Source organism: Marinococcus sp. LNHM4E3-1 (assembly GCF_056034405.1).
The window spans coordinates 1-56,806 of sequence record NZ_JBQLID010000011.1 but is presented as its reverse complement, the minus strand read 5'-3'; the positions used below and the strand labels follow the sequence as shown (position 1 = coordinate 56,806).

Below are 56,806 nucleotides of genomic sequence, written 5' to 3'. Positions count from 1 at the left end.
TGCATTCTGGCCATTACTTTTGGGAGCACGTATTCCCCAATCGTAAAGCTGGCCCCGATATGAATGGTTCCGCTCACTTCCTCGTGCATCGTATATATAGCTTCCTTCATATGGACGTATGTGCCCATCAACTGACGGGCATGATCCAAAAACACCTCACCCTCCCTTGTGAGCATCAATGACTTTGTTGTCCGCTGAAAAAGCGGAGCAAGAAATTCCTGTTCAAGATTTTTTATATGCACGCTTACAGTCGGCTGGGAGAGGGAGAGCACCTCCGAGGCTTTTGTGAAATTTTTTTCCTCCACGACGGTCAAAAAAGTTTTTAATTCGTCAATATGCATAGGCCCTCCCATTTATTAATAATATTAATTAATTTCATTATATATATTTGTTTTTATAATAAAAAGAGCAGGAGTACAATAGCGTTAATGATTAGGAGTTGAAGACTGATGAAACGATTTGTTTCTTCCATTCCCACGCTAACGCCCGGAATTATCTTTACGTTTATTGCTGCTGTGCTCAGCAGCGCACTAGCAGAGTCCGCTCCATTCTCAGCGATGGGCGCGCTTGTTACTGCAATACTTTTAGGCGTATGCTGGCGCTTCACCGCAGGAGTGCCCGATCGTGCGCTCCCCGGAATCACTTTTTCAAGCAGGCACTTGCTTAGGCTCGGCATTATTTTCCTCGGGGCCCGCCTGCATTTAGGAGATATTTACGAATCCGGATTTAACGCCTTTTTTATCGCTGCTTCCGGGTTACTAATTGCGCTTTTTGTCATTTACTTTGCTGCCAGAGCTTTAAAGATAGATAAAACGCTCAGTCTGTTAACAGCCTGCGGTACAGCTATCTGCGGAGCTTCAGCTATCGCAGCCATTGCCCCGATTGTAAAAGCAGAACATAAAACTACTACTGCGAGCATCGCGATTATCGCAGTGGTTGGTACTCTTTTTTCCGTTTCCTATGCTTTTCTGTTTCCGTTTTTGGGGATGAATGCATATGAATATGGCGTTTTATCCGGAGGAACTCTCCATGAAGTGGCTCACGCTGTAGCGGCATCTGAAGCCGGCGGTACAGTTTCGGAAGACCACGCCCTGATCATTAAATTAACGAGAGTTGCACTTCTCATCCCGGTAGCACTTGTAGTTGCCATGCTTCAAAGCCGTAAAGAAAAGCGGGCCTCCCATACAATTCCGGTTCCATGGTTTATTTTCGGATTTTTAGCAGTGAGTCTGGCCAATACCTTTAATCTGCTCAGCGATTCGGCAGCTGCTTTTATGGTCTCAGCTTCATATATTTTTCTTGGCATGGCTATGGCTGGCTTTGGAATGCAGATGCCTGCTGCCTCTTTTAAAACCATTAGTTCAAAGATGTTTATCGTGGCAGTTTGCGGATCGCTTTTATTATCCTTTTTCGGCTACGTTCTTATTGAAGTTATGCTTTAAACTGACCGTTGATGCAAAATCTGTTTGAAGCAGCTTCTTTAAGGGTAAACAATTATATTCACACTACCGCGGAGGCTGACCATGAAATTTTCAGGCACGATTTTAGTCGTAATGGCTGCGGTACTATGGGGTATTTCAGGTGGATTGGCAGATATACTATTACATAAGGGCTGGGACCCGTTAGTTATTTCATTTTACCGGGGGGCTGTAGGTTTTGTCTGTATTTTTATATGGTTCCTTCTACGGCTTCGGCAGACCGGGTCACCCTCCGCCCGCTTATTTATATGGGCCGCTCTTGCCGGGGCAGGCGTCGCCGGCAATTTCACCTTTTACTTTCTTAGTATCGAGGCCTCGAGCGTAGCAATTGCTGCTACGCTAATGTATACCGCACCTATATTTGTATTTTTGATTTCTTTTTTTCTAAAGCAGGAGCCCTCTACTTTTTTCAAATGGGGATGTATTGCAGTAGTGCTTGTAGGAATTTTTCTCCTGACAGGTGCTTATGACACAAGCGGTTCTTCGGTTACACTTGCAGGCGCTGCTGCCGGCCTCAGTGCCGGCCTTTCGTACGCGTTGTTTATTTTTGGATTTAAATACGCCTCTGCAGTCGGCAGACCCGAAACCTCTTTAACGATCGCTTTTTTTGTTTTTTGTGTAATTCTTCTGATGGTTGTCGACCAACAGGAAGCAGTATCCGTTTTAACATCCAGTGATATTGGATGGTTTCTACTGCTCGGGCTCGTTGGTGCAGGCATTTCCTTTGTACTGTACGTTATCGGTATCAAGCTGACTACTCCGGTTACTGCTTCAATGGTTGCCATGGCAGAGCCGGTCACCGCTTCTTTGTTTGGCGTGGTTCTGCTTGGAGATAGTCTGACAATCATTCAGGCCCTGGGTATCGTTATCATCCTTGTTTCTATTACTGCATTTAGCGTGCGCCAGTCAGCCTAAAAAAGCAGCTCCCAAAAGGGGGCTGCTTTTCGTTTGAGTAAGAGGCTTTATACTATATGCTCTGATGCAGGCCCGGAACTACCTGTTTTTTCCGTGATACCACTCCTGGAAGCTCCACCACCCCGTTCTGCAGCTTTTTCCCGAATGCCTCTCCGGCTTTATCTTTCATTGTACCGGCCGCAAGAAGGGTGGAGCCCGCCTGCAGTATATCAGTGATCATTAATATATAAAGGTCCAATGCTTCTGCCTGCACAGCCTGCTCCATTTTTGCGAGCAGCCCTTCACTCCGGTTTAATATTGCTGCAGCGCCTACTGTATTCACTTGAGCAATACGTACCTTCAAGCCGTTCATATCAAAATCTTTCATGTCGGTCTGTATTAAATCAGTATCATTCGTCGTACTCCAGTCTGTACCTGCCTTTAAAAGGCTGAGTCCATATGTTTTTATCTCTACCCCGGCAGTCGCTGCCAGTTCTTTCGCAGCCTGCCTGTCTTTTAAAGAAGTAGTTGGGGATTGAAATAACAGGGTATCGGAAATAATAGCTGAAAGCATCAATCCCGCTTCTTTTTCCGGTATCTCAACTCTGTTTTCCCTGTACAACTGGTATACGATTGTCGCTGTACATCCTACCGGCTCCGTCCGAAAGTATATCGGTTCTTTCGTTTCGATATTCGCAATTTTATGATGGTCAATTATCTCTTTAATACGAAAGCTTTCCAGGTCATTAATGCTTTGCTGTCGTTCGTTGTGATCCATTAGTATTACCGGGGTGTCTTCTTTAAGCCCGCGAATTAATTGCGGTTTTTTCTGTTTAAAGTATTTGAGTGCATAAGTGGTTTCGTTATTTATTTCTCCCAGTCTTCCCGCCTGCACCTCTTCGCCCAGCCTCTTTTTTAAATACGCGTAGGCGATAGGTGAGGCAATTGCATCGGTATCTGGACTTTTATGACCAAAAATAAATGTCGGCACAGACCTTACTCCTTGTGTTTTTTGACATTTTATTTAAATGAGTGCTTCTTTCTTTTTAAAATGATAAAAAGCCTCCTGCAGATAAGCAGAGAGGCCTGTATGGCACGTATATTATAAAAAACTGATGGAGGTAATGGATTTCATAATCTGCTGCACACCTGTCAGCATGGTCGGCATTTGCTCAATACTCATAAACGGCACAATAACGTAAAACATAGAAAGACCCATTACCATCATTAATACAATTGGGTTTCGCAAACTGCAGACCTCTTTTCTCCGAAATAATTAATTAAACACTATCATATCAACCCAAATATGATTTTTGTGTTTTATTATTCACTTGTAACGTAAACGTAATTTCTTTAATCTTTTATTCATCAAATGGTTATTTTTGTTACTTATTTTACCCGGAATTCATTCTTTGCTGGCTCCATGGAATTTTGAAACCTACAAGTTCAATCTGCAGTTGATCGATACGCTTGGTCTGACCTTCTACATATCCGTGGTCATGAAGAACATTAATAATTTCCTGTATTTCCTCCCACTGCTCATTGCTTGCTGTATAAGGCACTTCCAGAATAACAATGTCATCATGCTCTTCAACTGTAGAACAAAACTGATGGTTTTTAACCCAGTTTATACCTTTCCCCATAGTTCTCCCCTCCAAGTGATATTGGACCTATGAATATATACCCTTTCACCTATGATATACACTTGAAATTATTAAAAAATCGATTTTTTCTTTGTCTTTTTCCCAGCATTTCCGCGTATCCGTTTACATTTTTTTATTTGTCTTAATGCACGCTGACGGTTTACTTTCAGTCAGATCCGCGTTACATTATAGAATGATTATTAACCTTACATAATGCTTTTCCTTATATAGTCATTTTCTCACAAGATGATCCAGTACAGCATGATACTTCAAGGACTCTCTTAAGAATTTGACTCGTTTCCTTTTTGGGAACGGGTTTTTTGTGTTGTGTGGCGATATTACTTACGTTCAGGAGGTGCCGGCATGAAAAAGTCGCGTATTCTTTTTATTGGCTTTATGCTTTTTTCGTTATTTTTCGGAGCTGGAAATTTAATTTTTCCGCCATTTCTTGGCTATTCTGCAGGAGACAATTTCACACCTGCAATCCTTGGATTCCTCTTTACGGGAGTGCTTCTTCCCATCCTTGCCATTATGGCTGTTGTGCAGGCACGATACGGACTTATCAGCATGGGCAGCAGAGTTCACCCCATGTTTGGCCTGCTCTTTGCCGCGCTGATTTATCTATCCATCGGAGCCTTATACGGGATCCCAAGAGCTGCTAACGTAGCCTATGAGATCGGCTTCGTTCCAGCTGCAGGTATCGGAACCTGGTGGACACTTTTACTTTTTTCCTTACTTTTTTTCGCGGTTACCCTTTGGCTGAGCTTAAACCCCGAAAAGATAGTCGATCGCCTGGGCCAGTGGCTGACACCTATTCTATTCGTTACTTTAGCTGTTTTATTTGTACGGGCATTTTTTATTTTCGATACGAATCCTTCTTCAGCTGAGGCCCCTTATAATAGTTCTCCTTTTATTGGAGGATTTCTTGAAGGATACCTGACGATGGATGCTCTCGGCGCTCTTGCCTTCGGAATGGTTATTGTTAACAGCTTGCGTACGCACGGAGCATCCTCTAAGCGTGAACTGATGTCAGGCGCCGCAATAGCTACTATAGTAGCTGGAATTGGTCTTTCTATAGTCTATGTTTCGCTCGGGTGGATTGGCGCCCGGATGTCACAGCAGGAAGGAATTACGGACGGGGCCGGCATTCTTGAACCAGCCGCAGCCATGCTTTTTGGCCCATCCGGCAGCTTCTTTTTTGGACTGATCGTTCTGCTTGCCTGCCTGACCACGAGCGTCGGCCTGATAACGGCCTGCTCTGAATTTTTTCACAGCGTTATGCCTCGTGTCGCCTATAAATCGTTTGTCGTCTTTTTTACAGTCATCGGGATGCTGGTCACTAATTTAGGCTTGTCTTTAATTTTAAGCATCGCAGTGCCTTTACTTGTATTTATTTACCCACTCGCTATTGTGCTCATTGTACTTTCGCTTCTCAGACCTATTATTGGTGAAGGCTCCCTAATGTATCAGCTCTCGATTACCTTTACAGGAATCTTCGCGCTTTACGAAGGGCTTTCAAGTGTAGGGGTCTCCGCCCCTGCTGTGACAAGTATTCTTCAGACCTCGCCATTTTTTGAGCAGGGGCTTGGCTGGGTGGTGCCTGCGATTATCGGTGCAGCCGCCGGATACCTTCTCGACAGACTGATGCCTTCACATTCCCCGCAAAAGACTTCCTTTAACGAAAAGTAATATTCCATAAAAAAACTGCCCCTTTTCAGGAGCAGTTTTTTTCTATTCAATGCCGTCACCATCGCGAAGCTCTTCCCGGTAGGCAAATAAGAACAGCAGAGAAACCAGGAGTGCACCGCCGATTAGGTTACCAATACTTGCAGGAATTAAGTTAAAAAGCAGGTATTCGTACCAGGCATGCTCAGTATCTGAAAATACGCCCATACTGAAGTAGCCCATGTTCGCGGCGCTGTGCTGAAAATTACCGGCCACAAATAAAATGACTGGAAGCGCAGTTGCCACTACTTTTCCTGTAACGTCTCTCGCGGCTGTAGTAAGAAACGATGCCATGCCGATTAGCCAGTTGGCCAGAATACCGGATAAAACAACCTGGAACCAGCCGATGCCGCCGGACTCTTTGAATTTCATTTTATCCGATAAATATACTTCTAGCTCTCCGTAAAATTCCGGCGTCAAGGATCCGGAAAGCTGAATAACTGCGGCAACGAATAGCGCCCCGACCATGTTTCCGATGTATGTCGCGAACCAGAACCTTGCAATCGGCATAAAATAGACGCTGGGCTTTCGAAATAAGTAACTCGGGAGCAGAATATTGATTTCTGTAAATAATACAGCACCGGATAAAAACACCATAACATAAGCCGCTGTAAAACCAAGCCCCGAAAGCAAATAGTACAGTCCCTTCGCTTCTACACCTGTTGCAAGGAGAATCGAAAAAACCGCCCCGAAGGTCATAAATGACCCTGCCAGAATTGCCAGCAGAAACTGTGCCTTGAATTCCTTGCTTAAGTGGTTACGTCCATTTTCACCAAACGCCTGCACCACCTCGGGCGGTTCTTTATACTGCCGGTCGGTTGCCCCGAGCTTTTGTTCTTTCGGCATAATACATCTCTCCTTCTCCTGATCTCTGCTACAGGAGCAGTACAAAGGAAAAACCCCGAAGCAATCGGGGTTTCCGGTTTATCTTTTTCCTTTTATACTCAGCCTTTTACCAGAGCTTCTTTTCCGTAATATGAAGCCTTGAACAAATCCTTCATCTGCTCGAAGGATGTTTCCCTCGGATTGGTGCCGGTGCATGGATCGCTTAGTGCATTTTGAGCCATTGTATCCAGGTGCTCCTCGAAATCCTTTTCAGGGACACCGAATTCTTCAAGCGTAACAGCCAATCCTAAATCTTTATTGAGTTCAAAAATATACTCTATAAGCGAATCTGTCAATTCTTTATCTGTCTGTCCTTCCAGGTGCAGACGGCGTGCAATTTCTGCATAGCGGTCTTCTACCACTGCACGGTTGAACTCAATAACATACGGGAGATAAATCGCGTTGGCATAACCGTGCGGAATATCGAATGTAGGCCCGCTTTTATGAGCAAGGCTGTGCACATTGCCAAGCACCGCGTTCGCAAACGCCATCCCGGCCATCGCCTGGATGCTGTGCATCTGTTTTCCGGCTTCGTGGTCGCCATTATACGATGCTTTCAAATTATCTTTAATCACTTCAGCACCGCCGAGAGCAAGAATGTTAGTATATAAAGTCCGCGGCTTGGCTACGTAAGATTCGATCGTATGGGTAAAAGCATCCATTCCCGTGTAAGCGGCAATATGCTTCGGCAGATCTTCCACCATAACTGGATCAATAATAGCTATATCCGGCGTCAGACCAAAGTCTGCAAGTGGATACTTAACGTTTGTTTTTTCATCTGCCACTACTGAAAGATTGGAAACTTCAGAACCACTGCCGCTTGTCGTAGGAATACCGGCAAATTTCGCCTTTTGGCGGAGACGCGGCAATTCAAAAGGTTTTGTCGCATCTTCAAAGGAAAGCTCAGGGTGTTCATAAAACAGCCACATCGCTTTAGCAGCGTCCATCGCGGAACCGCCGCCGATGCCTATAATCCAGTCAGGTGCAAAGGAACGCATTTCTTCTGCTCCTTCTTTGACCATTTTTGCGGTTGGCTCCGTATTATATCCTTCAAGAACTTCAGTTTCAATATCTGCTGCAGCAAGGTGCTCCTGAATGCGGTCTAAATTGCCGTTTTTTTTCACAGAGCCGCCGCCAATAACGAGCGTAGCTTTTTTTCCTTCAAATGTGCGCAGTACTTCAAGCGCGTTATCTTCAAAATAGATGTCTCTTGGAATCGTAAATCTGCTCATTAGTGAAGCCTCCTTGGTATTTTAAGCTAAACGAAGATGTCTGGTAAGATTGATGAACATCTATTTTAACCACAGAATAGGCATTTCCTTTTAGTCCGGAAGATTAAACATGGCAGCCTTCTCTTCCATGTTTATAAGCATAAAAAAAGCCCGGAGACGGGCCTTTTTTATGCAGATTCATCTTTTGCGAGTGCACTGTTCAAGTCTTTTTTGACACTTTCCATGACCTCAGACTTAATTTCATTCAACAGGTCACTTTTTGAATCACCGATCAATTCATCATGCAGCTGCTGCACTAATTCCTGCTTTACATCTTCATATAAATCATCTTTTAATTCGTCAATCAGCGAATGCTTTACATCTTCGACAAGCTGGCTGGTTGCTTCTTCGGAAATGAACGACGAACCTTCTTCTGCGTTGTCTTCTTCGGCTGCCGGTTCTTCCTGTTCCACTTCACCGCTGTTTTCTTCTGCTTTTTCTTCGTTGTCTTCTGATGAATTCTCCTGCTCCTGCGAAGAGTCTGCTTCTTCGTTTTCTTCCGCATCGTCGTCTTCTGCAGCCGGCTCTTCCTGTTCTTCTTCACCTGACGCTTCTTCTTCACTGCTACCCGCTTCTGAAGAATCTTCATCCGCATCTTCCTCACTGTCCGCTGGTTCCTGCTCTTGTTCCCCAGAAGCCCCGTCTGTATTTTCTTCGGGCTGGTCCTCGCTTTCACCGCTGTTAACCTCGGCCATGATTTCATCAATCATTCCTTTTTTATCTGTAGAGGAGAGCTCCAAGCCGCTCTCTTCTGCAAGAGCCTGAATGTCTTCTATACTCTGCATATATAAATCAATTTCCTCATCTTCGCCATCTTCATTCGTAATAACGACGTTTGCCTGGTCCTGATCTTTTTCTTCAGATGAGGAATTCTCCTCCTCATTTTCGCTGCTCGGCTCTTCCTGTTCTTCTTCCTCAGGAAGCTCTTCGTCGCTTTCTTCTTCCTGGTACTGATTTTCTTCGTTTTCTTCGTCCTCCGACCCCTGGTCTTCTCCGCTGTCTCCACTTTCTACTTCTTCCATGATTTCGTTAATCATATCCTCTTTTTTGGTGGAAGATAATTCGAGGCCGCTTTCTTCAGCAAGAGCCTTGATATCTTTCACACTCATCATGTAAAGATCTACTTCTTCATCTTCACCATTTTCATTCGTAATAACAACATTTGCCTGTTCTTCTGATGATTGGTCGTTTTTAGCCAATGCAATCCCTCTTTTCATTTCTCTCATCCGAGAATATATTATTGGATTTTGTTCACACAAAATGGATGATAATCTGCCGGATTTCTTTTTGAAATTCTTCAGGAATGCGTTTTTCATATCTTGTCGAAATTACGCAGTGATCCTCCCGCTGAATTTCTGTAATCGGATATTGAAATATCAGTTGGTCATCTTCATCTTTTACATAGAAAATCATGCGTGCCCGTTTTTTTACGCCGTTAGCATACCGTCCTTTACCCTGCCATTGTGGAAATCGAAACCCAAAGGTGTATTTGCCGTCTTTCTTCTCCCCCGAAGCCTGTTTATCCAATGGAATGCGGATATTTACTATTCGCCCAGGAAGAACTAACACGAGTAACATCTCCTTATTGATGAGTGTTTTTCACCGTGACGGATTTTCCCTTTTAATTTTTGGCCTTATTAATATCATTACCTTTCCTGAAGGCTTTTAATCTTCTACTAAGGAACTAATTTTACGCTTCAGCCTGTCACAGGCACCCATCTGGTGCTGTTCACACAATAAAGCCCCCTGCAGGTGTCAGGAGGCTTCGGGCTGTCAGACAGTATATTTATTATCTTCGATCATCTTCTGAATTCTGCGGGCATACTGTCTTTCATTATAAGTGAACAGCACATAATTTTTTCCTGTCGTTTCAATAAAAAGCTGACGCATAGTACCTCCCGGGACACCAATTCTTACAGCATCAGCTTCTGTCCCACTGTACGTGTTGTCAAAATAAAGGTTTGTAATAGTATTTTTGGGTATTTTTATTTTAGAAAACATCCACTTGATTACAATATTTTCTTTATCTTCTTTAATTTTAATTCCCAACATTACATTGCCTCCTTTTACAAAACTTTATCATTAACAATATTAGAAATAAATGTATTTAATAATCGGACTCATTAATATAAACGCTCCGGTTTCTTTATTTCAAAGAAACCGGAGCGTTTATAAAAATTCCTGCCGTCTATTACTTCATTACTGCTTTATAAATTTCTTTTTAAAGCATCTACATACCCTCTCACGGCCCGCTGGCTGACTTCTGCCTGCGGCGCAATGCCTTCAAAGCCGTGAAAGCAACCTGGATACAGGTGAAATTCTGCCTGTACTCCGGACTGGCTTAACCGCGAGATATATTCTATCGTTTCATCCCGAAACGGGTCCGCACTTCCCACCATAGTATAGGTAGGTGGAAGGCCGGAAAAATCCTCTGCTTGGGCTGGAGAAGCATATGCAGGCACGTCCTCAGTAAGATCGCCGAGATAGGCTTGCCATGCCGCCTGGTTGGAATAATAATTCCATACCCTCGTATCCGTAATTTCCTGGCTGGAAACAGTAATATTTCTATAATCAAGCATCGGGCAAAGTGGCATCTGAAAAGCTACTTCCGGGCCGCCCCTGTCTCTTGCCATCAAGGATACAGCTGCTGTCAGTCCCCCGCCGGCACTGTGCCCTGCTACTCCAATGCGCTCTGCGTCTATCCCCAGCTCACCAGCGTGCTCTGCCACCCACTTAAGCCCTGTATAGCAGTCTTCCACTCCGGCGGGAAAAGGGTGCTCCGGGGCAAGCCGGTACGCGACAGAAATAACTACACATCCTGCTTCAAGCACAAACCTTTCGCACAACTCATCATTCATCTCCGGAGTGCCGCTCAAATACCCCCCTCCATGAATCCAGTATAAGCCTGGAGAAATTGTTTTAACCGGCATGACCGGCTCATATATGCGAACCCGTATATTCTGTCCTTCCTCATGGCCGGGGATATGTTTGTCTGTGACTCTTACTTTACTGCGGCTGATGGGAGCTTCCCCTTCAAAGGCTTGTTTTGTCAATACACGGCTGTTTCTGATTTCTTCACGCGTTGAAAACTTCATTTCCGGCAGCCCATCCAGTACTGTGTGCAATTCATTCTGAATTTTTTCTTTCATTCCGGCTCTCCTGCTTTCTGCTGATGGCATAAACTGTATTACAATGAACATTAATTGTATACGCTTTCAAAAATTGCCAGAGGTACTGGCTATGCTGATATTTTAATTATAATGGCTGCTGTATTCATCTACAATCAATAAATGAAAAACAGAAAAAATCTTTCAAAGCATAATTTCACTCAGGTCTTTGTTAATCAGAAGGCAGGTTCAGCTGCCAGGAGACATTAAATTTATCCTGGATCCAGGCGAAGCGTTTACTGAACCCGTAATCCTTTAAAGCCATCAGCTTTTTACCGCCCTCGGAAAGATGATTGTACAAGTACTCAATCTCCTGGTCGGATTCACAGTTAACAAAAAGCGAAAAGGAGGGTGTGAATGTAAAATCGTGCTTCACGTTACTGTCCATGCATATGAATTCCTGCCCCTGAAGAGAAAGTACGGCCTGCATAACATTTCCTTCTTCCCCGGATTCGTGCGGCCCATACCGGCTCAAGCTCACAATTTTTGCTTCATCAAGCAGGCTCGCATAATAATTAAGTGCTTCTTCTGCGTTCCCCTGAAACATAAGAAAAGGTTTTATTGCTGCCATCGGTACCCGCTCCTTTTATTTTAATTCTTTCTGTTTATGTTCCCTTGATGAGAATCTTTGAAGCAGGACTCCAGACTTAGTTTTTCTTTATTAACCAACAGGTATTGTTATCTTTGTAAAAAATTATATATATGGTCCTATCCTCCTTCAGTGCATGCTGCCTTACAATAAAAGAAAATTCAGTAGAATGGAGGGTGGCGGTGAATACGAAGATGACGATGCCATGGATCATAATGGCAGCAGCAGTGGAATTTCCAGTCCTTCTGCTGTCTGTCGGCTGCTTCTTTGCTCTTACGGGATTTCTGCATATCCCAGCCTACATCTCCCTGGTGAGTGTTTTTGTGATCCATTACTTTTACTATGAACAAATATTTCATAAAAAATGGCGGCAGGCCCTGTTCGTTGTCGTAAACACCTGCTGTATTACCGCTCTTCTCTTTTTTCTCGGATCGATTTAATAATAGTTTTTTCAAGCAGCGCTCGTCCCGCGCTGCTATTTTTTTGACATTAAATGCGCAAATAATATTCATGTTTTAGTTTATTCGGCTGTTTTTTGAGGAAGGAGAGGATTATTGATATTTTTCATATGGATATATTGTGATTTATTGCTTGTAGTTTCCTGCGTTTCTTAATTTTCACAGCCATCATGAAAAGACAAAATAAAAAGGGGGATATCAATGAGTGAACAGAAGGACAATCAGCAGTCAAAATTAAAGCTGATTGATTACAGTATTTTTGTACCGGCTCTTTTAATCATTATTGCCATCTGTATACCGCTTGCGTTATACGAAACACGCAGCATGGAAATTTTAAATGGAATTTTTGATTCCATTGTAGAAGTATTTACTTGGGGGTATCTCTGGTACGGTATAATTCTTCTTGCTGCCGGACTTTATTTTTCTTTTTCCAAATATGGAAAAGTCGTGCTTGGAGATCCATTATCAAAACCTCGTTTTTCTCTATTTGAGTACGCCTCGATTCTCATTGCTATGGGGCTCGGCTCCACTATTATGCGTACCGGAATGGTGCAGTGGACCTCCGTAGCAAGCGACCCGCCAAACGGCGTGGAAGTTGGTTCCACCGAGGCGCTCATGTGGGGGAACTCCTACAGCATGTTCCTTTGGAGCTTTCAGACATTTGCTATTTTCGTTATGGCGGCGCCGGCAATGGCGTACATTCTTCATGTGCGCAAACGTCCGTTGATGCGAATTTCCGAAGCGTGCCGCGTACTTTTTGGTGATCGATTCACCGACGGCATTGGCGGTAAATTTTTGGATGTAATTTTCCTGATCAGTATTCTGGCAGGTGCTGCAGTAACGCTTGGACTCGGGTCTCCGATCATTACCAACAACCTCGCAGAGCTGCTTGGAATCGAAATAAGCTTTGGCCTTACGCTGATTGTGACACTCGTTTGGGTGTTCATGTTTTCTGTAAGCGCCTATCTCGGCATTGAAAAGGGGATCAAACGCCTGAGTACGTTTAATATGTACTTAGCGGGGATATTCGCTCTGTTTATTATGATAGCCGGACCGGGAATATTTATCTTAAATTATTTCACAGGCAGCCTCGGCTTTCTTATGACTAACTACATTAACATTTCCTTTTATACTGAAGCCCTTTCTTCCGGTGAGGCCAGTTATATAAAGGGTAACACTGTATTCTGGTTCGCCTATAATGCTACATGGGCTATGCTGCACAGCGTATTTGCCGCGAAAATTTCCCAGGGCCGTACGGTCAAAGAAATGATTTTGACGTATCTGGCGGCTCCAACGATTATCTCCTGGGCAGCTACGGGAGTTCTCGGCGGACTTGGTGTAGACAGATTTTTAAATGGAAACCTCGACGTGCTGAGTATTGTGGAGAATCAGGGCAATATGGCAGCTATTCCGCAAATTTTGACTACACTTCCACTCGCTGGATTTGCATTGGTCATCTTTATGGTTGTCGCATTGATCTTCTTAACAACGACACTTGACTCTACCACTTATACTATCTCAGCGTATGCAAGCACCGAAGATATGAGTAAAAATGAGCCTTCTAAATTTCTTCGTATTTTGGTCGCTGTCATCATCACTACGCTGGCTTTAATCTTAATGAGAATTGGAGGCCTTCCTCCACTCGAAGTTCTTTCAGGCCTAATGGGACTGCCGATCATCGTCATACAGTTTTTGACGATTGCAGCAGCGAAGAAAATGATGGATCAGGACAAAGCATGGATTCACAACGTAAGAGAATAAGAAAGCTTTTGCCGGGCCTCCTTATGGAGCCCGGTTTTTTATTAAGAAGAAGACCGTCAGCTGGGCTAATCCCCTCTTCCGTGTTAAAGTTAGAATATTCTAACATAGGGAGTGAATAGATATGGAGGCAAAGCAAACCGTATATGTTAATACCTTTACAGATGGCATGCTGGACCCGGCTCTTGAGATGGAATATAAGGTTAAGGATGGTGGCCGGATTGTAGCCAATACCACCCCCGGATGCTGGGGGCCGATGATCACCCCTGCCCTGCGCGGCGGACATGAAGTAACAAAGCCGGTGTATGTCGAGGGCGCAGAAGTCGGCGACGCTGTTGCTATCCGGATCAAATCTATTGAAATCACCTCTCAGGCTACAGCCTCCGGCAATGACAAAGCGGTAGACGGCCGGTTTGTCGGTGATCCATTCGTTGCTGTGCAGTGCCCGGGCTGCGGGCAAATGCACCCAAAAACAGTGATTAAGGGCATTGGCCAGGAGGCGGTCCGGTGCGCCAACTGTAACCAGGATATCACTCCGTTTGTATTTACAAACGCCTATACTATGGCTTTCAACGATAATAAGTCGATTGGGCTCACCCTTTCACAGGAAGCGGCTGAAAAAATTGCCGTAGACGGAAAGAATTACATGAACACTCCCGAAAATTCGATTCAAAACCCAGTAGTAACCTTTGCGCCTCATGACATTATTGGTGCAGCAGCCAGAACCAGACCTTTTTTAGGCCAGCTCGGCACTACTCCATCACGAGCTCTGCCTGATTCCCATAATGCTGGGGACTTCGGACAGGCATTGATCGATGCTCCCCATGAGTACGCTATTACTAAAGAACAACTGGAAGAACGAACAGACGGGCACCTTGATATCAGCCGCGTCCGGGCCGGAGCTGTATTAATCTGCCCGGTTAAAGTCCCTGGAGGCGGCATCTATCTTGGTGACATGCATGCCATGCAGGGAGATGGGGAAATTGCCGGCCACACTACTGATGTTTCCGGCATTGTACATCTTCAGGCCGATGTTTTAAAAGAAGTAAAATTAGACGGCCCGGTACTGCTCCCCCTGATTGAAGATCTTCCCTATACGGCCAAGCCTTTTAGCGGGCAGGAAAAGAAAGAAGCCCTCGAGCTTGCCCAGCAATGGGGGGTTACTGAACTCGAAGAGGCTCACCCAATATCTTTTATTGGCAGCGGAGCGAGCCTGAACGAAGCGACGGAAAACGGAATGGCCCGGGCAGCCAAAGCGCTGGGTGTCACCGTGCCTGAAATTATGAATAGAGCAACCATTACAGGCTCTATCGAGATTGGAAGACATCCCGGTGTAGTTACTGTTACTTTTTTAGCGCCGGAACCACTTCTTGAAAAGGCCGGGCTTCTTCCTACGGTAAAACACACCTACGAGTAATGGCATACGTTTCTGCTTATTAGCAGCTTCCATTAAAAACCCCGGCTGGACGGCAGCCGGGCTTTCCTGTGTTATAAGCCAGCTTCACTGGCAAATTCAATTCGGGAAACATTTTAAATGTGTTCATTTCTGACAACGAGTACGTCGCACTCCGCTCTGCGGACAATGCTTTCCCCAACGCTTCCAAGCAGTAGACGCTCTGCACTGCTGACCCCGGAGGCGCCGGAGACGATTAAGTCTGCCTCGTATTTTTCTGCAGCATCCTTTGGAATCACCATTTTGGGTGAACCGTACTCCAAAGCAAATGAAACGTTGGGAACGTTGCTTTTTAACGCAAGCTCCCGGTATATCTCAAGCAGATTTCTGCCGTTTTTCTTAAATATTTCAATGACGTTGCTCCTGGACTGCTCTACTGACGATACGAGTGGTGTGTGAATAACGTGGGTAACCACAGCCTTTGCTTCTTCCTCCTCTGCCATCGCCAGACCGGCACGAAAGGCATTGGCTGACATTTCTGAGTCATCTACTGCGATCAGAATGCTATTATATTTTTCAATATCGCGTTTATTTCTAACTACCCAGGCGTCACATTCTGCATTCCGCACAATACCTGCGGAAACGCTTCCAACAATAAATCTTTCAAATGTTCCTATTCCTGAAGCCCCGCAGAGAATCAGATCCGCTTTAAATTTTTTCGCTATATCTTTTGGAATAGTAGTTTTAGGAGAGCCGTTTTCTAAAAATACGGTTATATCCGTCAGTCCTGCATTTTCGGCTTCCTCTCTGGAGGAAGCGATAATTTCTTCCCCTTTTTCCTTTGAGGCCTGTAATAAATCCGTAGTATGAAGCCGGGCCTGGCTGTAATGGTTATAGTCAATAATGTAGCAGATCCCCAACGAACAATCATAAGCTTTGGCGAGCGCAATACCTTTTTTTAATGCAAATTCAGCTTCCACGGAGCCATCTGTTGCCACTAAAATACGATTGTACCTTTTTTCCATTTTGCCTGCCCCCTATCCATCATCGTCAAAACCAGGTGCTTCCGGAAATAATTTTTGCTTCCGTAAGCCCACCTATCTTCGTTCTCTCTCCATTATAGCATTATCTTCAGTTTTTCTATTGTACTTTTTTTGCCAAATTATACAGTGGAGTTCTTCGCCTATATGTTTCATAATAGACATAGATAGAGAGATATTACGCTTTTGTTTTAGGTCATTTCGTGCTCGACAAATCTATTTCTGTAAAGAAAGCGGGGCGTTATCATGATCAAACATTACCAGAATATTCTCACAGCTGTAGACAGCTCGGATGAATCCATGCAGGCATTCCGCCGCAGTCTCTCACTCGCCAGGAAACATCAAAGCCGGCTGACGGTCGCCCATGTCGTGGAGTACAGAACCTTGAACCGCCTGATTCAATATATACCAACCATTATGGAAACTGCGGGAGAACAGGGAAAAGTACTTTTAGACTTGTACAAAGCAGAAGCTGAAGGGGCTGGCATTGATATTCAGACCATCATGGAGACCGGCGTACCAAAAACCATCATCACTAAAGATCTCGCCCCGGATTATGACACAGACTTGATCATTACCGGCGCCTCCGGGGCTGGAACAGTTGGACGATTCATTATGGGAAGTGTTTCTACAGGAATCGTGCGCAATGCTAAATGCGATGTGCTCGTCGTCCGGAAAAAGGATTCAGACAGTGACTACAAAAGGATTATCATTGCCATTGACGGCTCTAAAGAAGCAGAGCACGCCTTTAACAAAGGAATAGCCCTGGCAATTGAAGAAAATGCAGCCGTTCTGATCACACATGTAATTGATTCAGTTGTACTCACATCCATGGAGCAGCATGACACCGGGCTGTTTATCGAAATGGAAAGCTATTCGGAAAAAATGCTCGAAGAATACCGGGAAAAAGCGGTGAAGGCAGGGATCGAACATGTAGAAGCTGAGCTTCATCATGGCGCTCCCAAGGTCGTTATAGCGGAAGATTTGGCTAAAAAGTATAAAGCAGACCTTATCATCGTTGGCGCTTCCGGTTTAAATACTACAGAGCGATTTTTCCTTGGAAGCGTCTCGGAAGGAGTCGTGCACCGGGCCGATTGTGACGTTTTACTTGCCCGCCTCCCGGAAGAAGAACAATAAAATATAACCAGCAGGCCTTTCCCGGAAGAATCCCCGGAGAAGCGGCCTGCTGGTTATTTGTTCTTTATACTCTTCCCATGGGTACGCTGGCAGTTATGCCTGAGCCTGTTTGTTATTTTTCCGGATGAAAAACAACCTTTACATAATTTCCTTTTCCGTTGATTAAATCATCAAAGGTTCCCGGTCCATCCGACAGCCCTGGCGTATGTGAGATCATCGGCTTTACATTGATCTGGCCGGTATTCATATAATGAAGCGCGGAGGTCCATTCCTTTCCGGGAAACGGTGACGATATCGCGTTCCAGGAGCCGAGTATCCGCAATTCATTGCGCACAATACGCTCGAAATAAAAACGTTCAATCGTAATATCTGCGTACGGGATGCCCATAAATACGACCTCACCGCCCTTCTTTGGAAGAGCAAGCACCTGCGCAGACGTCGCAGGTGCTCCTGCAGATTCCACTGCAAGATCCACCCCGTATCCTCCTGTGTGCTCCTTCACCTGCTCATGAGCCGGGCGCTGACTCGAATTGATCAATACATCCGCGCCTACTTCCCCGGCAGTTTGCAGCTTTACGTCATCGATATCAATCGCATACACCTTTTTCGCCCCAAATATTTTCGCCCACTGAACTGCCAAAAGGCCAATGCTTCCGCATCCCATTACGGCTACTTCCGCTCCGGGCTGGATACTCGTACGGTAAAAGCCATGAGCCACTACAGCTGCCGGCTCCACGAGGGCAGCTGTATCATAATCCACCTGACTCGGCAGCGGCAGAACATTTTCGGCGGGAAGTTTGACGTATTCAGCATAGGAGCCCGGGTGACGAGCACCGATCACAGTCAGATTTTCACAGCGTGAAAGCTCTCCTTTCTGACAGCTCAGACACTTCCCGCACCGAAACGTTGGACATCCTGCCACGCGGTCCCCCTGCTGTATCCCTGATACACCGGGACCGGTCTCCACGACCTCTCCTGCGAACTCGTGGCCAAAGATCATTCCTTCTACGTAAGGGCCCAGCTTTTTGTAGCGGGAAATGTCGGAGCCGCAAAGACCTGCAGCTTTGACTTTAATAACAACGTCATCAGCGTTTTCAGCCGCCGGCTTTGACGCCTCTTCGAACCGAAGGTCCTGCTGCCCGTAAAGTTTTAGACTTTTCATGTTCTTCTCCCTTCGAAAGTAACGAGATTACGATTCTGAATTCGCTGGTTCATTTTTTGCTTTTTTCTTCCCAAACAGTATTTTAATTAGTGCCGCCCCGACAATAATGGGATTAAAAATCATTTGGTGATTAAAATAAAATTCACCGATCGCACGCATTGGTCCCAACATAAAATCAAGCATTAATTCTGTCATAGTTTTCCTCCCTGATGCTTTTTCGCTGAGTATATTTCGCCTTTGACGGCGGGCAGGGAGCTCTTCCTTTTCCAGGCTCCCTGCCTTTCCATACATTAGTACCTGCATATTCCCACCAGGTACTAATCCACAGGCGTAAGCAGTACTTTAATAGCTTCTCCGTCTTTAATTTTTTGGTAGGCCTGGTCCCATTGTGTGATGTCAAATTCATGAGTGACCATTGCCCGGGCATTCACAAGCCCACTGTTCATCAGTTCAAGGGAAGGCTCCCAGTCCGCGGGCTTCTGGCTTCGGCTGCCGACCACACGAATTTCCTTTTGAATTACTTTATCAAAATCAAATTGAATATCCGGTGTTGTGAAAATACCCACCTGAGCGTATTGACCTTTTTTCCGCAGCAGGCCAATCGCCTGCTTGGCCGCTGGAACAGCTCCTGAGCATTCGAAAACGATGTCTGCCCCGTAGCCATCAGTTACGCTGTTGACGAATTCATGAAGATCTTCTTCCTGCGAATTCACAACATAATCAATTCCAAGCTCTCTCGCTTTTTCCAGACGCACTTTATCATTGGTAAGCCCAGTAATAATAACTTTGGCTCCCCTGCTCTGCGCCACCTGGGCAGTAAACAGGCCAATCGGCCCCGGGCCGATAACGACCGCAATGTCTCCGTCCGAGATCTCTGTTTTAGCTACCGCATGGTGTGTGCAGGCTAGCGGTTCTGTCATCGACGCCGACTGATAATCGACGTTTTCAGGGAGGTGGTGGAGACTCGCTTTCCGGGCGATTAAATACTTGGCAAAGGCTCCGTCGTACTGATTGCCAAGCCCTTTGCGCCAGCTGCATAAGTTGTAGTCGCCAGCCCGGCAATACCGGCACTCGCCGCAGATATAAAATGTCGTTTCGGAGGTGACCCGGTCCCCGGGCTTAAAATCACTGACTCCTTCACCGACTTCTACGACTTCACCGGCAAATTCATGGCCAAGCGTGACCGGCGCATTAACTTTATAATGACCTTCATAGGCATGAATATCAGTGCCGCAGACCCCGGCATATTTTACTTCGATTTTCACCTGGTCCTTCCCAGGTGTCGGCTCCTGTTTATCCTGTACTTCGATACTTCCGTGCTCTAAATCGGTTTTCACCAATGCTTTCATATTCTTTGCCTCCCGATGTGTTAATTTTCATGCATGTTTTGCCTGAGAGGGGAATTAGTTAAACAGCTCGAAGAATCTCCAGATGAGCCAGTTGATCAGGTTTCCGCCCTGGTCAATACTTGAAATTCGTGCGGAATCCTCCGGCATGTCGAAATCAGCGTTTTGAGCCATTGTTGTAAATACGTTGGCGATATCTGTAGCCATGTATAGTGAAAGGGCGATCATCACGGTACCTACCAGCACAGAGTGTATAATGTTACCTCTCGCTGCTCCGACGATAAATGCAACAACAAATGGAATAGTTGCAAGGTCACCAAACGGAAGCAGAGCGTTGCCAGGCAGAAATACTGCTAGAACGACCGTAATCGGCACGAGAATCAATGCAGTAGCGATAACTGATGGATGTCCCAAAAGAACGGCCGCATCCAGACCGATGTAAATTTCTTTGTTGCTGAAGTGTTTGTTCAACCAGTTTCTGGCTGACTCTGATACAGGCATTAAGCCTTCCATCAAAATCTTAACCATCCGCGGCATCAGAACCATAACAGCGGCCATAGCCATACCGATTTCAATTACTTCGCCTACACTGTAGCCAGCCAGGGCCCCAATTGCAACACCGAGGAACAACCCGATAAAGATGGATTCACCGAACACACCGAATCTTCTCTGAATGCTGTCCGGGTCGGCGCTCAGCCGGTTGATGCCGGGGATCTTCTGCAGGCCTTTTACAAGAAAGATACCTGGTGCATATGAAACGGTACTTCCTGTAGCAATCGATACGCCGGGGAGTTCATAGAAATCACTCACCATTGGCGCAGTCCAGTCAGCAATTTTCAAGGTGACAATTTGAAAGATAACTGCAGCGATAAGTCCTTGAATGATACTGCCGGATACGGTGTATACTACAGCAGCCATAAATGTATAATGCCAAAAGTTCCAGATATCCACGTTCATTGTTTTCGTTGTCTTTGTCAGAAGCATAACAACGTTCACAAGCAAGCCTAACGGAATAATAAAGGCTGCTACTGCCGTAGAAGCCCAGGCAATAGATGATGTCGCCGGCCAGCCGACGTCAATTACGTCCAGGTTGACTCCTAATCGATCAACCATTCCCTGCGCTGCCGGGCCTAAGTTATTAACCAGCAGGTCAACTACAAGAAATATACCTACAAATGCTACCCCAATCGTTAAGCCGGACCGGAAGGCTTTTCCCGGCTTCTGCCCGAATAATAAACCGAGCAAAAAGATAACCACTGGTAAAATTACTGTTGCCCCGAGATCTAAAAATCCCTGCACAAGATCTACAAATCCTTGCATGCCACTTCCCCCTCATACCTGTAATAATGAGCCCGGCTTCCCTTTTAAAACAGGAAACCGGAGCACTGTTATTTTTTCAATTCATCCAGAATTTCCTGTTTCGTATCTTCCATACCGATACCTGTCAGGAAGGAACGTGCATTGATTACCGGAAACGGATATTCCTTTTTGATCGTAGCTGTCGTTACCAGTAAATCAGCAGTATCAACATAGCTTTCTACTTCAGCTATTTTAATTTGTTTAAGGTCCACGGATAGTTTGTGTTCTTTAGCCATATCTTCAATAGCGCCGTTAACAACTGTGGAAGTTGCCACGCCTGCTCCGCATGCTACTAGTACTTGTTTTTTTGCCATTATTTTTCACCTCCTTTAAGGGATAACGCATCCAATTTTTCTTCCATGATATGCTTGATCTGTTTTTCATCCGACGTGCTGACAAGCTCATTTAAAACACTCTGATCCTGGAATACCTGCATAAGCTGCTGCAGCAGCTTCAGCTGGGAATGAGCCTCATCCATGGCAAGCATAAATACAATCTTGACCGGAACCGTTTCCGTGTCGTCTCCCATGACGATAAAGTCCACAGGCTCCTTCAGTATTCCTACACTGATTGCTTTTTGCTGTACATGCTCTACATCTGTATGAGGAATGGCAACTGCAATGTCGCCTGTCGGCAGGCCGGTAGCATATTCATTCTCTCTCTGGATCACTGCTTCAACAAAGCTTTGTTTTACCAGTTTGTTGTTCACTAAATTTTGTGCCATTGTCCGCAATACTTCTTCTTTGGATCCCCCGTCCATATCTAAAAGAATCACAGGAGTATCAAAATACAAATCGCTCATCAGGCCCCTCCTTGGTGAATTTGAAATCTTACCTGGTTAGTCTTTGGAATACGACTGAATAATTTTATATATATCTTTGATGGAATCAGCGGCTGTTATTTGATCTCTTGCGGTTTGTGAGCCTGCAAGCTTCATTAACTGCATCAGTGCGTGAATATGCTTCTGCTTATCCACAGCAGCAATGACGATCACCAGATTAATTCGGTATTCTTCGGAAAAAAGAACCCCTTCCTTCAGTCTTAACAAACTCATTCCTACTTCATTCACCCCATCTTCCGGAGAAGCGTGGGGAATCGCAATATTCGGCCCTATGACAATATAGGGATCTTCCTCGGTATAGTGCAGCATACTGTTTACATAGTCGCCCGTGATACTTCCATTTTCAAGCAGCGGAGCGGCAGCCGTTTTGACGGCCTCTTCCCAATTCTCCACGTTGCTCTCCAGGGTAATGGAGGCTGGAGTGATTAATTCATCCAGATTGTATTCAGCCTTGCCCATGCTGTAATTCACTGAGTTTTCATTATCCTTATTAATATAATTCTGAATATCTTCTATAAGTGCACTTTCATTATGAATATGAGCATGGCGGCCAATAATCTGTATGATTTCATCGATATCCAGGTGGTTTGGCAGATAGCCGTAAAGCTCGAGCATTACCTGCTTACGGAGCCGCTGCCGTTCTTCCCTGCCTAAAAATGTTTTTACTACGAACAGCTTCTTGTTGGTTTCAAGAAATGTTGGCGCAAAGACGATGTCATACTCCAGATGGTAATGAAGAAATTCCCGTACCGATAAAGAGTCCAGAAAAACAAATTCCGGAAAAAGCTCACTCAGCTCATTAAGCATCAGTCTTGAAACGGACACCCCTTGAGGGCATACCACGATGGCTTTTACTTTCTTTTCAATACTCTCGCCCTGTCTTTTCATCCAGCCCCCGATCAGCATTGTAATAAAGCTGCTCTCACTGTCCGGGATTCGGCTGCCGATCAACTGTTCAAGCGGTGCCGTGGATTGCTTTACGAGATGGTGCAGCGCTTTGAATTCTTTACTCAGCGGCACCTGTGTGGATGATGTCTCCGACAGCTGGTATTTGATACGGTAATAAGCAGGCTTAATGTGCTGAAGCAGCTTATTAAGCAGCTGGTCGCGCTCGTGTAAATACACACAGGCGCTTTTCTCAAACTGGCGCAGCATATCATCTGTGGCGGCGCCTAAATTTGGAACCACATCGTCCTCCATCGGAAAAGAGATGCTGTAGACACTTGCTGTCAGCAGGTGCAGTGTGACAAACAACCGCTCTTCCATCGGAATGTGTTCATTTTTTTTAAATATCTCCTCTGTTGCCTGATACTCTTTCGTATCCGAAAGCTCTTCATACTGGATGGAAAATGTATTAACAGCAAAGCCTTTTTTAATTCTTTTTAAAATTAAAGCTAATATATAAGGCATTGTTTCCAGCTTTTCATCAGTAAACTTCAGGCTGAGCTTGTTTTCGACATTTTCGATCCGTTGGCGGTAATCGTCGAGCTCTTCCTCGTCAATTCCAGCTATCCTTTTGATCCTCGCCGAACCGTCCTGCATGAACAGCAGCTGGTACGTAACGTTCATCAACAGCTTCCGGATCTGAAATTCCTTTCCGTCAACCAGATAACCCTCTTTGCGGGAATACTTGATTAAAAGATGAAAGTCATCAAGATACTGCTGGGCTTCTTTCAGCTCATTCAAAACGGTATTTTTACTCAGCTGCAGCTCACTTGTGAAATGATTTAATGAAAGCGGCTCTTCGCTGCTGACAAGCATCATAATGAGATAATAAGTACGCTGCTTCCCAGTGAGTATTGGCTTTTCAGCTGCAATAATTTCTTCATCCATACCGAAGTTTGTGTAAACGGACTGGTCAATAATGAAATGCCCCTGGCGCGTTCTTTCAATAACCGGAAGGTCCTTGCTTAAAAGCCAGTCGTTTACTTTATTAATGCTGTATCCCAGCTGTCTTCTTGTCAGTTGATGCTTTTCTTCAAGCGCCATGCTAGTGACCGACGGATTTCGAATTAGTTCATTTAATATTTCATTATCCCGTTCACTTAGCGGCATTTCCTTCCCCCCTTTGGTTAATTTTTATTCTATCAGCCGTCGCAATCAAAATGTATACGTTTTCATCACAGTCTTTTGAACATTTGCTGTACAATATTGTGATTTACATTCCACAAACCAACTTCGTACATTGATACATTAGGCTTACTGGTATATGTATGTACTTGAATGGTTTAACAAATTCGGCGGCCTTCAATGTTTCTTTCAAGCAATAATTGTATATTTTTATCGACAAAAAGAACAGCCACCGGCGGCAGCTGTTCTTCCCACTACTATATTTATGCTTTTTCTTTAGAATCATCAGCTTCTTTTTTCTGCTTCTCCTGAGTGCTTTCATTTTTTTCCCTGTTAACTTTAGCCCGTTTTTTTATAAAATCCATTTCCACAGGAATATAGCCGCCTTCGTTCACCATGCGGTCTATTTCACGTTCATACTCTTCATCAATCAATCGGCGGTTCATTGGTACTCCCCCTTTTTACAGCTGAGTTTTATCACACGACTGAACCAGGGTTTTCTGCACCATTTACTTTATGATCTTCCATTCACAAAAGCGGCTATTCATCCGCATTCCCCCTCATGTCTTATATGTGGGTTTGAAGGCTATCATCTTTATACTTTTCTATTCCCGTTTTTCGGGATTTTGAACAAAAAAACTCCGCTGATAGGTTTTTTTCGGCGGAGAGAAGTCTGTGATTTTTCAATCGAGATGAAATACTTCTTCAAGCGGAGTGGTAATTGGGCTGTTATCTTCGTTTGTTTCCATTAACGGCGCCATTGCTTCCCACCACTTTTGATTGATGGAGGTCGATGCCATCTGCTGCCATCGTTCTTCACTCTCTATTTCAAGATAAGCAAACAGCCTGCTCGTTTCTTTTTCAAGGAAAATCGAATAGTTGGATGCCCCGTGCCCCTTTAACGCCTCTTTCATTTCCGGCCAGAGCTGATCGTGCTTTTTAATATATTCCTCTACTTTTTCCGGATACACGTACATAATGAACGCCAAACGCTTCATATTCATGGTCCTTTCTTCAGCCGTTTTATTTCGGGAGATTCCTGCCGCTAACAATAGAAGGAAGGAAAAAATAAATTCCCCTTCCTTCAGTAACACTTGCTTATTTAACCAGGTCTTCTTTTATTTCTGCTTCTTCGGTTGTCCCGTATCGTTCGAGCTGTATTTCCTCAAGCGATTTGTTGCGTGTTTCCGGTGCAAGGGTTAATCCCACCACCATGTGCACTACCAAAAATCCGATCATAATCGCCCCGGCTGTCTGAAAACCAAACACCGTAATCAACGTTGGGATCGCGAGCGAAATCAAACCGACAAATACCCGGGCAGTACAGAAGAGAAGTCCCTGGGCCGCTGCACGGTATTTTGTATGAAACAGCTCGGCTGACCACAGACCGTAAAATGCCTGTGCACCAAAGCCTGCTGCAAGTCCCCAGAGAATAACGAAAACGAGCAATTCTAAAGTACCCATGCCACCGAATGAAAGTACTGTCCAGGCTACAATACCCATCACGGCACTTACTCCAAAGATAAGCTTACGGTTTACTCTGTCGCCTAGTTTAATGAATACAAAATAGGTGGATAATACGGTCAGTCCCCAGAGAAAAGCCTGCAGGAGATTAGCCTGGGCTCCCGAAAGCCCTCCTACCGTTTCGTAAATATACGGCATAAAATAACCCATTACGCCGGCAACCATATTCCAAAATGTATACACACCGACAAGCAGCGTGATCGCATGCAGGTTGGCACGATTCGTAAACAGCTCTTTCATGTTTTCTTTGCTGAAGATCCCGCCTTTATTTTTTGCACGATCTTCTTTCTTTTGTTTTTCCCAAATCGCGGACTCTTCAATTTTCCGCTGAAAGAGCCAGGTGATAAAAGCGATTACAAAAAGCTGAAAGAAAATAATCCGGCTTCCAAGCAGTCCTAATGGGGCCAGGATTACGGACAATATAAAGACGACCGCAGGGCCCATTGACCAGGCAAACTGTCCCCAGCCGACACGTGCTGCCCGTTCTTTTTCCGGCGCTTCCTCAGCAATGTACGTCCAGGAAGGCGGAATTCCCGCACCAACGGAAATACCGGTAATCACGTAACCGATAAGAAGCATCGGAAAGGAAAAAGAGAAAACAATTAGTAGAATACCGAGCATGTAAACCAGCAGATTATACTTATAAATAAACTTTCTCCCATATCTATCGACTAAAAAGCCGCTGACAAGCGCCCCAAGCGCAGCACCGAACCCGTTGGCACTGAGCGCTCCGAGCAGTCCCACAGTGGCATCTGTAAGGCCCAGATACTGAACCCAGAGAGTGAGCCCGGCAGCCCCGGCTACAATTGATCCTGCTTCGAGGTAATTCGACATGGACACCGAAAGGGTAGCAGCCAGACTGCCTCTTTCCACTTTTTTCATTCCGTTTCCTCCTTAAAAATTACAGACTTTTCAGCTGACCTCCTTACAACAAACAAAAAATCATTCATTTAATCATCGCCTTTTTGTTTGTTTATGTTGTTTTTATTTGTATTTTTAATTGTAAAGGCTTACACAAATGAAAGTCAACATTTTTTTATTGTCCTTCTTCTATTCTTTTTTATTTTTATTAAAAGCAAAATTGAGCAGAAAATCTTTTTGCATATTTAAATCTTACCGGACGCTTTTATGTTATTTTTAATGTTGGATAGTTGTTTGAAACGTTTAATTTACTGCAGCCAGGAAATAAAATATGAAGAAGACGCCAGTGGAGGGTACTTATGATAGCGGTTATTATATTATTTTTATTCGTTTCCTTCTTTTTATCCGGAAGTGAAACAGCTTTAACAGCAGCAAACCGGGCGCGAATGCAGTCCCGCGCCGACGAAAACGATAAACGGGCGAAAAATTTATTAAGGCTGACGAGAAAACCGGATGAGTTAATCACAGCCATCCTGATCGGAAACAACATTTCCAATATTATGCTTCCTACCCTCGTTACCGTGCTTGCCCTGAATTACAATTTTTCTGTCGGTATCGCTACTGCTATTTTGACATTTGTGCTTATCATTTTCGCAGAAGTTCTGCCTAAATCTATTGCTGCTACCTTTGCCGATAAGGTGGCCTACATAGTAGCCCCGGTGATTGCGGTGCTCGTATTCATTTTTAAGCCGCTCACATTTTTACTGAATTCTTTCACACGCGGGGTAATCAAACTGATTACCCGGGGCGAAGGGCCTTCACAGACATATTCTCGTGAAGAGATCAAAACCATGGTCGACGTAGCCTCTTCGGAAGGGACATTTGAAAAGCAGGAACAGAACCGGATTAAGCGTGTAATTGATTTTTACCGTAAGGATATACGTGACGTATTGAAGGTTCCGCGTATGGAGATTACCGGCATCCCAATCGAAAGCGATTTTCAGGAAGTGCGGGACATTACCATCAATCACAATCACACTCGGTACCCGGTGTATAACGATAATATGGATCATATCGTCGGTGTTTTTCATGCTAAGCTGCTGCTTATCTGGGCCGAACAAAGCGACAAAACCCTTAATGATTTTATTGATAACAACCCTTTGTATGTAGTAGAGACCAATTCTGTCGACAACGTGTTCAAACGAATGCTGAATGAGCAGAAGCACCTTGCCGTCGTGCTCGATGAATACGGCGGTACGATGGGTATGGTCACCCAGGAGGATATTATCGAAGCGATGATCGGCCAGGAGATTGAAGACGAGCACGATACCCGCTCTGAGCAGCTTATTGAGGAGCTGACCGACGAGGTTATTATCTGTGATGGGAAGCTCGCCATCAGCCGCTTCAACGAAATTTTTAATACCAGAGTGGAAGAAGAAGAGGATATCATTGCCGGACTGCTTTACCGGGAATTTGATCATATTCCTGAAGAGGGAGAAACTCTCCAGTATGAAAATCTTCATTTTGAAGTGCTGACAATGGATAACAATCAGATCAAACGCGTACGCGTCGTAAAGGAAGAGGAAGAAGAGGAAGACTAATACACTTGAACCCGGAGAATTACTCTCCGGGTTTTTGCTTGTATAATACTGATGCATCAGTACTTTAAGCACGTAAACTTTTAGTAGCTTTTCCCAAAAAACGTGATAATCTGAAAGTAGCTGTAAAAATCGAAAACTTTTTCTGCAGGAACAGAAAAAGAAGCAAAGAAAGTGGAAGGTAAATCAGAATATGAGTATGTGGGAACTGTTTGTGGCGCTGCTGTTAGGTATCGTTGAAGGGCTTACCGAGTTTGCCCCTGTGTCTTCGACTGGTCATATGATCATTGTCGACGACATTTGGCTCCGGTCCCACGAGTTTTTAGGTACCGAGGTGGCCAATACCTTTAAAGTGGTTATCCAGCTGGGATCGATTCTGGCAGTTATCGTTATGTTTCGCCAGCGTTTCCGGGACCTGCTTGGATTTTCCAAAAAAACAGAGGCCTCACACAGAAAACTTCGTTTAAGTCATATCATTGTCGGTCTGCTGCCTGCAGGCATTCTCGGTCTTTTGTTTGAAGACTTTATTGATGAGCACCTTTTTTCCGCGCGCACTGTTCTGATAGGTCTGGTAATCGGCGCCTTTCTCATGATTGCTGCTGATTTGTTCCAGCCAAAACAGGTTATTCAAAGCGTAGACCTTATTACATATAAAAAGGCCCTTCTGATCGGCTTCATTCAGTGTTTGTCGCTTTGGCCCGGCTTTTCCCGTTCGGGGTCTACGATTTCCGGCGGTGTTCTCCTCGGGCTAAGCCACCGGGCAGCAGCTGACTTTACATTTATTATGGCTGTGCCAATTATGCTCGGAGCAAGCGCCGTTTCTCTTGCGAGTAAATGGGAATATTTCACCGCCGGCATGATGCCATTTTTTGCTGTCGGCTTTGTCAGTGCCTTTTTATTCGCTTTGGTGTCGATCACATTTTTCCTGAAGCTTATCAACAGGATCCGCCTGATTCCATTTGCTTTGTACCGCATTATATTAGCTGCAGTCGTATATATCGTTTATTTTTAAACACAAAAAAAGAGTCTTTCCGCTTAAGGAAGAGACTCTTTTTAAAATGCATCCATAAACTGCAAAATAGCCGGACCGAGAAGCACGATAAATAACGTGGGAAATATAAACAGGACAAGAGGGAACATCATCTTGATCGGCGCCTTCATCGCTGCTTCCTCCGCGCGCTGACGCCGGCCTTCCCGCACATCCTCCGACTGAACCTTTAATACATTTACCATTCCAATACCAAGCTTTTCCGCCTGAATGATATTATATATAAAAGCGTTCAGTTCATCGACTGTGAGCCTTTCCTTCATACCGTTCAGCGCGTCTTTTCTCGTCCGGCCGAGCCGGAGCTCTTCCAGGCAGACTTTAAATTCATCAATCAGAACCCCGCTTTTCCTGGCGGTTACATTATTTAGGGCGGCGTCAAACCCGAGCCCTGATTCCAAACAAATGGTGAGGAGGTCCAGTACATCGGGGAGTTCTTTCAAAGCTTGTTTGTTTCGATTGGAGGCTTTCATTTTTAAATAATATCCCGGCACGAACCAGGCGAAGGCCAAAGCGAACACAGTCATAAGGACTGCTGGAAGCATTGGTGCCGCGGCCAGCCACAAAAAAACAGCGGCCGCGAGAGGCAGAGTAACCATCAGAATTCCACGGAAGATATTAAAATCTACAGGGTTCCATCCAAAGGGACGTCCTGCCTGCAGCAGCCGGTGTTCAAGCTCTGTGACTTTACCACGGTTCATCCTGCGCTGATAAAGCTTTTTTAACTTTTTCCACCCAGGCTGCACGACGCGCTCGTAAAACGTTGAATTTTCTTCTGGCTCTTCTTGCCGGTCAGGATAAAAGTACGTCTGAATCCGGCGCTCGATCACGTATGCTTTGTCAAAGCGGTAGCTGAGCAGGGTGTAGACAGAGAGAGTTACAAAGGAAAAAAAAGCAGCATATAGGATGACCATTTCTACACCTCAATCGTTGTAATTTTCCGGACCAGGATAAAGCCTATGACTCCGCCAACTGCAGCTATGCCAAGCATAATTCTGCCGATTGGTTCGATAAATAAAGTCATTATATACTCGGGATTTATCACATAAATGACGGCTCCAATCCCCACCGGCAGAAGGCTGATAATAATCCCGGAAAGCCGCCCCTGAGCCGTGAGCGTCTTTACCTGGTTGGCTATTTTTTCCCTTTCCCGCGTCGTCTCTACAATTTTATCCAGCAGGTAGGCAAGGTTGCCCCCCACCTGACGCTGGATCAGCAGCGCTTCGACAAGAAGCTCCAGATCCCCGCTCGGCATACGCTGTTTCCAGTTGTTCAACGCCTCTTCCATAGTGTTGCCGTATTGGATTTCCTTCAGAACTAAATGAACTTCTTCTTTAATCGGCGGGTCCGATTCCTCCGACACCATCTTGAGAGACTGCTGGAAGCTATGACCTGCACGAAGAGAGCCAATGATTGTCGTCAGCATGTCGGGAAGCATCTGATTAAATTTTTGCAGACGCTTCGATTGTTTTTTCTTCAGCCATACCGACGGAATAGCATAGCCGGTCACCCCTCCGATAGCCAAAGCCCCAATAAGATTTGTGAGCAGATAAAATATCCCTCCACTGATGACTACCGCAAACCAGCGAAACACCCGGAATTCTTCAGCTTTTACCGGGATCCCTCCCGCACTCAGCTGCTGCTCCAGAAGCTCTTTTTTTCTTGTCGGCTTTTTTTTACGGATCAAAAGCAGCTTGAGCTTTTCATTTGCTTCACGAAGGTAGCCCTTAAAAGATAGCGGCTTTTTCGGCACTGCGGCCTCTCCACCCACTTCTTCCGAAGTACTGGAAGTAACGGCAATACTTCCTGCAGCGACCAGAAGAAAGCAGGTGAGAAACATAAAAATGAATAAAAGGGGTAAAAGCACTTTAATCCACCACCCGTTCTGTAAAAAGCGAAGGCGGCAAATAAATACCGTCATGCTCCATTCGCTCGTAAAAATGCGGGCGGACGCCGGTCGGAACAAGTTTTCCGATGATTTTTCCGTTGTCATCAACGCTTTCCTGCTGAAACGTAAATATTTCCTGCAGGACGATAATATCACCTTCCATTGCCTGAACTTCTGTAATGCTGGTGATCCGGCGCGTGCCGTCCCGCAGACGGGACTGCTGAATGATAACATCAAGAGCCCCTGCGATCTGTTCACGTATCGCCCTTATCGGCAGATCCATTCCAGCCATCAGCACCATTGTTTCAAGCCGGGAAAGCATATCCCGCGGGCTGTTCGCGTGACCTGTGGCAAGAGAGCCGTCGTGCCCCGTATTCATCGCCTGAAGCATATCGAGCGCCTCCCCGCTCCGGACTTCCCCAATCACAATTCGGTCCGGACGCATCCTCAACGAATTTCTCACCAGGTCCCTGATGGATATGGCTCCTTTGCCTTCAATATTTGGCGGCCGCGTTTCCAGTGAAACGACGTGTTCCTGACCTAGCTGCAACTCAGCGGCATCCTCAATCGTTACAATGCGATCTTCATTGGAGATAAAGGAGGACAGCACGTTCAGCGTTGTTGTTTTCCCGGATCCTGTACCCCCACTGACAAATATATTCAGCTTGGCCTGCACACAGGCTTCAATAAAATCTGCCATTTCGCTGGTAAGCGTACCAAAGTTCACAAGGTCATGGATCGTAAAAGGGTCCTTGGAAAATTTTCTTATCGTTATAGTAGGCCCCCCAAGTGCAAGAGGGGGAATGATAGCATTCACCCGGGAGCCGTCCTGCAGGCGTGCATCCACCATCGGGCTGCTTTCATCCACCCGCCGTCCCAGAGGCGCCACAATCTTTTCAAGCACCTGCATCACATGTTCGTTGTCCCGAAATACAACATCTGTGAGCGTCAGCTTTCCGTTCCGTTCCACATATACTTTATCCGGGCCGTTCACCATAACCTCTGACACGTCTTCGTCCAACAGCAGCGGGTTAATCGGCCCGTAGCCTGTTAAATCATTTTTAATATCTTCGATCAGGGCTCCCCGTTCGCGGATTGGCGGAAGCTGTTCGTTTTCTTCAATCACTTCCGAAATAATGTCTTCAAGCTCCGGGACGATGTCTTCCACATCGTCATTTTTCCGTTCCTTTAAGATGTATTTAAACACCAGGCTTTTCACTTCTGCATGGCCCGGGGGGCTGACTGGTTTTGCCGGCTTTTTCTTAACCGTTTCTTTCTGCTCCGGTTTTTCCTGCGGCACTTCCGCAGAGGTTTTCCGCTTTTCTCCCTGGGGTGGCACGACCGTTGATTCGGGCTTATTTTTTGCTTCCAGGCGATTCATCAGCCCCATTATTGATCATCTCCCGGTGTCGATTTAGTTTTACGCAGCAGCCGATGGATGAGGCTGCTGGAAGAGGAAGCTTTTGCCTCTGGAACGGGCAGAAGCGTGTGCCCTATATGCTTTATCCTTTTCACAATTTCCGCTTTCGGATAGTCAATTACAAATGGCACCCCGGTGTCCATTGCTGTTACCACCCGGCTGCTGTCCTCCGGGAGATAAAAGATTTCCTTTACTGCAAAAAGACCTGAAAAGTCCTGCCCGGCCATTTTTCCTTTGACGGTGGCCCGGTTGACCACCACGCTGCATTTATCCTTCATTCCCAGAGCTTTAAGGGTTTCGATCATCAGGCTTGTATTTTTTAATGAAGCCATACCGTTGGTGGTGACGATGAAAATATCATCCGCCTGTTCAATAAAAGAAAGGCTGCGGTCATTCAGCCCGGCTGCCGCATCCACTATTACCAGATCATTGTCGTTTTTCAATGAAGCCCCTACTGCAGAAAGCTGCGCCTCGTCTATAAGATCGGCGTACTCCGGTCGGGCCGGCGCTGCCATTACGTGGAATCCTTTTTCATGCTTGATACAAAAATTCTGCAGACGGTCCTTTTGTACAGGCTTCGCTGCATCCAAAATGGTGGAATAAGGATCGATATCCAGTGCCAGCGCAAGATCCCCAAACTGCAGATCCCCGTCCACAGCCGTCACTTTCTGGTGCTGGGAAGCGAGATAAACAGCGAGGTTCGCCGTCAGCATAGTCCGTCCTGTGCCGCCGGAAGCACTGCATACAACAGCCATTCTCCCCTGCATTGGTCTGGTATCAGTTGTTTGTGCCACGCTCTACTCCCCGCTTTCCTCAAACTGGGTAATCCGGTTGCTGATCCACCCGGAGCCGTCTTCCCCGTATTCTACAAAAACCCACGTTCTGTTTTCCTCGTCCTGTTCAAACTGATTGGTGTATTCCAGACGGGTTCCGCTATCTACGATTTCCAGTACAGGAGCTTCGAGGCTAGGGAATTCCCGGATATTGGCGCGATACGTGTACGGTGAAAGTTCTATTGCCTGTTGAATATCTGCAGAAGAGTTGTTTTCTTCCGTTTCTGTCGGTGTTTCATCCTGTGGTATTGTTTCCCCGCCTGTTTCATTATTTTCTTCTCCGGAAGAACCGTCATCATTTTCTTCAGGTACCGGTGTTTCCCCGGCTTCCTGATTACTGTCAGTGGCGTCGTTTTCATCTGAATTTTCTACTGAAGGGGCGGTGACCTCCACGGCGTTATCAGCCGATTCTCCCGGTCCATCCCCCTCCGTAGCCTGACTGTATATAGATAGATGGAGATCCCCCTCATCCTGGTTGGCGTTGATGATTTGTGCTGAGCCCTCCTGCGTCAGCTCAAGCGTCACCGCCTGGTATTCTGTCGTTTCTTCTTCCGTTCCTTCTCCTTCTTCATCAGGCGCAGCGGTTGACGTTTCCTGGAAGCGCTCGCCTACTGCAAGAACCCGGACCCTTTCAACCAGCACCTCTGTCTGCATTTCTGCATCTTCATTCATTCTGGTGGAAAGAACATCGACATAGTCGTCCGGCTCCAGCAGATAAGACACGGATTCTTCATAATCCACGTTGACCGAGACTCCCCGTCTTCCCTCTTCCACCTGCTGGGCCAGCGGGGCATCACTGTCGTCAGCGCTCTGAAAATGGTTTTCGAGAATAACTTCCTCATCCGCAAGATCCGATTTCGCGTAGGTGCCGGTTACATCTCCGGGCTCACGGACTGCATTCGGATGCATCTGCTCTTCCGCTATTTCCACTGCTTCCACCATGTCCCCTGTTATTCTCGTTCCTTCGTCAATCGCTTCTGTGACAGCTACTACTTCGACCATCTTTACGTCTGTTTCTTCTGCTTCTTCCGGTGCGTCTCTTGTAATAAATATGTAGAAAATCACCGTCGTTATCACGCCGGCTATTAAAGCGAAAAGCAGCAATCTTTTTGGCCTCATGTTATCCCGTCCCTACTGAGTCAGTCTGGTTGTATATGCCCCCCGGCTGGCACTACCTTCTACTATAGTACCCTTGCCCACCCGTTGAATAAATCTTCCCCGGACCGAATCGTCATTCTTACTCATTCGCTCCTCCAGGTAAAAATAGGCAAATCCTCGTATTTCCACTTCTCTGAAATTATCATCATTTCCAATCGGGGTATATACCGGGATAAGCATGACTCTGTCACAGTCACGGTCATAAATGTCGCCACTTGGGCAATTATCGATGCGGTGATTGACTCCACGCTCTGTAGGACCGGAAATATTTCCTGTCTGAGTGTTAACCACTTCTCCGACACGCAGAGGTTCATCATAGCCATTCTTTAATGTTTCCTCATACGTTTTAGCACCCGGACCTTCCAGCGCCAGAATTCCGAAATTCCCACCTGTGGAATCGCCGGAATCGACCTTTAGATCATACGTTTCATTAAAAACCAGTTCCGTTTCTTCGTTGATGCCAAATGGGGCAGCCCCTGCCGCCTCCCCAATCGCAGCTACCTCTACATTGGCCGTTGCGTTAATATCTACTGTTTCCACTCCAAATAAAGAAGAAAAAAACACCTCGGTCGGACGCTCCAGCTCAACCCGCACCGACTGTTCTTCCGTAATGTCTGTATTAAATAAGCTTTCCGACTCCCCGTGTGCTCCCAGCACATCATCCACTACATTGGACACTTCTTCTTCAGAATTCATCAGTTCCTGGGCACCGGACAAAGCGGCTGCGTTTACTGTTTTCTGCAGGCTGCTCTGCGTTTTGTATAAGTGTCCGCCATCAATGACTACCCCGCACATCGCTGTTGCTATACCGAGGCCAATCGCCATAAGAATTAACGCATTACCCTTTTCATTTTTTATCCATGTCTTCATAAAGGTCACTCCACCCTTATTGTTGAATTCGTTTCGATCGTATAGGGAATGGAATAATCACCGAGCAAATTAAAAATGGACGCCGGATACGCCGTCTCTACCGTCATATATTCCCCGGAGCTTCGATCTCCCGGCGTTACTGTAACGGTAAGATCTGCCGGATTTCCGCTGTCAAAATTCTCCGTTACATAACTGTTAATTGCTTCATCGCTTTCTCCGAAGCTGCCGATCCGCACTGCTTCCTGGGTAATGAGTTCGAGCTCCTGGTGCGTATAGAGCACCCGCCCGAAATCAATCATTCCAATAAGCAGCGCGATAATAAGCGGAAGAACGAGCGCAAATTCAACGAGCGACTGTCCGTCTTCCTGCCTCCACATTTAAAACAGCATCCCTTCTGTAAATAAATTCACAGCGGCTCCCAAAGCTATAGCTACCCCGTACGGATACGTTTTTGAAAGTGATTGTTTCGACAATCCGCCGCCCGGGATCTTCGTTCCGTTTTTTATATGAGCCAGCCTGTAAAAAAATGATTTCAAAATATTTTTGTGGCGAAGCAGGACGATTAGTCCCATCAAGGCCCCGAGAAGCGCAATAAATATAAAGGACTGCAGCACGAATGTGCCGCCCTTCAGTGCTCCCACTAGTGCCAGCAGCTTCACGTCACCCGCTCCCATGCCGCCCATGGCGTATGGAATAAACAAAAGGGCAAACCCAATCAAAAATCCAAGGAAGGAATGAAACAGCCCTTCCCATCCAGACACTGCGCCGTGGAAAACGAATGCGAGCAGCATGGATGGAAACAGCACTTTATTATAGATTTTTCGTTCCTTTATATCTGTAATCGCACATATAAGTAATACGGTAATCAAAATCCAATCGATAAGTCCCAAGCTTCATCCCTTCCTTTCAGTTTTGACTTAGTTAAGAAAAAGACCCTCTTTTAGAGGGCCTGATGTTATTCTCCTCCACCTGGAATCTTTTCTGTAAGATCCGTAAAGAACCCACCAATTTGTTCTCCTAAAGTAACCAATGCTGCAATAACACCTACAGCAATCAACCCGAGAATTAAACCGTACTCTGTCATGCCCTGTCCTTCTTCTTCCACTACTAAATTTCTAAAAATTTCGACCATTCTGAACACTCTCCTTTTATTGTAAGTAATTGCTTGTCTGGGAGGACCGAGTCAACTGATCTGCCGGCTGGAAGCTTCTTCAAGAGCAAGAACGTCGCCGGGTGCAAGATCTGCTGCCTGAATGCTTCCCGCAGGAAGCTCGATGACCGAGGCAGTACCTTTTACCTTTTTTCCGATTTTCCCTGGGCGCAGCTCTTCGTCCACCTCAAGCACTTCCATCTCCCGGCTGAGATAGAGCACATCTACAGGGAACTTCATCCAAAAGGTGTGAATCGATGGACAAGGAGAAATATGAAGGCCGGAACTAGCCGGGAAATGCTTTTTGAACATTAATCCCCTGAATCGCTGATAAAAATTGTATGCCCCTGTCACATTTTCCGCTATCACCTGTCTGGATTGAAGAACTACCAACTTCAAATGCCTGGCACCTCCTGTTAAACACGCTCACTTCTTTAGAATCAAGCCTTTTGGCTTATGAATTGATTATACCTCGTAAATTTATTGTAAAATATCCCCTTACGTTCCTGTTATAAGGTATATTTAATAGGTTATAACTCCTACTTATGCTCCTATTTTTACTCATTTTAAAATCCCTCGTACTTTACCTGATACGCTTTCGAAATAGCCCGGGCCCGGTCCGGCACGTCCAGCTTTTTGAAAATTTTCGTAACGTGATTTTTTACCGTGTGATCACTAATAAACAGCTTTTCAGCGATCTCACGGTTATTATCTCCTTTTATAATCAGCTCCAGCACTTCCTGCTCCCGGGAGGAGAGGGACGGTTTGTTTGGTACTGCCGGAATCGCCGGTTCTTCTTTCACCTCTGCCGAATTCTGAAAAAACAGCTCCTGGTCATTGATAAACGTTTGCTCCAAGAAATTCAGAAAGCTGTCCTTCCATTCTTCCGAGATGTTTGTCATTGCTTTTATTTCCCTTTGGTCCCCGCCTTCTGCATATACCATGGCCATGGCAAATACTTCAGCCTGTGCGCCTGTGCTTAAACGCGATCTGTTAACACCTTCCTTGAGAGTACGTCCTTCTTCCAACACTTCTCCGACCTGGCTGTCCGGCATTAATTCCTGGATGATCGCCGGGGAATAAGCAGCCAGCCTGCATGCCCCTGTGATGGACGATACAAAGGAAGCAGAAAAATTTCCATGAGCAGTATACTGCTCAGCAATTTCCGCTGCGCGGCTTGACAGTGCAAAGGCTTCCGGATCAAATTGTTTTACCGCCAGATGCATGGCATTGAGCTGCTTGTGCATGCTAAGGCCCGACTCCTCTCCGGCGAGCTTCATGGACACACCGCCGATTACAGAGAGAGCTTCCAGAAATTCCTCCACCTGCCGGGTTCTCACTTCCAATGTACCTACGCATAGTACTCCAAGTATTTCCCCCTGAAAAACTAAAGGGCATTCGAGTACCGGCTCCTTCCACGGCGTTTTTGCCTGCTTCACTTTTTCACGCTCTGTATCCAGTCCAGAAAAGTATTCTGCCGCTGTGCTTTCTGCATAAAGCTCCAGCTCCTGCCTTGAATATCCTCTTGAAATCATCCGGTATTTTCCGCGCTCTTTCTTTTTCAACAGCAGCATAGCGAAGGTTCCCTGACTCATGCTCAGGCTGGCATCTATAAGTATATAGCTGACTTTTTTTATATCCGGGCCGGCCGCCATCAGTCTGCCTATTTCGACCAGGGACCCCAGCTGTTGAATTTGACGATTATTTTCCTCTGCAAGCCAGTCTGTTTTCACTTTAGCTTCTATTACCGAAATCATGGTGAGCAAAAATTCTTTTCCCTTTCCGGATAAAAACCTGCGGGAAAAGCTCCCTCCAAAGATGACGGCGGAGGCTCCGTTAGTTTTCTGGATCGGCAGCGCAAAAAACAAGAGAGGCGAAAGTCCGTAGCGCTGCCAAAAATAACTTTGGGGGCGGTCTTTTAAATTTTCCAGAAACAAAGGCTCCTCTGACAGCAGCACTTTGCCAAGCGGCCCTTCCCCGGGGTGGAATGAGAGACTCTCTAACGCCTCCCTATGCTTTCCCGTCACGCGCGTCGTTTCGTATACACCCTCCTCCCCCTCTTCAGCTATCCCCAGTACCTCTGCTTCTTCAAGACCATCGATGAGCAGTTCCAGTAATTCTTCCGTAGAATGCCGCTGAAGGGCCCGGTGCATTAACCGGGTATGATTTTCGGATGAAGACTGCCCGTCAAAGCAAAGCGCCAGAACATTTGCCGCCTTCTGGAAACGGTTAAGCCATTTTTCTCTTTCCTCGATATAAAAAGACGGTGTGTGCTTGATAATTTCTTTCCAGCCGCCTTTTTTTCCATACGCCGATTCAAGACTTGTTTCCACTGTTTTTTGTGCCCCTTCTTCAACCAGCAGTCCTGCCAGTAAAAAATGATTTGGACTTTCATTTTTTTGCAGCGGAACTACTGCTATATGAATCCCCGGAAAAAGATCGTAGAAAAAAGGCTCTCGTGCGTTTAACTTTCCTTTAAACATATGATTTATTTTATCTCTGAGCCCTGCCCCCGGGGCAGCATCGAGTGCTGCGAACAGTTCATTTTCCCCGTCGGTAAAAGCAGATTCGTTCCCCAGGCTGTCAACGACTAGCAATGTAACATTATATAAGGAAGTATACATCGCCTGTATTTCTTCCATTATCTCTGTACGCTGATCCCCCATAATACTGGCCCCCTATGCTTCGTTCTTGGCCCTGTGGCTGTCTATCAGCTGTGAAAAATAAGCTTTCAATAGGAACCAGGGACCTTTTGCCATGTACTGTAGTCCTAATTTCAATGTATACGAATTCTATACCTTTATCGGGGGGGAATTAAAAGCTTTTTTCGGGATTCCCGGGCAATTCAAGAAGAATTTACCCTTCTCCGTGAATGCATATGCGACCAAACTCACTGGTCCTTTTACTTTGATTGCTCCTATGGATTTCGGTATGATGGATGCATTCATACCGTAGGAGGCAGGGCGATGCGCAAGACCATTTACATTCATGTAGGTTATCACAAAACAGCTACTACTTTTCTGCAGAAAAGCATTTATCCTAAATTGACGCACCAAATTACATATCTTTCCCGGGGGCATATACAGCCGGATTTGTACAAAATACGCCATAAAAAATTATCGGATAAAGCTACCAGTGATTTACGTAACGAATTTGAGTCAATGATGGAGACGGGAAAACCGCTCCTCATTTCGTACGAGGGTCTCTCCGGCAACCCATTGTCCACGAAAAAAAAGGTCAAAGACAACTACGCCATTTTAGAGGATCTCCGCCGGATTTTTCCTGAAAAAAGCTATGACGTGCATATTATTGTTGGAGTACGGCGGCAGCTTGATCTCCTCACTTCCCTTTACGTGCAGTATATTCACCAGGGCGGCTACAAGCAGGCCGCCGTCGTGTTTGAGGAGTGGGAGCAGCTGGGAGTACTCGACGGCTACTATTATTTCAGCTACATGGAGCGTGTCACGCAATTGTTTGGCAAAAACAACTATTATCTCATGCAGTACGAGCGGTTCCGGCAAAATGAAATGCAGGAAATTAAAGGACTTTTGCAGTATATGGGGATTGAAAAAATACCCTCCTACAGCAATACAAAAGTAAACCGGAGCTACGGCACCATGCAGGTGAAGGCTGCCAGAAAGATGAACTATTTTTTAAAAACTCCGTTTAATCCCGAAGCCCCTGTTCCAACAAAAAGAGGAAAGCCTCTATCCCGAAGGCTGTTGCAGAGCCGGGCAAGCTTTATGCTTCACCACCAAAAATATTTTCTCCCCGAGTCTCTTCAGAAGGTACTTCAGGCAAAGTACCAAAACGACAATCAACTGTTTTTTCATCATTACAGTATTGATTACACGAAGAAAGACATTTAAAAGACACAGTTTTCAACAACTGTTTTCCAACTTTCTTCTGTTTGTGATTAAACCGAACCTTTCCGGGGTAAGACTATTTAAACATCCTAAAGGAGGCTGAGATATGTATAAACGGGAATCCAGGGACTCAGCTGACAAGCCCAACCGTTTATTTTTAAAAATCACTAAAAAACCTCTTCTTTCTTCTTCAATTGTTTATGGTGTCATGCTGGCCACCATAGCGATTATTGGCATAGCTGGAAAAGACAAAAATTCAAATTAACAGTAACTCAAAAATAGTTAAAGGAGACCCGTTTGTTCCGGGTCTCCTTCTTTAATGTCCTGCCTGCCAAGGGCGCGGTGTCCGCTGTATGGTCCTTTGTTTTGCGGACAAATCCTTTTGCTGTACTGTTTTCGGCTGCATTCCGTTTTCAATCCTCGATTTTACTTTCGTATCCATCTTTGACAGGTTCACCGGCTGAAAGACTCTTCCGGCCACTGCCCCGCACATAGGGCACGGGGCTTCACTGACCCGGGCTCCTTTGGAGACAATCCAGCTTTCAAACGTACCGCACGTCCGGCATTCAAAGGTGAATTGGGCCATACTAATCAAGCTCCGGCAAAATATTTTTATAAAATATATCCTTAGGCAGGGCGAGCGTGCAGCAGGCATTCGGTATATCTACGACGCCTGCTACAGTGCCCTGTACCGGCGCAGTACCCAGGAGCATATAGGCCTGCTCGCCTGTGTAGCCGAGTGTTTTCAGAAAATCAATCGCATTCAGGCACGCATTCCTGTAAGCGACGTTAGCATCCAGGTAGGTCTGCGCTCCCGAGAACTCGTTCACCGACACGCCTTCAAAAACCAGAAATTCATTATAATGCGGCATGACTGGTCCTGGCTTAAAGACAGGATTGCGCTTAATACGGTGTTTTTCCATGCCGTTCTTTATCACGTGTACTTTCAGGTCAATCCAGCCGGGCATTTCAATGCCACCGCAGAACGTAATTTCTCCATCTCCCTGCGAGAAATGAAGATCTCCCACCGACAGCTTCGCTCCATCTACAAACACCGGAAAGTATACCCTTGATCCTTTCGAAAGGTTCTTGATGTCACAGTTTCCCCCATTTTCCCGGGGCGGGACGGTTCTTGCTCCTTCGGCGGCAACCCGTTCGAACTCTTCACCTTTGAGTTCACCAAGCACAACTGAATCCTTCGTTGGAAGATTCGCAAGCGGCGGCACCCGGTCAGGATTTGTATCCACCAGTTCCTTTTCCCTGCGGTTCCATTCATTCAGCATATCCTGTGAAGGAGCCACGCCGATCAGCCCCGGATGAATGATGCCTGCAAACTTTACATTCGGAACATGTCTCGAAGTCGCATAAATACCTTCAAAATCCCAAATGGATTTGGCTGCTTCCGGATAATGGTCCACTAAAAAGCTTCCGCCGTTTTCTTTGGCGAAAATACCGTTAAATCCCCATTCATGCGAGTGAAAAGTTCCGATATCCAAAATATCAACAACGAGCAGGTCCCCCTCCTCCACTCCATTCACGTGCACCGGCCCGCTTAGTACGTGCACACGATCGAGGTTCACATGTTTTATATCCGAAGGGTCATCATTGTTGCTGATCTGCCCGTCGGTCCAGTCCAGGCATTCCATACGGAATGTCTCTCCCGGTTCTACAGAAAAAGCGGCAGGAATATCCGGGTGCCAGCGGTTATGCCCCGGCGTCGTCTGCTGGTCCATTGTTTTATTGAGGTCTACTTCAAACAGTTTTTTCGGCATATAAAATCCTCCTGTTTATAAAGGTAGCCAGAGACACAGCATACGATGTTTAAATTTTCTGAATATATTAGATAAAAAAAAGGGGAAGGCTCTCCCCTTTTTTCTACTTCTTATGCTAAAGTAATCGACTCATCCGCATAGACGCTTTGCACAGAGCGGATAATCTCTATACCGTCCTTCATCGGACGCTGGAACGCTTTGCGTCCCATAATCAGTCCCATGCCGCCGGCACGCTTGTTAATTACCGCTGTTTTTACGGCATCCTCCAAATCCGATTCTGCAGAACCGCCGCCGGAATTGATTAAGCCAGCCCGTCCCATAAACGAGTTCATTACCTGATAACGGGTCAGGTCAATTGGATGGTCACTTGTCAGCTCTGAATAAACCTTGTCATGTGTTTTGCCGTAGCTGACAGCGGTGTAGCCGCCGTTGTTGGTCGGCATCTTTTGTTTCACAATATCAGCCTGCAGACTTGCTGATAAATGGATCGCCTGACTCGTCAGATCGGAGGCGGTGTGATAATCGGTGCCGTCTTTTTTAAAGCCAGGGTTACGAAGATAGGCCCAGAGAATGGTGCCAAGACCGAGCTGGTGAGCGCGTTCGAAGGCCTTCGATACTTCCTGGATCTGCCGGTCACTCTGCTCAGAACCAAAATAAATCGTCGCTCCAACCGCTACGGCCCCCATGTTATAGGCCTGTTCCACAGATCCAAACATGATTTGGTCATGTGTTTCCGGATACGTTAACAATTCATTGTGGTTAATTTTGGCAATGAAAGGGATTTTGTGCGCATAATCTCTTGCAATCGAGCCAAGTGCCCCGATCGTTGAAGCTACCGCATTACAGTTACTTTCCATCGCAAGCTTCACAATGTTTTCCGGGTCGAAATACATCGGGTTCGGAGCAAATGAAGCCCCTGCCGAATGCTCAATGCCCTGGTCTACCGGCAGAATGGACAGATAACCCGTTCCGCCAAGCTGTCCGTGATCAAACAGGCTCTGCAGGTTGCGCAGAACTACCGGAGAACGATCTGTCGATTTGTATACCCGGTCGACAAAATCAGGCCCCGGCACATAAAGGTTTTCTTTCGGCACCGTCTTGCTTTCATGATTTAATAAGTAATCCGCGTCTTGTCCTAATATTTCCTTCGTTGAAGCCATCATGATACCTCCTCACCATTTTAGGAAATTCTTCTTACCTAATTCCCTTTTTAGGGAAGAAAATAAACAAATTTTCGAAAGATTTTATGAAAGGATAAGCCTCCGAAAAATGTTTGTATGAATGATTTCCGCTTTAAGTATAAGACTTTTTAGGATTGTGACGATATATATAGCAAGTACTGCTTCTTAATTTAAACTTCTATAATGCAATCAACTTTTCCGCTGGAAAGGGCGTTTCTTATGAAAATAAATTATCTGTTTGTGATGTTTTTTTTGTATATGTTTCTCGGTATTTTCATAGGAGTCGGTTTTGCTGTTCTTATTCCGATGGTCATTCCCATACCCGGTTCTTTTTTACACATGTTTTATATCGCTTCGATTACAGCCGGTGTGGCACTCGGGCTTTTGAATTATTTTCTTTTCTTCAGCTTTGTACGCAGATGCATTTTTCACTTTCAGGCTGTATTGACCTCTGTGCGAAACGGAGACCTGAGCGCCCGAGCCTCCTTTCAAAGTACCGGAATGATCGGTCGTTTAAATGCTGATTTGAACCGTACTATCGCCCACCTCGAAACGACCAAAGAAATGGTTGGCCGCGACGATTTAACCAAGCTGCCCAACCGTGTTGCCCTGCAGCAGTTTTTTCAGAAAACCTCCGATGCAGAACTTCCTTATCTTCTTTATTTTATCGACATTGATCAATTTAAAACCGTTAATGATACTTACGGCCATGTGACCGGTGATCGTGTGCTTCAATTTACTGCCAGCAGAATTGCCAGCGCCTGCTTTCCGGAACAGCATCTTTATCGTTTAGGCGGAGATGAGTTTGTCATTATGGAAAGAATCCGAACAAAAAGCGGGAAAAGCACACAGCTGACCCAAAGCCGGATAGACCAGCAGCTCCGGGTTCCCTATACAGATGGGGAAAACACTTTTACGATCACCGTCAGCGTTGGAACTTACGAATCCCTGAATCAGCAGGAGGATTTCGCCGCCGTCCTACATAAAGCCGATCAGGCAATGTATAAAAACAAACGTCAAAATCAAGAAAATATACTTCCCTTAAGCGAGTAAATACGGGAAGCCTTATTCCGCCGAAAAATCCCTTCACAATTTCTTCATTTTTACAGTAACAATGACCTATACTTTTCAGCCTAATTTATATCGATAAATGTCTGTAGAGTTAATTCTTTTTATCTGCTTAATATTTCCATTCCATCATTCTCATAAAAAGCAGAAACAAAAGAACAGCAGCTGTATTTTTCGCAAGGGGGAAGTATTACTACATTAATTTAGAGGGGTGTATGGAATGAAGGAATGGTTTAACTTCAAAAGTCTTCGCGCAAAAATCTTAACCGGTTTTTTGTCACTTGTGGTGCTGGTAACAGCACTCGGGGTCTATAATTTTTACGCTAACAGTAAAGCGAATGCTGAAACAGAAGGTATCGTTGAGGAGCAGCTTCCGCTGTTAATCGCTGACGAAAAGCTTGCTTTTAATATGGCCCAGCGTGTTGCTTTATCACGTGGGTACGTTTTATTCGGCGACGAGGAATTCAAAAGCAGCTTCATGGAATATACCGAGGAGAGCGCTGCGCTGGAAGAGGAAACGCTTGCCAATTTCGAATCCGCTGAATTAGAAGCACTAACGGAACAAAGCATTGAATGGGAGCAGATTATTACCTCAGAAGTTTTTCCAGCCTATGAGGCAGGAAATGAAGAAGAAGCTAAACAAATTTTAAACACAGAAGCCAAACCGCTAGCCCGCGAGGTTATGACCGGCTTTGAAGAGTTAGCCACAGAGAGAGAAGGATTAATCACCACCGCAGGTGAGGAAATGCTTGAAAGCGGCAGGAATATGATGACCACCGGCACGATTGTTTCCCTGCTGGTTATCATTGCCGGAGTGGCAATTGCCTTTTTTATGGCGCGCACGATTTCTGCCCCGATTAAAGCGGTTATGCAGCGGATGCAGTCCATTGCAGATGGAGATTTGAGCCAGGATCCGATGCAGACTACCGCACGCGACGAAACCGGCAAGCTCGTACTCGCTGCCAACCAGATGAATGACAACATGGCCCAGCTGCTTGCACAAATTAAAACGATGTCCGCGAACGTATCGGGTCAGAGTCAGAATTTAACCCATTCTGCAAACGAGGTGAAAGCAGGATCCCAGCAGGTGGCAGTTACAATGGAGGAGCTTGCTTCCGGGGCAGAATCCCAGGCCACAAGTGCCAGCAGCATTGCCTCCTTAATGAGTGATTTTACAGAAAATGTTTCTGATGCCCATACGAAGGGCGAAGACGTCCGCAATGCCTCGACTCATATTTTGTCTATTACAAATGAAGGTCGCGAGCTGATGGATAATTCGGTTCATCAAATGGAAAAAATCGATGCTATCGTGAAAAATGCCGCTGTGAAAGTGGAAGGACTTGATAAACAGTCCCAGGAGATTTCAAAATTAGTGTCTGTCATTAATGATATTGCTAACCAGACCAACCTGCTTGCTTTAAATGCAGCCATTGAGGCTGCCCGGGCTGGCGAACAGGGGCGCGGCTTCGCCGTAGTCGCTGATGAAGTGCGGAAGCTGGCCGAGCAGGTCTCTGCTTCTATCACAGACATTACCGGCATCGTGGAGGGAATCCAGAACGAATCGTCTTCCGTCACTGCCTCTCTGCAGTCAGGCTATAAAGAAGTGGAAATCGGCACCACCCAGATCCAGACTACTGGCGAAACCTTTAATACAATTAATACTGCTATTCAGGAAATGGCAGAAAATCTTCAATCTGTTACTCAAAATCTGGCAGCCATCTCTTCAAGCAGTCAGGAAATCAACGCTTCTATTGAAGAAATAGCTTCAGTATCCGAGGAATCTGCTGCCGGCGTTGAACAGACAGCGGCTTCCGTCCAGCAGACGAGCAGCTCCATGGAGGAAGTTTCCGCTAATTCGGAAAACCTTAACGATCTTGCCCGCCAGTTGAACGCTGAAGTAGATAAATTTAAGCTGTAATACGAGTAAGAAGGCCCGGAGATTTTTTCTCCGGGCCTTCTTTGTTATTCAAGATCTGTTTTACGCTTCAGCGGCGTTACTGCCGGCCCTTCAATAACTTCTCCGTCGTAGGAAAATCTCGAACCATGGCACGGACAGTCCCAGCTCCGTTCTGCATTGTTCCAGGAGAGATCGCAGCCCATATGCGTACAGGTGGTGTCGACAACATACAGTCGGCCCGTTTCGTCCCTGTAAGCGCCCGCCTTTCCGTCTTCTGTATTAATTAAAGCTCCTTCATCATTTTCCAGGTTCTTTTCTTTATCCCCTCTGTTGGCCTTTCCTTTAATCATTTCTTTTCCTACGTCCATGTTTTCGGAAGCAAAGGATTGAATGTTTTTCTTTTTCAACTCGGAACGTGTTGGATCAAAAGCCTCCTTATACACATTTTCATTACCGAGTACATAATCGGCGAGCATCTTCCCTGCTGCTTCACTGTTACTCATGCCCCACTTCATAAATCCGGTGGCAGTAAAAATCTGTTCTTCCCCGGATGTCATTGGGCCCACATAGGGCATTTTATCCAGAGTGATCATATCCTGAGCCGACCAGCGGTAAGGGACCGTCTGCAGACCGAAGTACTCTTCACCAAAGCTGCGCAGTGCTTCATACCGTTCGAACGTATTCGTTTCATTTTTTCCGGACGTGTGTCCTTCCCCGCCAATTAAAAGCAGTTTCTCCCCGTTTTCATCCTTTGCTGTACGAAGCGACCGCGAAGGGGAATCTACACTGATATACATATGCTTTGGCATTGTCTGAACTTTTGCCCCTATGATGTAGGAACGCTCCACATGCAGACGACTGTAGTATTTTCCCATACCGTCGTTAAAAGGGAAATGACTTGTTACCAAAAGGTAGTCACTGGTAACCGTGCTGTCGTTGTTTGTATTGACCACTACTTTCCCATTGGCTTTATTCACATCAGCTGCACGTGTATTCTCGTACACACGCCCGCCAAGGCGGACTACCTCTTCAAGAAGGACCCGGTAATAATGCACTGGCTGAAACTGAGCCTGATCGCGGATAACGAGAGCCCGCTCGACAGCGTACGGAAGATCATGTTCGTCAGAAGCATCACCGCCGTTTACATTTAATAACCGGTACGCCTCCGCTTCCTTCTCCATCACTTTTTTCTGCTGCTCGCTTTTCGTATAAATAAAAGCGTCCCGCTCTTCCCATTCACAGTCAATATTAAGCTCAGTAACCCGCTTGCGCATATCGCTGATCGCCTGTTCGTTAGCTTCAAAGTACTGGCTGGTTTTTTCCCGGCCGTGATTCTGAATCAGCTCATCGTACACCATTCCGTGCTGGGAGGATATTTTTGCCGTTGTATTCCCGGTTGTACCTTCGAGCACCCTGCCCGCTTCCAGCAGCACCACCTTCGTTCCGGCCTTTGCTAAATAGTAGGCTGCTGTGATACCGGCTGCCCCGGCTCCTGTGATAGTCACTTCAGCCGTGTCTTCTCCACTATGTGCAGGCATGTGTGTAGTTTCGCTTTCCTTAAGCCATAAAGAATTCGGATATAAAGGGACATGTTTATTGTTAGTCATTGCAGTTCCTCCTTATAGTTATTCAGGCTGCCCGTGCTTCTTGCTGCTTGGGACGGGCCGCTTTATACCAGTGCCAGCAGAGAATCACCATAATGGCAATATCCACCGCATCGCCCCCGTAATACATCAGCATCGAACCTGCCCGAGCAGCTTCCTGACCAATTCCGGGCGGCGGAGATGTATATAAATACTTGGACAAAATACCGTGGCCTGCAAGGGCTGTTACAAGCACCCCGGACCGAAACAGAAAAGAATACCGGTGCGGGGCCGGATCGATATAAATAATAGAAGCTGTAAACACATATCCCGCTAAGAAAATATGAATATGAACAGTGGTATAAACGAGCACGGACTCATGCATCAAAGCGTACAATCCAGTCGTATACAAAAGCCATAGGCCGCCAATATTTAACACCGAAGCCGTCACCGGATGAGATACTATCGCCACAAAGCGGCTCCGCAATAATTTAGACAGCTTTTTCGCTGAAGGCACTGGGAGAGTTCGGAGAGCAAGCGTCACCGGCGCCGAGAGCACCATACAAAGCGGGGCCAGCATACCAAGCAGCAAATGGCCGGTCATATGAATGACAAAGGAATCATGAGCCATCCGGGGAATCGGCCCAAGCACCGAAATGACTGCCGACGCTGTACCGGCAGCAAACAGCCCAATGCGGTATACCGGCCATCCAGTGTCACGAAAGGCCGCAGCAAGATACAAGAGACAGACAACGACAAAAGGGGCTGCAAGCACGCCTTCTGCAAAATAATGTGAAGTAATCATCAGTTTATACAGCTGCTCTTTGCTTTTTTATCCGCGAAGTTTGTCTCCATACGATTATCCCGGCAACAAGCAGTACGAACGCGCTGATGTTCCACACCAGATCATATGGCAGAATATCTACCCCGTATCTTATTTGATGGATGCCCATCCACTTATGATGAACGATCCCGTCATACAGCTGAAAGAAGCCGACTCCGGTTAACATCCCCCCGATCCACCGGCGCAGCCAGAAGCTCTGCCGGCGCCGGAGATCAGCAAACATAAACAGGGCAGCTACTGTAGCAAACCAGCTGAATGCGTGAAAAAAACCATCTGAAACGATCCCGACAGCCGTGGTCGATAAATCATAAAAATGATGCCAGTTCAGAAGCTGATGAAAAACGGCTTCATCTATAAAAGCGATGAGCCCGAGACCGAAAAGAAAACCGGATAACAAGTTTCTTCCGGCGTAATTCGCCTGGTTTCTCCGAAGCATAGCTTCGTTTTTTTCTGACATGACTAAGCCTCCTACGTTACATATCTGTTTTCACACGATTGCTCGAAAAAAGCACGTGCGTGCCCAGATAAAAATGAAACATATATTCTGCTGTTCCCATCAGCACAGCGGCTGTTATTGCTGCAAGCAGCACCGGGCCTGAAAAGGAAATTACAGCACCTGCAATTAAAATAATCACAAACACAAGAACGGCATCCCCAATCGCTGCGATCAGGCTTTTTACACGGGGGAGCAGCATTAGATCACCGAACGGATAGCTGATTGCGCCGATAATAATAGTGAGCACCAGCACACTCCATACAGAGACCCCGTTTGCGATACCGAGCACCAAAAATAACAGAGCCGCCGTCATCACTCCTTTTCCGGTTAATGCTTTAATGTGTTTCATGTTCTCCTCCTTTCTGAAGCCGGTTTATAAAACGCAAAAAGCCAGGGAAAGACGTATCTCTTTTCCTGGCTTACCGCAAGGCTTACTCCCGCGATTGCTGCCTTTTTTTATTCAGTTAATGCTGGGCTATCCCTCTATTTCCTTAAAACGCATTTACATAAACGCTCTTTTAATCACTCGAGCTAGCGCTTTGCGAGTGAGCACCAGGCTTAAGAGGTGGATATATTCTTCTTTCGTTCTATTATGACTGGAAAAGATACTGCAGTTTTTCAAGCGACTTTTCGGCATATTCATTAACACAATCTATTCTGGACTTTTTTTCTTCTGAAGGAAATACATTCAATTCCGGTGCCAGGCATTCTACTGTAATCGTTCCATCGTACCCAGTTTCTTTAATAGCCTCAGCGATCGCCTCCCAGGGAAGTCTTCCGTACCCGAGGCCCTGCCGATTAGTATCTGCCACATGTATATGGCTGAGGGCTGGGCCCAGATGATGAAAAGGCTTCTTCATGCTGCTCTCCTCAATGTTCATGTGAAAAGTATCGAGCATCGTCGTCACAAATGGATGTCCGGTTTCTTCCACGAGCATAAGCGCCTGCCATCCGGTATTAATGATACAACTTTCGTAACGATTTAACGGCTCAATGACCAGAGCAATGTTTCTTTCTTCTGCATAGGGAGCTATTTCCTGAAGTGATAAAACGGCTGCTTCCCATTCTTCCTTGCCGTTTCCTTCCGGCACTGATTTGCCCGGGGCACACGGGGAAAGCACCATATATTCTGCACCGGCCCGGTACGCCCGGCTAATCTGTTCTTTAAAATAATTTACAGCTGTTTTTCGCATAGTTGGATCAATCTGTGATAAATCTGTTTCTTTCCGCGGCCATCCTGCATCCGCACACAGGCCCCGGATACGGATCCCGAGGGCTTCCGCCTGCTGGATTAATTCCTCCCAGTTATAGTCCTTCGCGTGAATTTCAATTTCATCGTACCCTATGGAAGCTGCGTCACGCATTGTCTGTTCAATTGGCTGGTCTCCAAAGATCCAGCTGCATATCGAAAATTTCATCTCGTTCTCCCCTTCACTATTATGCCTGCCTTCTAATATATTCCTTACCCAGCTCTCCTGTAAGCATGTTTTTAACCAAATATAAAACAAAAAAACCAGCGGTTTGTCACCGCTGGTCCTACTTAAACGTCTTCTGAAAAAACATGTCCGCCGATTTCATAATCAACTGTCTTCGTTTCCCAGAGCCAGTTGTCTTTCGGCACATCTTCACTCCAGAAAAACAATGAATCCCCTACCGGCTCCGATCCATTCAGAGCCTCTTCCGTTGCTTCTTCTGCACGCTCGGAAGGGGATTCTTCTATGCTTCCGTTAGCTACTACCTGGAATTGATTTTCTTCGTAAATGACACTTTCGACATCGTCTGGGAAGGTTTCAGATTCAATGCGGTTCAAAATAACACTTGCCACGGCCACCATGCCTTCAAAAGATTCATCTTTGGCTTCTGCATGAACGGCCCGTTCAAGCAGTTCTTCATTTTCCACCTCAGGCACTTCGCTCGAGGCGACTCTTTCTTCTTCCGGCTCCTGTTCAGGTGCCTCTGCTTCCTGTTCTGTCTCTTCTTCTGCAGCCTGTTGTTTTTTTTCTGCTTCCTGCTCGGCTATCTGGCTTCGTTCGTGCACATTGTAGACTAAGAAGCCTAGCACAGCGGCAAAAACAGCTAGCGATCCCATTACGGTGTAAATAGAATACTGCCTGGACATCGTAATCACCCTTTATCAGTGAGGCAAGATTATTGTTCCTATAATGGCGGCAAATGACAGGTCTGTCATCATTTTACCACTTCTCTTCAAGGAATAATAATTTCCACTGACGGCGTATCCGGCTGTTTTTTGCTGTAATACGGGAAGAAAAGTCATAGGCACAGAAAGAGGCATTGTAATTCCACGATAAAGGCATAGACGCCTTCCTGCGTCTTTTTTAAGAGGAAGATTCCTCACGTTTTTCCGATTTCGCACGTTCATTGCGAATACGCTGACGGTAGCCGTAGGTCGCTTTGAGCACCGTTTCTTCACTTTCAAGCCCTGCCCCAAGAGCGCCTCCAAGCGTAGCTACCGTGCAGGCAAGCCAGGATATTTTCAGGTACGTCGCAAATGTTACGGCCCCCTGTAAATTCAGTGCCAGCTGAGAGCCTGGAATAAACAGCAGAGAAACAACTAAAAACATCAAAAATAGAATAATATAATAATGAATAATGGCAATTCCGATGGTAGAAGCTGTAGCTTTATTGTAGGAACGGACTAAAAATTTAGATTCTGCCTTTGACTCTTTTTCCCACAAACCATGGGCAGCAATAAACCATACAGTCATAGCCACCATGGCCGTAAACATAACAGCAAGAAAGCGCCAAAAGCCATAGGTGTCGCTCAGCATCCAGAAACTAGGAAAAATCAGCCCATAAGCTCCGGTAGCAAAAGCTAAAGCAATCACACGCTTAAAGGCCGGAAAAATCGTCCAGGGCCGGTTTGCCAGCACCATGCCGGAAAGCAGCCTCGTGCGCCCTCTCATATTCAGGTTAGCGTAGAAGCGGACATGCTGGCTTTCTTCTTCATTAGAATACACCGTCCGTTTAATTGGGGAAAAGCGCTCATACAAACGGCTGCCCATCAGCTCTCTCGATCCTCTTCCCCGGACCTGATAGGAATGTTCTTCTTCATGATCCTCAAGCTGCTCCTGATTTTCTGCGATACGCTCATTCTGCCGTTCGCGGTCTTCCTCCAGGCTTCCATGGTGCATTTCATTTACAAGCTGCATCATTGCCTCACGGACACGCTTTCTCATTGGCATTGCCCCTAGAGAGGGCAGGGAAATAAGGCCAATCTCCCGGTCTGAACTGGCATCAGCTATCACCAGTTTTTTGCCGTCTATAATTGGAAGGTCCGTAAAGCAGAGAGCATAATCCCATTCATTCTTTTGTTTATGTTTTTGTGCTTCCTCAATCACAGGCTCTGATTTTTCTATCACCCCGGCAAAAGGATCAAGAATCACTTCCACTTCCCAGCTTCTCCGGTCATCTACATAGTTTTTGAGCAAATCCGGCAGTTCTTCTGCCATCTCGTCGCAAATTTCCTTCGGCAGCTCCGGGGCGGCTATCAGCCCGAGTGTATAGCTGTCCGGCGAATGTTTGTTTTTTTTCGAAGCCATTGATACTCCTCCTTCCTCTGCACTGTCTTAGAAATAAGGCCAAAGATACAGTATCATACTTTCGCCTTTTTCCAAATGCACATATTTTTCTATTATGCACATGTTATAGATAAAAGAAAATGAGGAATATTTCTTTTAGGTTCAATATAATACAAGGAGGTGAACCGGAGCCAAGTGCTTCGGCCGCTATGAAGCTTACAGAAACCATTCACGTACTCGAGCTTTCCGTGCCCCGTGGAAAGGATACCATGGTATTACACTTAACCCTCATAAATAACGATGGCCACCTGATTCTCTTTGACACAGGCATGCCCGGATACGAAGAAGAAATATACGAATTGATACGACAGGAAAATTTAAACCCCGATCACCTTGATACTGTTATTTTAACCCATCAGGACATTGATCACATCGGGAGCCTCCCGGAAATTCTTCACGACCATCCCAACCTGCGTGTCCTCATGCATTCTGAAGACAAACCGTACGTAGACGGGGAAGAACCGTTGATTAAATTCAGCAGTAATGCCAAAGCAAACCTGATCGACACCCTTCCGGAGGAAAAGAGGGACCGGGTTGGTTATATGCTCGATAAGAATGAACCCTCGCTCATCAATGAAACTATGGAAGAGGGAGATAAACCTGTGGCGGGGCTGACCGCAGTGCATACGCCCGGACATGCTCCCGGGCATATCAGCCTGTATCACGAAAACAGCCATACGCTTATTGCCGGCGATGCTTTGACTGCTGAAGACGGCGAGCTTTTCGGACCCCGGGCAGAAGTTACGCCAGACATGGAACAAGCCCACCGTTCTCTAGAAAAACTGCTCGATTTCGATATGACGACCGTAATTTGTTATCACGGAGGCGTAGTACACGGAGACATTAATCAAAAAATCCGGGGAATCTTATCCTAAACGAAAAAAAGCACCTCCGCAGCTAGCGGGGGTGCTTTCGTTTGTGCTTTGATTAAGAGTTTTCGATATCCTCCCGGATCCGCTGCCGGCGCTCTTCTTCCTCCCGAAGTCTCGTTTCCTTGTAATCCTTTCGTACGGATTTCAGTAAGGAAATAGCGGAGATGAACAGGACAATAGAGAATGGCAGGGCCCCGATAAGAGAAACTGTCTGCAGTCCGTCAAGACCGGCACTGATAATCAGTACAGTAGCCAAACCGGCGATCAATGCGCCCCAGATTACTTTTAAGAGCATTGATGGGTTCGTATCCCCGTTGGATGTCATCATGCCCAGCACAAATGTGGCAGAGTCTGCTGAGGTTACCAGGAATGTAAACAGCAGGCATATCGACAGTATGGAGAGCAGAGTGCCAAGCGGTATGTTATCGAGCATGGCAAACATGGCCCGTGTCGTATCCTCCGCAACAATGCCCGCTATATCTGTGCCGTGGAATAAATCCAGGTTGATCGCAGTGCCGCCGAAAATACCAATCCAGATCATCCCGATAAACGGCGGAGCAACCATAACGCCAAGGACGAATTCCCGGAGCGTGCGCCCTTTAGAAATACGGGCTACGAACATCCCTACAAATGGAGACCAGGCAATCGTCCAGGCCCAGTAATAAATCGGCCAGTCCTGCACCCAGGTGCCGTCTGTATAGTTTTCCATACGCAGACTTGCCTGGAAGAAGTTTTGAACATAATCACCGAGACCCATGGTAATTGTTTCAAAAATAAAGCCTGTAGGACCGATAAACAATACAGCTATCATTAAAAACAAAGCCAGACCGAGGTTTACATTACTCAAATATTTTATTCCACGGTCCAGACCAGAGATGGTCGAAACCATAAAAGCTACAAACATGACGGCTACAATAGTAAACTGAGTCGTCGAGCTGGCAGGAATACTGAACACACTATTGAGGCCCCCGCTGATCTGCAGAACACTCAAACCAAGCGTAGTAGCCACCCCCATTACTGTAGCGATAACAGCAATGATGTCCACGCCATTACGGAAGCCTTTGCGGAGCGGGCGGGTGCCGTCCCCGATAACACCGTTCATTGTGTCACTGATAAGACTCCGCTCTTCCTGACGGTATAAAAAGTAGGAAATCGCAAGTCCCACAAATGTAAATGACGCCCACTGGTGGATGCCGTTGTTAAAAAATGCGTTCCACATTGCTTCCCTTGCCGCTTCCGGTGTCCCGGGATCTACGCTCGTCCAGGGAGGGGGAGTCTGAAAGTGGGTCATCGGTTCTGCCACACCCCAGAAAACGATACTTACACCAAATCCACAGCTGAAAAGCATCGCGATCCAGGTGAAAAAAGGGTATTTCGGCCGGGCATCGTCGCCCCCGAGTCTGACACGCCCGTACTTACTAAACGCCATATAAAAGTTAAATAAGATCAGAAAAAGCACAAACAGTAAATAGAACCAGCCGAACGTATCAGCAATAAAGCCGTATGTAAATTCGGCTTGTGCCTGCAGGGCCTGTGGTGCTAATGCCCCCCACAATGCAAATACAAAAATAATGATAAAAGAAATGAAAAAGATACTGTTGAGAAATTTAAATTTTTTCTCTTTTTCACTCATGATGCCTTCCTCCTTTCTTTGCTTAGGGAAACGAATTAACGAAACTTTAACATATAAGGCCTTCCAACAACAGTTAGTTCCAAAAAAACTCTTGGAAATAGTATTAGGATCAAAGAACTAATGTGAAGCAGCCTTTGGTTTGATTTACCCGAATTATCTTGCAAATAATACACAAATTCACTGATTTAAGGAATTTTTCAATGAATTTTCTTAATTTTCATGACTATTTCACTAATTATTCATTTATTGGCGTCGTAAATGTCAAAAATATCATGTACAATGAATATAGAATATAACTCATCAAAGAGCGGCATAAAACGAACTGCATTTGTCCTATTTCCTCTTTCCAGCTTTAGGTTTCAGGCAGGATACCCCTGCTAATTCACTATATTAGGAGGTTGTTCTATGCACACAATGAACGTTGTATTAGTGGCTGTCGACGGATCCGAGCAGGCTGAATATGCTTTTGAGACCGCTCTCCCTATTGCTAAAGCGCAGGAAGCCCAGCTTATAATTGCGAGGGTGATTAATAAAAACGCCTATCAGCCGATGAGCAGTTACGCTCCTTCCATTATTGAAAAAGTACAGGAGGATGCCAATGAACTGCTGGCAAAATACAAAAAACAGGCAGAAGAAGCAGGCATCACAGATGTAACTGTAGAGCTTTTATACGGATCTCCCAAAACGAAAATCATTCGTGATATCGTACCGAAATACCATGTGGATTTAATAGTTACCGGGGCGACCGGCTTAAACGCTGTAGAAAAAATATTCATGGGCAGTGTATCCGAGCACATTGCAAAAGCGGCACCCTGCAGTGTCATGGTGGTCCGTTCTTAAAATTAAAGCTTTTAAAAGCAGCAGGCAAAAATTGCCGCTGCTTTTTTTTGAAAATTTATGTTTATTCCTTTTGTGAGCGGGAACAGTTTAAGTGTCCCCGATAGATTGAGGGGTAAAAAAATATATGCATGGTGGAAATGTTTGGACAATAGCGCCTAAAACATAAGCCAGAAAAGACCTGTCTCTTTTCTGGCTTTTTTGCGTGCAAAAGCCGATTTACTCCTCTCCCGGGCTTATTGTTCTTTTGTTTTCGCTATGCATTATTTTCATCTTTTGTTCTATATGCAACCAGGCATGAAGCCGGTGCACAAAAAGAATCATTATTTTTTCCACATCCACTTTAAAGCGGGATTCTACAGCCCGCACTCATTCTGTATTTTAAAAATTTTTAGGAGGACTTGAAAATGGCAATCGATAAGTATCCATCCAGACAGGGCGATCATAAGGAAATCATGGACCGGAAGGACCCTGTTGTTCACGGCGGTTCGGATTTTGACGGCCCGCTGCAAAAGGAAGAACTGGACTTTTACGACGAGAACGGCTACCTCATGCTCCAGAAGCTGTTTACCGATGAGGAAGTTGAAATGATGAA

The 56,806-nt window shown here is 45.8% G+C and carries 59 protein-coding genes and 1 pseudogene (1 of these 60 cut by a window edge); 16 read left to right on the top strand and 44 right to left on the bottom strand.

What is annotated here, in order from left to right; translation table 11 throughout:
• Positions 1–341 carry the start of a LysR substrate-binding domain-containing protein gene (locus ACTRXI_RS12260; protein ID WP_474262922.1) on the bottom strand. It extends 532 nt beyond the left edge of the window, so the window shows 341 of its 873 coding nt (coding positions 1–341); the start codon lies at positions 339–341; its stop codon lies beyond the left edge, outside the window.
• A 108-nt stretch (positions 342–449) separates the two neighbouring features.
• Here ACTRXI_RS12260 and ACTRXI_RS12255 point away from each other — a divergent pair, with 108 nt between their 5' ends.
• Complete coding sequence (locus tag ACTRXI_RS12255; protein ID WP_474262920.1) at positions 450–1,442, top strand: YeiH family protein; 993 nt, start codon at positions 450–452, stop codon at positions 1,440–1,442.
• A gap of 81 nt (positions 1,443–1,523) precedes the next feature.
• Positions 1,524–2,393, top strand: coding sequence for a DMT family transporter (locus ACTRXI_RS12250; RefSeq protein ID WP_474262918.1), 870 nt, complete (start codon positions 1,524–1,526; stop codon positions 2,391–2,393).
• Positions 2,394–2,445: 52 nt separating this feature from the next.
• Here ACTRXI_RS12250 and ACTRXI_RS12245 read toward each other — a convergent pair whose 3' ends face one another.
• From ACTRXI_RS12245 to ACTRXI_RS12235, 3 genes are all read right to left on the bottom strand, one after another.
• The gene (locus ACTRXI_RS12245; protein WP_474262916.1) at positions 2,446–3,363 is read right to left on the bottom strand and encodes a manganese-dependent inorganic pyrophosphatase; all 918 of its coding nucleotides are present in this window, start codon (positions 3,361–3,363) and stop codon (positions 2,446–2,448) included.
• 111 nt (positions 3,364–3,474) lie between these two features.
• The gene (locus tag ACTRXI_RS12240) at positions 3,475–3,621 is read right to left on the bottom strand and encodes a hypothetical protein (RefSeq protein ID WP_474262914.1); all 147 of its coding nucleotides are present in this window, start codon (positions 3,619–3,621) and stop codon (positions 3,475–3,477) included.
• A 145-nt stretch (positions 3,622–3,766) separates the two neighbouring features.
• Positions 3,767–4,015 (bottom strand): hypothetical protein, encoded by a 249-nt coding sequence (locus tag ACTRXI_RS12235; RefSeq protein ID WP_474262913.1) that lies wholly within the window; start codon positions 4,013–4,015, stop codon positions 3,767–3,769.
• A 363-nt stretch (positions 4,016–4,378) separates the two neighbouring features.
• On the opposite strand from ACTRXI_RS12235, the gene brnQ reads away from it, so the two are divergent.
• The gene (gene brnQ, locus ACTRXI_RS12230; protein ID WP_474262911.1) at positions 4,379–5,704 is read left to right on the top strand and encodes a branched-chain amino acid transport system II carrier protein; all 1,326 of its coding nucleotides are present in this window, start codon (positions 4,379–4,381) and stop codon (positions 5,702–5,704) included.
• Positions 5,705–5,746: 42 nt separating this feature from the next.
• Here brnQ and ACTRXI_RS12225 read toward each other — a convergent pair whose 3' ends face one another.
• From ACTRXI_RS12225 to ACTRXI_RS12195, 7 genes are all read right to left on the bottom strand, one after another.
• Positions 5,747–6,586, bottom strand: coding sequence for a formate/nitrite transporter family protein (locus ACTRXI_RS12225; RefSeq protein ID WP_474262909.1), 840 nt, complete (start codon positions 6,584–6,586; stop codon positions 5,747–5,749).
• A gap of 98 nt (positions 6,587–6,684) precedes the next feature.
• A complete protein-coding gene (locus ACTRXI_RS12220) occupies positions 6,685–7,857 on the bottom strand; it encodes an iron-containing alcohol dehydrogenase (RefSeq protein WP_474262907.1) in 1,173 nt (390 codons plus the stop codon).
• Positions 7,858–8,024: 167 nt separating this feature from the next.
• Entirely contained in the window at positions 8,025–9,095 is a 1,071-nt protein-coding gene (locus ACTRXI_RS12215; protein WP_474262905.1) for a hypothetical protein, read from the bottom strand.
• Positions 9,096–9,147: 52 nt separating this feature from the next.
• Positions 9,148–9,465: a hypothetical protein gene (locus tag ACTRXI_RS12210; RefSeq protein WP_474262903.1), complete on the bottom strand. Its 318-nt coding sequence runs from the start codon at positions 9,463–9,465 to the stop codon at positions 9,148–9,150.
• A 204-nt stretch (positions 9,466–9,669) separates the two neighbouring features.
• Positions 9,670–9,948 carry a SunI/YnzG family protein gene (locus tag ACTRXI_RS12205; protein ID WP_474262901.1) on the bottom strand — a complete coding sequence of 93 codons (279 nt, stop codon included), beginning with the start codon at positions 9,946–9,948 and terminating at the stop codon, positions 9,670–9,672.
• Positions 9,949–10,103: 155 nt separating this feature from the next.
• Entirely contained in the window at positions 10,104–11,045 is a 942-nt protein-coding gene (locus ACTRXI_RS12200; protein ID WP_474262899.1) for an alpha/beta hydrolase, read from the bottom strand.
• A gap of 190 nt (positions 11,046–11,235) precedes the next feature.
• Entirely contained in the window at positions 11,236–11,634 is a 399-nt protein-coding gene (locus ACTRXI_RS12195; protein ID WP_474262897.1) for a VOC family protein, read from the bottom strand.
• Positions 11,635–11,834: 200 nt separating this feature from the next.
• Here ACTRXI_RS12195 and ACTRXI_RS12190 point away from each other — a divergent pair, with 200 nt between their 5' ends.
• From ACTRXI_RS12190 to ACTRXI_RS12180, 3 genes are all read left to right on the top strand, one after another.
• On the top strand, positions 11,835–12,092 hold the full coding sequence (locus ACTRXI_RS12190; RefSeq protein ID WP_474262895.1) for a hypothetical protein: 258 nt from the start codon (positions 11,835–11,837) through the stop codon (positions 12,090–12,092).
• Positions 12,093–12,311: 219 nt separating this feature from the next.
• Positions 12,312–13,871 carry a BCCT family transporter gene (locus ACTRXI_RS12185; protein WP_474262893.1) on the top strand — a complete coding sequence of 520 codons (1,560 nt, stop codon included), beginning with the start codon at positions 12,312–12,314 and terminating at the stop codon, positions 13,869–13,871.
• A gap of 121 nt (positions 13,872–13,992) precedes the next feature.
• Positions 13,993–15,285 (top strand): acetamidase/formamidase family protein, encoded by a 1,293-nt coding sequence (locus ACTRXI_RS12180; protein ID WP_474262891.1) that lies wholly within the window; start codon positions 13,993–13,995, stop codon positions 15,283–15,285.
• Between the two features lie 113 nt (positions 15,286–15,398).
• On the opposite strand, the gene ACTRXI_RS12175 is transcribed toward ACTRXI_RS12180, so the two are convergent.
• On the bottom strand, positions 15,399–16,286 hold the full coding sequence (locus ACTRXI_RS12175; RefSeq protein WP_474262889.1) for a universal stress protein: 888 nt from the start codon (positions 16,284–16,286) through the stop codon (positions 15,399–15,401).
• 261 nt (positions 16,287–16,547) lie between these two features.
• Here ACTRXI_RS12175 and ACTRXI_RS12170 point away from each other — a divergent pair, with 261 nt between their 5' ends.
• Positions 16,548–17,438 carry a universal stress protein gene (locus ACTRXI_RS12170; RefSeq protein ID WP_474262887.1) on the top strand — a complete coding sequence of 297 codons (891 nt, stop codon included), beginning with the start codon at positions 16,548–16,550 and terminating at the stop codon, positions 17,436–17,438.
• Between the two features lie 112 nt (positions 17,439–17,550).
• Here ACTRXI_RS12170 and ACTRXI_RS12165 read toward each other — a convergent pair whose 3' ends face one another.
• The 10 genes from ACTRXI_RS12165 to ACTRXI_RS12120 form a co-directional block, all read right to left on the bottom strand.
• Positions 17,551–18,600 carry a galactitol-1-phosphate 5-dehydrogenase gene (locus tag ACTRXI_RS12165; protein WP_474262885.1) on the bottom strand — a complete coding sequence of 350 codons (1,050 nt, stop codon included), beginning with the start codon at positions 18,598–18,600 and terminating at the stop codon, positions 17,551–17,553.
• Between the two features lie 27 nt (positions 18,601–18,627).
• Positions 18,628–18,795, bottom strand: a complete 168-nt coding sequence (locus tag ACTRXI_RS12160) for a hypothetical protein (RefSeq protein ID WP_474262883.1) — start codon at positions 18,793–18,795, stop codon at positions 18,628–18,630.
• Between the two features lie 122 nt (positions 18,796–18,917).
• The gene (locus ACTRXI_RS12155; RefSeq protein WP_474262881.1) at positions 18,918–19,949 is read right to left on the bottom strand and encodes a zinc-binding dehydrogenase; all 1,032 of its coding nucleotides are present in this window, start codon (positions 19,947–19,949) and stop codon (positions 18,918–18,920) included.
• Positions 19,950–20,003: 54 nt separating this feature from the next.
• Complete coding sequence (locus ACTRXI_RS12150; protein ID WP_462869034.1) at positions 20,004–21,266, bottom strand: galactitol-specific PTS transporter subunit IIC; 1,263 nt, start codon at positions 21,264–21,266, stop codon at positions 20,004–20,006.
• A 68-nt stretch (positions 21,267–21,334) separates the two neighbouring features.
• Positions 21,335–21,619, bottom strand: coding sequence for a PTS sugar transporter subunit IIB (locus ACTRXI_RS12145; protein WP_022794068.1), 285 nt, complete (start codon positions 21,617–21,619; stop codon positions 21,335–21,337).
• A complete protein-coding gene (locus ACTRXI_RS12140; protein WP_474262879.1) occupies positions 21,619–22,107 on the bottom strand; it encodes a PTS sugar transporter subunit IIA in 489 nt (162 codons plus the stop codon). The genes ACTRXI_RS12145 and ACTRXI_RS12140 overlap by 1 nt, the downstream gene beginning before the upstream one ends.
• Positions 22,108–22,143: 36 nt before the next feature.
• Positions 22,144–24,201: a BglG family transcription antiterminator gene (locus ACTRXI_RS12135; RefSeq protein WP_474262877.1), complete on the bottom strand. Its 2,058-nt coding sequence runs from the start codon at positions 24,199–24,201 to the stop codon at positions 22,144–22,146.
• A 278-nt stretch (positions 24,202–24,479) separates the two neighbouring features.
• The gene (locus ACTRXI_RS12130) at positions 24,480–24,662 is read right to left on the bottom strand and encodes a hypothetical protein (RefSeq protein ID WP_474262875.1); all 183 of its coding nucleotides are present in this window, start codon (positions 24,660–24,662) and stop codon (positions 24,480–24,482) included.
• 237 nt (positions 24,663–24,899) lie between these two features.
• On the bottom strand, positions 24,900–25,214 hold the full coding sequence (rhaM, locus tag ACTRXI_RS12125) for an L-rhamnose mutarotase (RefSeq protein WP_474262872.1): 315 nt from the start codon (positions 25,212–25,214) through the stop codon (positions 24,900–24,902).
• Between the two features lie 100 nt (positions 25,215–25,314).
• Positions 25,315–26,622 carry an MFS transporter gene (locus tag ACTRXI_RS12120; protein ID WP_474262870.1) on the bottom strand — a complete coding sequence of 436 codons (1,308 nt, stop codon included), beginning with the start codon at positions 26,620–26,622 and terminating at the stop codon, positions 25,315–25,317.
• Positions 26,623–26,960: 338 nt separating this feature from the next.
• On the opposite strand from ACTRXI_RS12120, the gene ACTRXI_RS12115 reads away from it, so the two are divergent.
• Together ACTRXI_RS12115 and ACTRXI_RS12110 are read left to right on the top strand one after the other, a co-directional pair.
• The gene (locus ACTRXI_RS12115) at positions 26,961–28,202 is read left to right on the top strand and encodes a hemolysin family protein (RefSeq protein WP_474262868.1); all 1,242 of its coding nucleotides are present in this window, start codon (positions 26,961–26,963) and stop codon (positions 28,200–28,202) included.
• A 190-nt stretch (positions 28,203–28,392) separates the two neighbouring features.
• Positions 28,393–29,211 carry an undecaprenyl-diphosphate phosphatase gene (locus ACTRXI_RS12110; protein WP_474262866.1) on the top strand — a complete coding sequence of 273 codons (819 nt, stop codon included), beginning with the start codon at positions 28,393–28,395 and terminating at the stop codon, positions 29,209–29,211.
• A gap of 41 nt (positions 29,212–29,252) precedes the next feature.
• On the opposite strand, the gene ACTRXI_RS12105 is transcribed toward ACTRXI_RS12110, so the two are convergent.
• The 11 genes from ACTRXI_RS12105 to ACTRXI_RS12055 all read right to left on the bottom strand — a co-directional run bounded on the left by ACTRXI_RS12105 (position 29,253) and on the right by ACTRXI_RS12055 (position 39,229).
• Positions 29,253–30,158 (bottom strand): type II secretion system F family protein, encoded by a 906-nt coding sequence (locus tag ACTRXI_RS12105; protein ID WP_474262864.1) that lies wholly within the window; start codon positions 30,156–30,158, stop codon positions 29,253–29,255.
• A 2-nt stretch (positions 30,159–30,160) separates the two neighbouring features.
• On the bottom strand, positions 30,161–31,111 hold the full coding sequence (locus tag ACTRXI_RS12100; protein WP_474262862.1) for a type II secretion system F family protein: 951 nt from the start codon (positions 31,109–31,111) through the stop codon (positions 30,161–30,163).
• Position 31,112: 1 nt separating this feature from the next.
• The gene (locus ACTRXI_RS12095) at positions 31,113–32,522 is read right to left on the bottom strand and encodes a CpaF family protein (protein ID WP_474262859.1); all 1,410 of its coding nucleotides are present in this window, start codon (positions 32,520–32,522) and stop codon (positions 31,113–31,115) included.
• Positions 32,522–33,346 carry a CpaE/TadZ family protein gene (locus ACTRXI_RS12090; RefSeq protein ID WP_474262857.1) on the bottom strand — a complete coding sequence of 275 codons (825 nt, stop codon included), beginning with the start codon at positions 33,344–33,346 and terminating at the stop codon, positions 32,522–32,524. The genes ACTRXI_RS12095 and ACTRXI_RS12090 overlap by 1 nt, the downstream gene beginning before the upstream one ends.
• A 3-nt stretch (positions 33,347–33,349) precedes the next feature.
• Positions 33,350–34,504 carry a Flp pilus assembly protein CpaB gene (cpaB, locus tag ACTRXI_RS12085; RefSeq protein ID WP_474262855.1) on the bottom strand — a complete coding sequence of 385 codons (1,155 nt, stop codon included), beginning with the start codon at positions 34,502–34,504 and terminating at the stop codon, positions 33,350–33,352.
• A 12-nt stretch (positions 34,505–34,516) separates the two neighbouring features.
• Positions 34,517–35,413 carry a pilus assembly protein TadG-related protein gene (locus ACTRXI_RS12080; protein WP_474262853.1) on the bottom strand — a complete coding sequence of 299 codons (897 nt, stop codon included), beginning with the start codon at positions 35,411–35,413 and terminating at the stop codon, positions 34,517–34,519.
• Between the two features lie 5 nt (positions 35,414–35,418).
• Positions 35,419–35,790, bottom strand: a complete 372-nt coding sequence (locus tag ACTRXI_RS12075) for a TadE/TadG family type IV pilus assembly protein (RefSeq protein WP_474262851.1) — start codon at positions 35,788–35,790, stop codon at positions 35,419–35,421.
• Positions 35,791–36,303 (bottom strand): A24 family peptidase, encoded by a 513-nt coding sequence (locus tag ACTRXI_RS12070; protein ID WP_474262849.1) that lies wholly within the window; start codon positions 36,301–36,303, stop codon positions 35,791–35,793.
• A 65-nt stretch (positions 36,304–36,368) separates the two neighbouring features.
• Entirely contained in the window at positions 36,369–36,545 is a 177-nt protein-coding gene (locus tag ACTRXI_RS12065) for a Flp family type IVb pilin (protein WP_474262847.1), read from the bottom strand.
• A gap of 51 nt (positions 36,546–36,596) precedes the next feature.
• Positions 36,597–36,962: a DUF192 domain-containing protein gene (locus tag ACTRXI_RS12060; RefSeq protein WP_474262845.1), complete on the bottom strand. Its 366-nt coding sequence runs from the start codon at positions 36,960–36,962 to the stop codon at positions 36,597–36,599.
• A gap of 167 nt (positions 36,963–37,129) precedes the next feature.
• On the bottom strand, positions 37,130–39,229 hold the full coding sequence (locus ACTRXI_RS12055; RefSeq protein WP_474262843.1) for a LuxR C-terminal-related transcriptional regulator: 2,100 nt from the start codon (positions 39,227–39,229) through the stop codon (positions 37,130–37,132).
• 300 nt (positions 39,230–39,529) lie between these two features.
• Between ACTRXI_RS12055 and ACTRXI_RS12050 the strand changes: the two genes are divergently transcribed.
• Both ACTRXI_RS12050 and ACTRXI_RS12045 read left to right on the top strand, forming a co-directional pair.
• Positions 39,530–40,432, top strand: a complete 903-nt coding sequence (locus ACTRXI_RS12050; RefSeq protein ID WP_474262841.1) for a sulfotransferase domain-containing protein — start codon at positions 39,530–39,532, stop codon at positions 40,430–40,432.
• 103 nt (positions 40,433–40,535) lie between these two features.
• Positions 40,536–40,694 (top strand): hypothetical protein, encoded by a 159-nt coding sequence (locus ACTRXI_RS12045; RefSeq protein WP_474262839.1) that lies wholly within the window; start codon positions 40,536–40,538, stop codon positions 40,692–40,694.
• A gap of 51 nt (positions 40,695–40,745) precedes the next feature.
• Here ACTRXI_RS12045 and ACTRXI_RS12040 read toward each other — a convergent pair whose 3' ends face one another.
• The 3 genes from ACTRXI_RS12040 to ACTRXI_RS12030 form a co-directional block, all read right to left on the bottom strand.
• Positions 40,746–41,015: an FmdB family zinc ribbon protein gene (locus tag ACTRXI_RS12040; protein ID WP_474262837.1), complete on the bottom strand. Its 270-nt coding sequence runs from the start codon at positions 41,013–41,015 to the stop codon at positions 40,746–40,748.
• A 1-nt stretch (position 41,016) separates the two neighbouring features.
• Positions 41,017–42,201, bottom strand: coding sequence for a formamidase (gene fmdA / locus ACTRXI_RS12035; protein ID WP_322526265.1), 1,185 nt, complete (start codon positions 42,199–42,201; stop codon positions 41,017–41,019).
• 110 nt (positions 42,202–42,311) lie between these two features.
• Complete coding sequence (locus tag ACTRXI_RS12030) at positions 42,312–43,361, bottom strand: class I fructose-bisphosphate aldolase (RefSeq protein ID WP_474262835.1); 1,050 nt, start codon at positions 43,359–43,361, stop codon at positions 42,312–42,314.
• A gap of 240 nt (positions 43,362–43,601) precedes the next feature.
• Between ACTRXI_RS12030 and ACTRXI_RS12025 the strand changes: the two genes are divergently transcribed.
• Positions 43,602–44,435, top strand: coding sequence for a GGDEF domain-containing protein (locus ACTRXI_RS12025; protein ID WP_474262833.1), 834 nt, complete (start codon positions 43,602–43,604; stop codon positions 44,433–44,435).
• A gap of 235 nt (positions 44,436–44,670) precedes the next feature.
• Positions 44,671–46,368, top strand: a complete 1,698-nt coding sequence (locus ACTRXI_RS12020) for a methyl-accepting chemotaxis protein (protein WP_474262831.1) — start codon at positions 44,671–44,673, stop codon at positions 46,366–46,368.
• Between the two features lie 44 nt (positions 46,369–46,412).
• Here ACTRXI_RS12020 and ACTRXI_RS12015 read toward each other — a convergent pair whose 3' ends face one another.
• The 7 genes from ACTRXI_RS12015 to ACTRXI_RS11985 all read right to left on the bottom strand — a co-directional run bounded on the left by ACTRXI_RS12015 (position 46,413) and on the right by ACTRXI_RS11985 (position 52,830).
• Positions 46,413–47,954: an FAD-dependent oxidoreductase gene (locus ACTRXI_RS12015; RefSeq protein WP_474262829.1), complete on the bottom strand. Its 1,542-nt coding sequence runs from the start codon at positions 47,952–47,954 to the stop codon at positions 46,413–46,415.
• Positions 47,955–47,976: 22 nt separating this feature from the next.
• Positions 47,977–48,735, bottom strand: a complete 759-nt coding sequence (locus ACTRXI_RS12010; RefSeq protein ID WP_474262827.1) for a cytochrome c oxidase assembly protein — start codon at positions 48,733–48,735, stop codon at positions 47,977–47,979.
• 4 nt (positions 48,736–48,739) lie between these two features.
• Positions 48,740–49,231, bottom strand: coding sequence for a DUF2243 domain-containing protein (locus ACTRXI_RS12005; RefSeq protein WP_474262825.1), 492 nt, complete (start codon positions 49,229–49,231; stop codon positions 48,740–48,742).
• A gap of 16 nt (positions 49,232–49,247) precedes the next feature.
• Entirely contained in the window at positions 49,248–49,619 is a 372-nt protein-coding gene (locus ACTRXI_RS12000) for a DUF2512 family protein (RefSeq protein ID WP_474262823.1), read from the bottom strand.
• A 241-nt stretch (positions 49,620–49,860) separates the two neighbouring features.
• Complete coding sequence (locus tag ACTRXI_RS11995; RefSeq protein ID WP_474262821.1) at positions 49,861–50,688, bottom strand: sugar phosphate isomerase/epimerase family protein; 828 nt, start codon at positions 50,686–50,688, stop codon at positions 49,861–49,863.
• 122 nt (positions 50,689–50,810) lie between these two features.
• Complete coding sequence (locus ACTRXI_RS11990; protein WP_474262819.1) at positions 50,811–51,389, bottom strand: cell wall hydrolase; 579 nt, start codon at positions 51,387–51,389, stop codon at positions 50,811–50,813.
• Between the two features lie 217 nt (positions 51,390–51,606).
• Positions 51,607–52,830, bottom strand: coding sequence for a hypothetical protein (locus tag ACTRXI_RS11985; protein WP_474262817.1), 1,224 nt, complete (start codon positions 52,828–52,830; stop codon positions 51,607–51,609).
• Positions 52,831–53,018: 188 nt separating this feature from the next.
• Here ACTRXI_RS11985 and ACTRXI_RS11980 point away from each other — a divergent pair, with 188 nt between their 5' ends.
• Entirely contained in the window at positions 53,019–53,744 is a 726-nt protein-coding gene (locus ACTRXI_RS11980) for an MBL fold metallo-hydrolase (RefSeq protein WP_474262815.1), read from the top strand.
• A 52-nt stretch (positions 53,745–53,796) separates the two neighbouring features.
• Here ACTRXI_RS11980 and ACTRXI_RS11975 read toward each other — a convergent pair whose 3' ends face one another.
• Positions 53,797–55,374: a BCCT family transporter gene (locus ACTRXI_RS11975; RefSeq protein WP_474262813.1), complete on the bottom strand. Its 1,578-nt coding sequence runs from the start codon at positions 55,372–55,374 to the stop codon at positions 53,797–53,799.
• A 405-nt stretch (positions 55,375–55,779) separates the two neighbouring features.
• On the opposite strand from ACTRXI_RS11975, the gene ACTRXI_RS11970 reads away from it, so the two are divergent.
• Together ACTRXI_RS11970 and ACTRXI_RS11965 are read left to right on the top strand one after the other, a co-directional pair.
• Positions 55,780–56,214, top strand: a complete 435-nt coding sequence (locus ACTRXI_RS11970; protein WP_474262811.1) for a universal stress protein — start codon at positions 55,780–55,782, stop codon at positions 56,212–56,214.
• A gap of 404 nt (positions 56,215–56,618) precedes the next feature.
• Positions 56,619–56,806: pseudogene (locus ACTRXI_RS11965) on the top strand (ectoine hydroxylase); the annotation flags it as partial.

Bases quoted from the DNA above. Each gene is read 5' to 3' on its own strand.
- ACTRXI_RS12185 (WP_474262893.1), top strand. From the start codon at position 12,312: ATGAGTGAACAGAAGGACAATCAGCAGTCAAAATTAAAGCTGATTGAT.
- ACTRXI_RS12025 (WP_474262833.1), top strand. From the start codon at position 43,602: ATGAAAATAAATTATCTGTTTGTGATGTTTTTTTTGTATATGTTTCTC.
- ACTRXI_RS12155 (WP_474262881.1), bottom strand. From the start codon at position 19,949: ATGAAAGCATTGGTGAAAACCGATTTAGAGCACGGAAGTATCGAAGTA.
- ACTRXI_RS12095 (WP_474262859.1), bottom strand. From the start codon at position 32,522: ATGGGGCTGATGAATCGCCTGGAAGCAAAAAATAAGCCCGAATCAACG.
- ACTRXI_RS12165 (WP_474262885.1), bottom strand. From the start codon at position 18,600: ATGAAAAGTCTAAAACTTTACGGGCAGCAGGACCTTCGGTTCGAAGAG.
- ACTRXI_RS12150 (WP_462869034.1), bottom strand. From the start codon at position 21,266: ATGCAAGGATTTGTAGATCTTGTGCAGGGATTTTTAGATCTCGGGGCA.
- ACTRXI_RS12130 (WP_474262875.1), bottom strand. From the start codon at position 24,662: ATGAACCGCCGATTGATTGATGAAGAGTATGAACGTGAAATAGACCGC.
- ACTRXI_RS12225 (WP_474262909.1), bottom strand. From the start codon at position 6,586: ATGCCGAAAGAACAAAAGCTCGGGGCAACCGACCGGCAGTATAAAGAA.
- cpaB (WP_474262855.1), bottom strand. From the start codon at position 34,504: ATGAGGCCAAAAAGATTGCTGCTTTTCGCTTTAATAGCCGGCGTGATA.
- ACTRXI_RS12115 (WP_474262868.1), top strand. From the start codon at position 26,961: ATGATAGCGGTTATTATATTATTTTTATTCGTTTCCTTCTTTTTATCC.
- ACTRXI_RS12205 (WP_474262901.1), bottom strand. From the start codon at position 9,948: ATGTTGGGAATTAAAATTAAAGAAGATAAAGAAAATATTGTAATCAAG.
- ACTRXI_RS12020 (WP_474262831.1), top strand. From the start codon at position 44,671: ATGAAGGAATGGTTTAACTTCAAAAGTCTTCGCGCAAAAATCTTAACC.
- ACTRXI_RS11970 (WP_474262811.1), top strand. From the start codon at position 55,780: ATGCACACAATGAACGTTGTATTAGTGGCTGTCGACGGATCCGAGCAG.
- ACTRXI_RS12045 (WP_474262839.1), top strand. From the start codon at position 40,536: ATGTATAAACGGGAATCCAGGGACTCAGCTGACAAGCCCAACCGTTTA.
- ACTRXI_RS12050 (WP_474262841.1), top strand. From the start codon at position 39,530: ATGCGCAAGACCATTTACATTCATGTAGGTTATCACAAAACAGCTACT.
- fmdA (WP_322526265.1), bottom strand. From the start codon at position 42,201: ATGCCGAAAAAACTGTTTGAAGTAGACCTCAATAAAACAATGGACCAG.
- ACTRXI_RS12120 (WP_474262870.1), bottom strand. From the start codon at position 26,622: ATGAAAAAAGTGGAAAGAGGCAGTCTGGCTGCTACCCTTTCGGTGTCC.
- ACTRXI_RS12065 (WP_474262847.1), bottom strand. From the start codon at position 36,545: ATGGTCGAAATTTTTAGAAATTTAGTAGTGGAAGAAGAAGGACAGGGC.
- ACTRXI_RS11995 (WP_474262821.1), bottom strand. From the start codon at position 50,688: ATGAAATTTTCGATATGCAGCTGGATCTTTGGAGACCAGCCAATTGAA.
- ACTRXI_RS11985 (WP_474262817.1), bottom strand. From the start codon at position 52,830: ATGGCTTCGAAAAAAAACAAACATTCGCCGGACAGCTATACACTCGGG.
- ACTRXI_RS12140 (WP_474262879.1), bottom strand. From the start codon at position 22,107: ATGAGCGATTTGTATTTTGATACTCCTGTGATTCTTTTAGATATGGAC.
- ACTRXI_RS12010 (WP_474262827.1), bottom strand. From the start codon at position 48,735: ATGATTACTTCACATTATTTTGCAGAAGGCGTGCTTGCAGCCCCTTTT.
- brnQ (WP_474262911.1), top strand. From the start codon at position 4,379: ATGAAAAAGTCGCGTATTCTTTTTATTGGCTTTATGCTTTTTTCGTTA.
- ACTRXI_RS12135 (WP_474262877.1), bottom strand. From the start codon at position 24,201: ATGCCGCTAAGTGAACGGGATAATGAAATATTAAATGAACTAATTCGA.
- ACTRXI_RS12030 (WP_474262835.1), bottom strand. From the start codon at position 43,361: ATGGCTTCAACGAAGGAAATATTAGGACAAGACGCGGATTACTTATTA.
- ACTRXI_RS12015 (WP_474262829.1), bottom strand. From the start codon at position 47,954: ATGACTAACAATAAACATGTCCCTTTATATCCGAATTCTTTATGGCTT.
- ACTRXI_RS12175 (WP_474262889.1), bottom strand. From the start codon at position 16,286: ATGGAAAAAAGGTACAATCGTATTTTAGTGGCAACAGATGGCTCCGTG.
- ACTRXI_RS12160 (WP_474262883.1), bottom strand. From the start codon at position 18,795: ATGACAGAATTAATGCTTGATTTTATGTTGGGACCAATGCGTGCGATC.
- ACTRXI_RS12235 (WP_474262913.1), bottom strand. From the start codon at position 4,015: ATGGGGAAAGGTATAAACTGGGTTAAAAACCATCAGTTTTGTTCTACA.
- ACTRXI_RS12075 (WP_474262851.1), bottom strand. From the start codon at position 35,790: ATGTGGAGGCAGGAAGACGGACAGTCGCTCGTTGAATTTGCGCTCGTT.
- ACTRXI_RS12180 (WP_474262891.1), top strand. From the start codon at position 13,993: ATGGAGGCAAAGCAAACCGTATATGTTAATACCTTTACAGATGGCATG.
- ACTRXI_RS12250 (WP_474262918.1), top strand. From the start codon at position 1,524: ATGAAATTTTCAGGCACGATTTTAGTCGTAATGGCTGCGGTACTATGG.
- ACTRXI_RS11990 (WP_474262819.1), bottom strand. From the start codon at position 51,389: ATGTCCAGGCAGTATTCTATTTACACCGTAATGGGATCGCTAGCTGTT.
- ACTRXI_RS12080 (WP_474262853.1), bottom strand. From the start codon at position 35,413: ATGAAGACATGGATAAAAAATGAAAAGGGTAATGCGTTAATTCTTATG.
- ACTRXI_RS12200 (WP_474262899.1), bottom strand. From the start codon at position 11,045: ATGAAAGAAAAAATTCAGAATGAATTGCACACAGTACTGGATGGGCTG.
- ACTRXI_RS12110 (WP_474262866.1), top strand. From the start codon at position 28,393: ATGAGTATGTGGGAACTGTTTGTGGCGCTGCTGTTAGGTATCGTTGAA.
- rhaM (WP_474262872.1), bottom strand. From the start codon at position 25,214: ATGAAGCGTTTGGCGTTCATTATGTACGTGTATCCGGAAAAAGTAGAG.
- ACTRXI_RS11975 (WP_474262813.1), bottom strand. From the start codon at position 55,374: ATGAGTGAAAAAGAGAAAAAATTTAAATTTCTCAACAGTATCTTTTTC.
- ACTRXI_RS12170 (WP_474262887.1), top strand. From the start codon at position 16,548: ATGATCAAACATTACCAGAATATTCTCACAGCTGTAGACAGCTCGGAT.
- ACTRXI_RS12195 (WP_474262897.1), bottom strand. From the start codon at position 11,634: ATGGCAGCAATAAAACCTTTTCTTATGTTTCAGGGGAACGCAGAAGAA.
- ACTRXI_RS12220 (WP_474262907.1), bottom strand. From the start codon at position 7,857: ATGAGCAGATTTACGATTCCAAGAGACATCTATTTTGAAGATAACGCG.
- ACTRXI_RS12105 (WP_474262864.1), bottom strand. From the start codon at position 30,158: ATGGTCATCCTATATGCTGCTTTTTTTTCCTTTGTAACTCTCTCTGTC.
- ACTRXI_RS12040 (WP_474262837.1), bottom strand. From the start codon at position 41,015: ATGGCCCAATTCACCTTTGAATGCCGGACGTGCGGTACGTTTGAAAGC.
- ACTRXI_RS12145 (WP_022794068.1), bottom strand. From the start codon at position 21,619: ATGGCAAAAAAACAAGTACTAGTAGCATGCGGAGCAGGCGTGGCAACT.
- ACTRXI_RS12005 (WP_474262825.1), bottom strand. From the start codon at position 49,231: ATGTCAGAAAAAAACGAAGCTATGCTTCGGAGAAACCAGGCGAATTAC.
- ACTRXI_RS12055 (WP_474262843.1), bottom strand. From the start codon at position 39,229: ATGGGGGATCAGCGTACAGAGATAATGGAAGAAATACAGGCGATGTAT.
- ACTRXI_RS12255 (WP_474262920.1), top strand. From the start codon at position 450: ATGAAACGATTTGTTTCTTCCATTCCCACGCTAACGCCCGGAATTATC.
- ACTRXI_RS11980 (WP_474262815.1), top strand. From the start codon at position 53,019: ATGAAGCTTACAGAAACCATTCACGTACTCGAGCTTTCCGTGCCCCGT.
- ACTRXI_RS12000 (WP_474262823.1), bottom strand. From the start codon at position 49,619: ATGAAACACATTAAAGCATTAACCGGAAAAGGAGTGATGACGGCGGCT.